Origin of the sequence: Candidatus Brevundimonas colombiensis (assembly GCA_029202665.1) — a bacterium.
GTDB lineage: Bacteria > Pseudomonadota > Alphaproteobacteria > Caulobacterales > Caulobacteraceae > Brevundimonas > Brevundimonas colombiensis.
The window spans coordinates 2,253,603-2,310,171 of record CP119326.1 but is presented as its reverse complement, the minus strand read 5'-3'; the positions used below and the strand labels follow the sequence as shown (position 1 = coordinate 2,310,171).

The 56,569-nt window shown below is 67.3% G+C and carries 56 protein-coding genes and 1 tRNA gene (2 of these 57 only partly in view); 19 read left to right on the top strand and 38 right to left on the bottom strand.

Features of this window, described 5'->3' with window-relative positions; all coding sequences use genetic code 11:
* The 5 genes from mrdA to P0Y50_11245 form a co-directional block, all read right to left on the bottom strand.
* A protein-coding gene (mrdA, locus tag P0Y50_11265) for a penicillin-binding protein 2 (GenBank protein WEK39123.1) crosses the window boundary here: on the bottom strand, positions 1–131 show its start. The gene continues 1,900 nt to the left of window position 1, outside the view; only the first 131 of its 2,031 coding nucleotides appear in the window; its start codon is at positions 129–131; its stop codon lies off the left edge, out of view.
* A complete protein-coding gene (locus P0Y50_11260; GenBank protein WEK39122.1) occupies positions 128–646 on the bottom strand; it encodes a hypothetical protein in 519 nt (172 codons plus the stop codon). Before P0Y50_11260 ends, mrdA begins: the two co-directional genes overlap by 4 nt.
* Positions 643–1,827, bottom strand: a complete 1,185-nt coding sequence (mreC, locus tag P0Y50_11255) for a rod shape-determining protein MreC (protein WEK39121.1) — start codon at positions 1,825–1,827, stop codon at positions 643–645. The genes P0Y50_11260 and mreC overlap by 4 nt, the downstream gene beginning before the upstream one ends.
* A gap of 161 nt (positions 1,828–1,988) precedes the next feature.
* Positions 1,989–3,029: a rod shape-determining protein gene (locus tag P0Y50_11250; GenBank protein ID WEK39120.1), complete on the bottom strand. Its 1,041-nt coding sequence runs from the start codon at positions 3,027–3,029 to the stop codon at positions 1,989–1,991.
* Between the two features lie 315 nt (positions 3,030–3,344).
* Positions 3,345–4,058 carry a VTT domain-containing protein gene (locus P0Y50_11245; protein WEK39119.1) on the bottom strand — a complete coding sequence of 238 codons (714 nt, stop codon included), beginning with the start codon at positions 4,056–4,058 and terminating at the stop codon, positions 3,345–3,347.
* A gap of 122 nt (positions 4,059–4,180) precedes the next feature.
* On the opposite strand from P0Y50_11245, the gene P0Y50_11240 reads away from it, so the two are divergent.
* Entirely contained in the window at positions 4,181–5,386 is a 1,206-nt protein-coding gene (locus P0Y50_11240; protein WEK41567.1) for a pyridoxal phosphate-dependent aminotransferase, read from the top strand.
* 9 nt (positions 5,387–5,395) lie between these two features.
* Here P0Y50_11240 and P0Y50_11235 read toward each other — a convergent pair whose 3' ends face one another.
* The 8 genes from P0Y50_11235 to serS form a co-directional block, all read right to left on the bottom strand.
* Complete coding sequence (locus tag P0Y50_11235; GenBank protein WEK39118.1) at positions 5,396–7,075, bottom strand: histidine kinase famiy protein; 1,680 nt, start codon at positions 7,073–7,075, stop codon at positions 5,396–5,398.
* A gap of 33 nt (positions 7,076–7,108) precedes the next feature.
* Complete coding sequence (secF, locus tag P0Y50_11230) at positions 7,109–8,101, bottom strand: protein translocase subunit SecF (protein WEK39117.1); 993 nt, start codon at positions 8,099–8,101, stop codon at positions 7,109–7,111.
* Positions 8,101–9,693 (bottom strand): protein translocase subunit SecD, encoded by a 1,593-nt coding sequence (gene secD / locus P0Y50_11225; GenBank protein ID WEK39116.1) that lies wholly within the window; start codon positions 9,691–9,693, stop codon positions 8,101–8,103. The genes secF and secD overlap by 1 nt, the downstream gene beginning before the upstream one ends.
* A 34-nt stretch (positions 9,694–9,727) precedes the next feature.
* Entirely contained in the window at positions 9,728–10,045 is a 318-nt protein-coding gene (gene yajC, locus P0Y50_11220) for a preprotein translocase subunit YajC (GenBank protein WEK39115.1), read from the bottom strand.
* Between the two features lie 105 nt (positions 10,046–10,150).
* A complete protein-coding gene (locus P0Y50_11215; GenBank protein ID WEK39114.1) occupies positions 10,151–11,248 on the bottom strand; it encodes a peptidoglycan DD-metalloendopeptidase family protein in 1,098 nt (365 codons plus the stop codon).
* Positions 11,249–11,399: 151 nt separating this feature from the next.
* Positions 11,400–12,044: a protein-L-isoaspartate(D-aspartate) O-methyltransferase gene (locus tag P0Y50_11210; GenBank protein ID WEK39113.1), complete on the bottom strand. Its 645-nt coding sequence runs from the start codon at positions 12,042–12,044 to the stop codon at positions 11,400–11,402.
* Entirely contained in the window at positions 12,041–12,844 is an 804-nt protein-coding gene (gene surE, locus P0Y50_11205) for a 5'/3'-nucleotidase SurE (GenBank protein WEK39112.1), read from the bottom strand. Before surE ends, P0Y50_11210 begins: the two co-directional genes overlap by 4 nt.
* A 1-nt stretch (position 12,845) precedes the next feature.
* Complete coding sequence (gene serS / locus P0Y50_11200) at positions 12,846–14,324, bottom strand: serine--tRNA ligase (protein WEK39111.1); 1,479 nt, start codon at positions 14,322–14,324, stop codon at positions 12,846–12,848.
* A gap of 503 nt (positions 14,325–14,827) precedes the next feature.
* Here serS and P0Y50_11195 point away from each other — a divergent pair.
* Complete coding sequence (locus P0Y50_11195) at positions 14,828–16,612, top strand: cyclic nucleotide-binding domain-containing protein (GenBank protein WEK39110.1); 1,785 nt, start codon at positions 14,828–14,830, stop codon at positions 16,610–16,612.
* Here the strand turns inward: P0Y50_11195 and P0Y50_11190 are convergent.
* From P0Y50_11190 to P0Y50_11175, 4 genes are read right to left on the bottom strand one after another with little or no spacing between them, the layout of a single operon-like run.
* On the bottom strand, positions 16,560–17,252 hold the full coding sequence (locus P0Y50_11190; protein WEK39109.1) for an LrgB family protein: 693 nt from the start codon (positions 17,250–17,252) through the stop codon (positions 16,560–16,562). The two genes, P0Y50_11195 and P0Y50_11190, sit on opposite strands and share 53 nt — an antisense overlap.
* Positions 17,249–17,638, bottom strand: coding sequence for a CidA/LrgA family protein (locus P0Y50_11185; GenBank protein WEK39108.1), 390 nt, complete (start codon positions 17,636–17,638; stop codon positions 17,249–17,251). Before P0Y50_11185 ends, P0Y50_11190 begins: the two co-directional genes overlap by 4 nt.
* Positions 17,639–17,653: 15 nt before the next feature.
* Positions 17,654–19,459, bottom strand: coding sequence for an aminopeptidase P family protein (locus P0Y50_11180; protein ID WEK39107.1), 1,806 nt, complete (start codon positions 19,457–19,459; stop codon positions 17,654–17,656).
* Positions 19,460–19,468: 9 nt separating this feature from the next.
* On the bottom strand, positions 19,469–20,335 hold the full coding sequence (locus P0Y50_11175; GenBank protein WEK39106.1) for a 50S ribosomal protein L11 methyltransferase: 867 nt from the start codon (positions 20,333–20,335) through the stop codon (positions 19,469–19,471).
* A 187-nt stretch (positions 20,336–20,522) separates the two neighbouring features.
* Between P0Y50_11175 and P0Y50_11170 the strand changes: the two genes are divergently transcribed.
* Together P0Y50_11170 and P0Y50_11165 are read left to right on the top strand one after the other, a co-directional pair.
* Positions 20,523–21,074, top strand: coding sequence for a hypothetical protein (locus P0Y50_11170; protein ID WEK39105.1), 552 nt, complete (start codon positions 20,523–20,525; stop codon positions 21,072–21,074).
* Between the two features lie 115 nt (positions 21,075–21,189).
* Positions 21,190–21,372 (top strand): DUF3606 domain-containing protein, encoded by a 183-nt coding sequence (locus P0Y50_11165; GenBank protein WEK39104.1) that lies wholly within the window; start codon positions 21,190–21,192, stop codon positions 21,370–21,372.
* Here P0Y50_11165 and P0Y50_11160 read toward each other — a convergent pair whose 3' ends face one another.
* On the bottom strand, positions 21,373–22,269 hold the full coding sequence (locus P0Y50_11160) for a LysR family transcriptional regulator (GenBank protein WEK39103.1): 897 nt from the start codon (positions 22,267–22,269) through the stop codon (positions 21,373–21,375).
* Between the two features lie 112 nt (positions 22,270–22,381).
* Here P0Y50_11160 and P0Y50_11155 point away from each other — a divergent pair, with 112 nt between their 5' ends.
* The 5 genes from P0Y50_11155 to P0Y50_11135 all read left to right on the top strand — a co-directional run bounded on the left by P0Y50_11155 (position 22,382) and on the right by P0Y50_11135 (position 28,351).
* A complete protein-coding gene (locus tag P0Y50_11155) occupies positions 22,382–23,416 on the top strand; it encodes an aldo/keto reductase (protein WEK39102.1) in 1,035 nt (344 codons plus the stop codon).
* 19 nt (positions 23,417–23,435) lie between these two features.
* Positions 23,436–24,605 carry an MFS transporter gene (locus tag P0Y50_11150; protein WEK39101.1) on the top strand — a complete coding sequence of 390 codons (1,170 nt, stop codon included), beginning with the start codon at positions 23,436–23,438 and terminating at the stop codon, positions 24,603–24,605.
* Between the two features lie 210 nt (positions 24,606–24,815).
* A complete protein-coding gene (locus P0Y50_11145; protein WEK39100.1) occupies positions 24,816–26,393 on the top strand; it encodes a DEAD/DEAH box helicase in 1,578 nt (525 codons plus the stop codon).
* A 113-nt stretch (positions 26,394–26,506) separates the two neighbouring features.
* Positions 26,507–27,568: a GGDEF domain-containing protein gene (locus P0Y50_11140; protein WEK39099.1), complete on the top strand. Its 1,062-nt coding sequence runs from the start codon at positions 26,507–26,509 to the stop codon at positions 27,566–27,568.
* A 30-nt stretch (positions 27,569–27,598) separates the two neighbouring features.
* A complete protein-coding gene (locus P0Y50_11135; protein WEK39098.1) occupies positions 27,599–28,351 on the top strand; it encodes a lysophospholipid acyltransferase family protein in 753 nt (250 codons plus the stop codon).
* Here P0Y50_11135 and P0Y50_11130 read toward each other — a convergent pair.
* Genes P0Y50_11130 through P0Y50_11085 form a run of 10 tightly spaced genes read right to left on the bottom strand, consistent with a single transcriptional unit; the run spans position 28,344 to position 36,047 of the window.
* Entirely contained in the window at positions 28,344–28,703 is a 360-nt protein-coding gene (locus tag P0Y50_11130; protein ID WEK39097.1) for a TfoX/Sxy family protein, read from the bottom strand. The two genes, P0Y50_11135 and P0Y50_11130, sit on opposite strands and share 8 nt — an antisense overlap.
* Position 28,704: 1 nt before the next feature.
* Positions 28,705–29,094 (bottom strand): iron-sulfur cluster assembly accessory protein, encoded by a 390-nt coding sequence (locus P0Y50_11125; GenBank protein ID WEK39096.1) that lies wholly within the window; start codon positions 29,092–29,094, stop codon positions 28,705–28,707.
* Positions 29,094–29,483, bottom strand: coding sequence for an SUF system Fe-S cluster assembly protein (locus P0Y50_11120; GenBank protein WEK39095.1), 390 nt, complete (start codon positions 29,481–29,483; stop codon positions 29,094–29,096). The genes P0Y50_11125 and P0Y50_11120 overlap by 1 nt, the downstream gene beginning before the upstream one ends.
* A gap of 6 nt (positions 29,484–29,489) precedes the next feature.
* The gene (locus P0Y50_11115) at positions 29,490–30,728 is read right to left on the bottom strand and encodes a cysteine desulfurase (protein ID WEK39094.1); all 1,239 of its coding nucleotides are present in this window, start codon (positions 30,726–30,728) and stop codon (positions 29,490–29,492) included.
* Entirely contained in the window at positions 30,707–31,729 is a 1,023-nt protein-coding gene (gene sufD, locus P0Y50_11110) for a Fe-S cluster assembly protein SufD (protein ID WEK39093.1), read from the bottom strand. Before sufD ends, P0Y50_11115 begins: the two co-directional genes overlap by 22 nt.
* On the bottom strand, positions 31,726–32,475 hold the full coding sequence (sufC, locus tag P0Y50_11105; protein ID WEK39092.1) for a Fe-S cluster assembly ATPase SufC: 750 nt from the start codon (positions 32,473–32,475) through the stop codon (positions 31,726–31,728). Before sufC ends, sufD begins: the two co-directional genes overlap by 4 nt.
* 2 nt (positions 32,476–32,477) lie before the next feature.
* Positions 32,478–32,969: a hypothetical protein gene (locus P0Y50_11100; protein ID WEK39091.1), complete on the bottom strand. Its 492-nt coding sequence runs from the start codon at positions 32,967–32,969 to the stop codon at positions 32,478–32,480.
* Positions 32,966–34,432 carry a Fe-S cluster assembly protein SufB gene (gene sufB / locus P0Y50_11095; GenBank protein ID WEK39090.1) on the bottom strand — a complete coding sequence of 489 codons (1,467 nt, stop codon included), beginning with the start codon at positions 34,430–34,432 and terminating at the stop codon, positions 32,966–32,968. Before sufB ends, P0Y50_11100 begins: the two co-directional genes overlap by 4 nt.
* Positions 34,432–35,571 carry a cysteine desulfurase family protein gene (locus P0Y50_11090; GenBank protein WEK39089.1) on the bottom strand — a complete coding sequence of 380 codons (1,140 nt, stop codon included), beginning with the start codon at positions 35,569–35,571 and terminating at the stop codon, positions 34,432–34,434. The genes sufB and P0Y50_11090 overlap by 1 nt, the downstream gene beginning before the upstream one ends.
* The gene (locus P0Y50_11085; GenBank protein WEK39088.1) at positions 35,568–36,047 is read right to left on the bottom strand and encodes an Rrf2 family transcriptional regulator; all 480 of its coding nucleotides are present in this window, start codon (positions 36,045–36,047) and stop codon (positions 35,568–35,570) included. Before P0Y50_11085 ends, P0Y50_11090 begins: the two co-directional genes overlap by 4 nt.
* Before the next feature lie 158 nt (positions 36,048–36,205).
* On the opposite strand from P0Y50_11085, the gene P0Y50_11080 reads away from it, so the two are divergent.
* The 3 genes from P0Y50_11080 to P0Y50_11070 all read left to right on the top strand — a co-directional run bounded on the left by P0Y50_11080 (position 36,206) and on the right by P0Y50_11070 (position 40,007).
* Positions 36,206–36,856, top strand: a complete 651-nt coding sequence (locus P0Y50_11080) for an alpha/beta hydrolase (protein ID WEK39087.1) — start codon at positions 36,206–36,208, stop codon at positions 36,854–36,856.
* A 32-nt stretch (positions 36,857–36,888) separates the two neighbouring features.
* Entirely contained in the window at positions 36,889–38,163 is a 1,275-nt protein-coding gene (locus P0Y50_11075) for an FAD-dependent oxidoreductase (protein ID WEK39086.1), read from the top strand.
* Between the two features lie 170 nt (positions 38,164–38,333).
* Positions 38,334–40,007, top strand: coding sequence for an FAD/NAD(P)-binding protein (locus P0Y50_11070; GenBank protein WEK39085.1), 1,674 nt, complete (start codon positions 38,334–38,336; stop codon positions 40,005–40,007).
* Positions 40,008–40,038: 31 nt separating this feature from the next.
* Here P0Y50_11070 and P0Y50_11065 read toward each other — a convergent pair whose 3' ends face one another.
* On the bottom strand, positions 40,039–40,827 hold the full coding sequence (locus P0Y50_11065; protein WEK39084.1) for an exonuclease domain-containing protein: 789 nt from the start codon (positions 40,825–40,827) through the stop codon (positions 40,039–40,041).
* Between the two features lie 202 nt (positions 40,828–41,029).
* On the opposite strand from P0Y50_11065, the gene P0Y50_11060 reads away from it, so the two are divergent.
* The 3 genes from P0Y50_11060 (at position 41,030) to P0Y50_11050 (ending at position 42,330) form a co-directional block, all read left to right on the top strand.
* Positions 41,030–41,105 (top strand) — tRNA-Thr (locus P0Y50_11060).
* Positions 41,106–41,128: 23 nt separating this feature from the next.
* Positions 41,129–41,755 carry a TetR/AcrR family transcriptional regulator gene (locus P0Y50_11055; protein ID WEK39083.1) on the top strand — a complete coding sequence of 209 codons (627 nt, stop codon included), beginning with the start codon at positions 41,129–41,131 and terminating at the stop codon, positions 41,753–41,755.
* Between the two features lie 50 nt (positions 41,756–41,805).
* Positions 41,806–42,330, top strand: a complete 525-nt coding sequence (locus P0Y50_11050) for a histidine phosphatase family protein (GenBank protein WEK39082.1) — start codon at positions 41,806–41,808, stop codon at positions 42,328–42,330.
* Here the strand turns inward: P0Y50_11050 and P0Y50_11045 are convergent, their stop codons facing one another.
* The 3 genes from P0Y50_11045 to P0Y50_11035 are packed head-to-tail and all read right to left on the bottom strand — an operon-like array spanning position 42,331 to position 45,278.
* Complete coding sequence (locus tag P0Y50_11045) at positions 42,331–43,095, bottom strand: A24 family peptidase (GenBank protein WEK39081.1); 765 nt, start codon at positions 43,093–43,095, stop codon at positions 42,331–42,333. It abuts the gene before it with no gap.
* Between the two features lie 33 nt (positions 43,096–43,128).
* Entirely contained in the window at positions 43,129–44,997 is a 1,869-nt protein-coding gene (locus P0Y50_11040) for a ferrous iron transporter B (protein WEK39080.1), read from the bottom strand.
* Positions 44,997–45,278: a FeoA domain-containing protein gene (locus tag P0Y50_11035; GenBank protein WEK39079.1), complete on the bottom strand. Its 282-nt coding sequence runs from the start codon at positions 45,276–45,278 to the stop codon at positions 44,997–44,999. The genes P0Y50_11040 and P0Y50_11035 overlap by 1 nt, the downstream gene beginning before the upstream one ends.
* Before the next feature lie 152 nt (positions 45,279–45,430).
* On the opposite strand from P0Y50_11035, the gene P0Y50_11030 reads away from it, so the two are divergent.
* The gene (locus tag P0Y50_11030; GenBank protein ID WEK39078.1) at positions 45,431–45,958 is read left to right on the top strand and encodes a cytochrome c family protein; all 528 of its coding nucleotides are present in this window, start codon (positions 45,431–45,433) and stop codon (positions 45,956–45,958) included.
* 4 nt (positions 45,959–45,962) lie between these two features.
* Here the strand turns inward: P0Y50_11030 and P0Y50_11025 are convergent, their stop codons facing one another.
* From P0Y50_11025 to P0Y50_11010, 4 genes are all read right to left on the bottom strand, one after another.
* Positions 45,963–49,169, bottom strand: a complete 3,207-nt coding sequence (locus P0Y50_11025) for an efflux RND transporter permease subunit (GenBank protein WEK41566.1) — start codon at positions 49,167–49,169, stop codon at positions 45,963–45,965.
* Positions 49,169–50,278: an efflux RND transporter periplasmic adaptor subunit gene (locus P0Y50_11020; GenBank protein WEK39077.1), complete on the bottom strand. Its 1,110-nt coding sequence runs from the start codon at positions 50,276–50,278 to the stop codon at positions 49,169–49,171. The genes P0Y50_11025 and P0Y50_11020 overlap by 1 nt, the downstream gene beginning before the upstream one ends.
* 112 nt (positions 50,279–50,390) lie before the next feature.
* Positions 50,391–51,125, bottom strand: a complete 735-nt coding sequence (locus tag P0Y50_11015) for a hypothetical protein (protein ID WEK39076.1) — start codon at positions 51,123–51,125, stop codon at positions 50,391–50,393.
* Between the two features lie 23 nt (positions 51,126–51,148).
* Positions 51,149–51,913: a class II aldolase/adducin family protein gene (locus P0Y50_11010; protein ID WEK39075.1), complete on the bottom strand. Its 765-nt coding sequence runs from the start codon at positions 51,911–51,913 to the stop codon at positions 51,149–51,151.
* Between the two features lie 178 nt (positions 51,914–52,091).
* Here P0Y50_11010 and P0Y50_11005 point away from each other — a divergent pair, with 178 nt between their 5' ends.
* The 3 genes from P0Y50_11005 to P0Y50_10995 are packed head-to-tail and all read left to right on the top strand — an operon-like array spanning position 52,092 to position 54,582.
* The gene (locus tag P0Y50_11005) at positions 52,092–53,219 is read left to right on the top strand and encodes a DUF2336 domain-containing protein (protein ID WEK39074.1); all 1,128 of its coding nucleotides are present in this window, start codon (positions 52,092–52,094) and stop codon (positions 53,217–53,219) included.
* A gap of 31 nt (positions 53,220–53,250) precedes the next feature.
* The gene (locus tag P0Y50_11000; GenBank protein WEK39073.1) at positions 53,251–54,045 is read left to right on the top strand and encodes an NAD kinase; all 795 of its coding nucleotides are present in this window, start codon (positions 53,251–53,253) and stop codon (positions 54,043–54,045) included.
* A 60-nt stretch (positions 54,046–54,105) separates the two neighbouring features.
* Positions 54,106–54,582: an Hpt domain-containing protein gene (locus P0Y50_10995; GenBank protein WEK39072.1), complete on the top strand. Its 477-nt coding sequence runs from the start codon at positions 54,106–54,108 to the stop codon at positions 54,580–54,582.
* 64 nt (positions 54,583–54,646) lie between these two features.
* Here P0Y50_10995 and P0Y50_10990 read toward each other — a convergent pair whose 3' ends face one another.
* Complete coding sequence (locus P0Y50_10990; GenBank protein WEK39071.1) at positions 54,647–55,786, bottom strand: DUF2336 domain-containing protein; 1,140 nt, start codon at positions 55,784–55,786, stop codon at positions 54,647–54,649.
* Between the two features lie 88 nt (positions 55,787–55,874).
* Positions 55,875–56,569: the 3' portion of a transglycosylase SLT domain-containing protein gene (locus tag P0Y50_10985; GenBank protein ID WEK39070.1), read on the bottom strand. The gene runs 103 nt beyond the window's last position; only the last 695 of its 798 coding nucleotides appear in the window; its start codon lies beyond the right edge, outside the window; its stop codon occupies positions 55,875–55,877.

Below are 56,569 nucleotides of genomic sequence, written 5' to 3'. Positions count from 1 at the left end.
AGCTGGCCCAGTCGTCCGATCAGGGCCGTGATGCCCAGCGCCGTCGCCCCGCCCACGATGAAGGTGCGCCGCAGGAAGGAACCCTGCCGCTCGTTGACATCTGCGAAAAAGATGGAGGGTTCGCCGCTCATCGGAACCGGATATCCCCGTCGTCGAACCGCTCCAACATCCAGTTGGCCACGGGATACAGCATCAGCGTCGGCGCGATCTGCGCGATCAGCGGCACGAGGGCAGGCGCGCTGGCGGCCCGCACCGCCACGATCATATAGGCCAGGGCGAAGGCGGCCAGGGTGCAGGCGGCGTAGGCGCCGAACCGGATCAGGCCGTCATGCCCAGCCATCAGATTGCGCGACATCAGCACCGTGAAATAGACCGCCATCAGACATAAGGTCCACAGACCAAGCGGCGCATTCCAAAACAGATCAAGGAACAGACCCAGCGCGAACAGAACCGCCGGCGCCGTCATGGAGGGCCGGATCAGCGGCCAGGCGAAGGCCAGGATCATGGGCGCGACCGGCTCGGGCAGATGCAGGCCGAACACCTGCAACGGCGTCGCCAGAACGACGGTGGCGGCGATGGCGGCCAGGGCCGGATAGACGATCCATTGCAGGGGGCCGACGACGCGGACCGCGACTGGCCGTCTCACAGCGCGCCGTCCGGCGCAGGCGCTGGCGCGGTTTGGCTGGGTGCGGTTTGGCTGGGCGCAGGCGTGGGCGTGGGCGTAGGCGTAGCGCGCGCCGCCGGTCGAGCTGCTGTGGGGGCTGGCCGTGGCGTGGCGGCGGCGGGGGGCGGCGCAGTTGCGGCGGTCGCAGCGGCCGCGGCAGCCGCTCTCGCCCGCTCGGCCTGTTGCTGAGCCTGGGCCTGCTGGGCCGCCTGACGACGCGCGGCGGCGTCGTGAATGGCGCCCAGTTCGGCCGCGCTCGGCTCCGGCGCCGTGGTCAGGCCCGCCAGCGCCGGCGCATTCAGCGCATCGGGGCTGACCAGTTGACCGAAGCTTTGGAACAGCAGCACCCGCACATAGTCCACCGCGCCGTGATCGCTGAACAGTTTGACCCGCCAGGCGCCGTCCACGCCCTTGGCCGCCACGCCGATCGGCAGGCCGCGCGGCAGACCGCCGCCGTCGCCGGAACTCAGGATACGGTCGCCGGCCTGCACCGCCCCTGTTCCGCGAATGAACTCCAGGCGCGGACTGTCGCCGCCGTCGCCGGTCAACATGGCGCGCGCGTCGGTGCGTTCGATCATGACCGGGGTGCGCGACGCCACATCGGTCAGCAACACCATCCGACTGACGCGCGAGGTTACGCCGGTGATCCGCCCGACCAGACCGTGTTCGCTGACGACCGGATTGCCGATCCGCACGCCCTGGGCCGATCCGACGTCCAACAGCTTGGCGCGATTGAACGGCCCGCGCGCATCGGAGATCACGCGCCCCGTCGCCATGGCCACCGCCGGTTCGACCCGCAGGCCCAACATGGCTTCGTATCGGCTGTTGACGTTCTTCAGCGCGATCGCCTGGTCGCGCCATTCGCGCAGCTCGGCGTTTTCGGCCCTTAGCCGCCGGTTCTCGCCGACGGCGAAGAAATAGCCGCCGATATAGTCGCGCACGCCGCCGGCCCAGCGCACGGGCGCGGCCAGAACCCCGCCCACCGGCGCGGCCGCCGTCTCGAACCCGCCACGCGCCGCGCCCATGCTGGACCCGCCCTCGGCCGTCGGCCGGTCGCTCAGCAGCAACACCACAGCCGCGACGATGGCCACGACAGCGACCACCGCGGCGGTCCACACCAGCGGCACCTTGATGTTCTCAAAAGGTCCGTCGCGAAACGCCACGGGCGACCTTTCACTCAAAAGGATTGGAATCGGCGGGACGCCTCCCGCCGCACATCCTGCCTATCGCAAAATCAAGGCCGGAATGGAACCGTGATCGTGCAGGCGGGACAAGGATTCGCGGCCAAGCTTTCGCCCGGCCGCGCAAGAGGTCGACGGCGCGATCAGAGCGCGGAGTCGAGCACGCCCTTCATCCAGCGCGGATGTTCCAGCACGCGGCCGCAGCCGATGGCCACGCACGACAGCGGATCGTCCGCCACCGAGACCGGCAGTCCGGTGTGATCGCGGATTTCGACGTCCAGGCCGCGCAGCAGCGCCCCGCCACCCGTCAGCATGATGCCCTTGTCGGCGATGTCGGCCGCCAGTTCCGGCGGCGTGGCTTCCAGCGCGACCTTCACGGCCTCGACGATCTGGGTCACCGGCTCGGCCAGGGCTTCGGCGGCCTGGCGTTCGGACACGCGGACCTCGCGCGGCACGCCCTGCATCAGATCGCGGCCCTTGACCTCGATCGACAGGCCTTCGCCGTCGGCGGGAATGCGGGCGGTGCCGATGTCCTTCTTGATGCGCTCGGCCGTCGTCTCGCCGATCAGCAGATTATGGTTGCGGCGCATGTAGCTGATCAGCGCGTCGTCCATCATGTCGCCGCCGACGCGGACCGAACGCGAATAGACGATGCCCGACAGCGACAGGACGGCGACTTCCGTCGTGCCGCCGCCGATGTCGACCACCATCGAACCGGTCGGTTCGTGGATCGGCAGGCCGGCGCCGATCGCGGCGGCCATAGGCTCGTCGATCAGACCCACGCGGCGGGCCGAGGCGTTCAGGCAGCTGTCGTTGATGGCGCGGCGCTCGACCGCCGTGGCGCCCGACGGCACGCAGACGATGATCTTGGGATTCACGAAACCCTTGCGGTTATGCACCTTGCGGATGAAGTGCTTGATCATCTCTTCGGCGACTTCGAAGTCGGCGATGACGCCGTCGCGCATCGGGCGGATGGCTTCCATGTGGCCCGGCGTGCGGCCCAGCATCTGCTTGGCCTCTATGCCCACGGCGTGGACCACCTTGCGGCCGCCGACATTTCTCAGCGCCACGACCGAGGGCTCGTTCAGGACAATGCCCTTGCCCTTCATGTAGATCAGGGTGTTGGCGGTGCCCAGGTCCATCGCGATGTCATTCGAAATCGCGCCGAAAAGGGAAAAACTCATGGGAATTGATACCGTTGTTAGCTGGCCAGGGCGTCTTGAGAGTTCGCAGTCGACCTGGCGACGCCCCAACTGTCCCGACATCCCCACGCCGGACAGTTCCTGATCGTCTTCGCCACGCCTACCGTCGGCGGGTTTGCCTGTATGAAACCGGGAATACAAGCCCCGATGACAGTCTCGTCATTACAGAACCCCGCCCGTGCGCCGCAGGGCCGGGGATATCGGGCCGCAGCCCCGCATGTCCGCTCCTGCGATCGTCAGACGGCGGACAGTCCGTCGGCCGCCAGCGCCCGCTGCATCGCCGACCAGGCCATCGGCTCAATCTCCTCTCGCGGCCTCGCGCCGCTTGACCACTTCCCGCACCACCAACATCAGCGCCAGCCAGGCCAGGGCCACGCCAGCCAATATGGCCGACGTCCAGATTCCGTCGCCGCTGACCGCCGTCATGAACGATCCGCCGAAGAAGGCGACCAAGGCCGTCTTGGGCAGGACCCCCAAGGCGCAGCCGGCCAGAAAGCCCGGAAACGACGCCCGCGCCGCGCCGAACGCCATATTGACGACGATGAAGGGCGCGGACGGCACATTGCGGATCATGAAGCTGGCGTAGAAGGCATTCTTGCCGACGAAGCGCGTCAGCCGCCCGACCGTCTTGCCGCCATGCCGCTCCAGCAGCCGCGCCGTCGGTCCGCGTCCCAGCCAATAGGTGACGCCCGCCGACACCACGGTCGCGATCCAGCTGTAGAGAAAGCCGAACCACGGCCCGAACGCCACCACGCAGGCCGCGATCAGAATGAACTGCGGCGCGCCGAAGAAGGCCGACACGGTGAACACCACGATGGCGGCGACCAGACCCCACGGCCCATGGCGGAATCCGGCCAGCCACGCCTCCAGCTGATCCTCGGCGTCCAGTCCCAACTGGCTCTTGCCCACCGCGAACAGGGCCGCCATCGCGCCCAACAGCAAGGCCGTCGCCAGCACAGCCCGCCAGCGACGCGCCTCCATGTTCGACAGAAAATCGACGATCCAGCGCATCAGACCGGCCGCTTATCACCCGCCGTCTGCATTAGCGAGCGTCAGCGCATTGTCCCGCGCGGCGGCGACGCGTAAACAACCCCGCCTCCCCGGCATGAATCTTTCAAATCGACGGGATTATGATGTCCAGCCTGCAATCTTCCGCCCTCGCCCGCGTCAAGCCTTCGGCCACCATCGCCGTGACCGCCCAGGCCCGGAAGCTTAAAGCGGAAGGTCGCGACGTGATCGGCCTGGGCGCGGGCGAACCCGACTTCGACACCCCCGACAATGTCAAACAGGCCGCCATCGACGCGATCAATCGCGGCGAGACGAAATACACCGACGCCGACGGCATGCCCGAACTGAAGGCCGCCATCGTCGCCAAGTTCAAGCGCGAGAACGATCTGGACTATACGGCGGCCCAGATTCACGTCGCGCCGGGCGGCAAGCCGGTCATCTTCAACGCCCTGATCGCCACCCTGAACCCGGGCGACGAGGTCATCGTGCCCGCCCCCTATTGGGTCAGCTATCCCGACATGGTGCTGCTGGCGGGCGGCGAGCCCGTGACCGTCATCGGCGAGGAAAAGGACGGCTTCAAGCTTCTGCCCGCCGTGCTTGAGGCGGCGATCACGCCCAAGACCCGCTGGCTGATCCTGAACAGCCCGTCCAACCCCACCGGCGCCGCCTACACCCGCGCCGAGCTGGAGGCCCTGGCCGAGGTGCTGCGTCGCCACCCGCACGTCTGGGTGCTGACCGACGATATGTACGAGCATCTGGTCTATGGCGACTTCGAATACACCACCATCGCCCAGGTCGCGCCGGACCTGATCGACCGCACCCTGACGGTCAACGGCGTGTCCAAGGCCTATGCCATGACCGGCTGGCGCATCGGCTACGCAGGCGGTCCCAAGGCGCTGATCGACCTGATGCGCAAGGTCGCCAGCCAGACGACCTCAAACCCCGCCAGCATCAGCCAGTGGGCGGCGGTCGAGGCGCTGAACGGTCCGCAGGACTTCATGGCCGAACGCAAGGCCGCCTTCGAGACGCGCCGCGATCTGGTCGTGTCGATGCTGAACCAGGCGACGGGGATTACATGCGCGACGCCGGAGGGCGCCTTCTACGTCTATCCGTCCATCACAGGCCTGATCGGCAAGACGACGGAAAGCGGCGTGGTCATTGACGGCGATTCCACCTTCGCCGCCGAACTGTTGAACGCCGAAGGGGTGGCCGTAGTCCAGGGCGAGGCCTTCGGCCTCAGCCCCTATTTCCGCATCAGCTACGCCACCTCGGACGCGGTGCTGGAAGAGGCCTGCACCCGCATCCAGCGCTTCACTGCCTCGCTGCGCTGATCTTGGTCGTCATGCCGTCGCGGGTCCGAAATCGGACGTGCGGCGGCCCGGCCCTTTGCGCGGTCCCTGACGCAGGGCGGTCTGGACACGGTCGATCAGTTCGCTGCGTCGATAGGGCTTGCCCAGCACGTCCATCGCTTCCGCCTGCGGACCGTCCAGCGCCATCTGGTCATTATAGCCCGTGGTCATCAGGATCGCGGCCGTGTCGCTGCGCTCCCTGATCTGTCCGGCGAACACCAGGCCGTTCACGCCGCCGGGCATGACGACGTCGGTGAAGACCAGATCGAACGGATTGTCTTCCGCCAGCGCCGTCTCGAAAAGCTCCAACCCCTCTTCCCCGCTGAGGGCCACGGCGACCTCATAGCCGGTCTCCACCAGCGTATCGCGCGCCAGTGAGGCGATCTCGGCGTTGTCGTCCACCACCAGAACACGCGGCGGCGCATCGTCGTCCACCGCATCGGGTCGGAACCGCGAGACCGGGGCGTCGCCCGGGCCGTCGGTCGCCGCCGCGACGGGAAAGATCATCCGCACCCTGGTTCCGTCGCCCGGCTGGGACTCGATCTCCAGCCGACCGCCCGACTGCTGCGCGAACCCGTGGGCCATGGCCAGGCCCAGCCCCGTGCCCTGCCCCGTCGGCTTGGTGGTGAAGAAGGGTTCGGTGGCGCGCGCCAGCACATGCTGGGGCATTCCCTCGCCATCGTCCGAAACGGTCAGCGTGACATAGTCGCCAGGCGTCAGATCGCGCGAGGCGGCGTCCCCGTTGAGCGTCAGCGTCTCGGTGCTGACCGTCACCGCCCCGCCATGGCCCGAGGCGTCGCGCGCGTTCACCAACACATTCAGCAGCGCCATCTCCAGGTGAACCGGGTCGACCATCACGCGCGGCAGACGTCGGCGCAGATGCAGCGACAGTTCGATCTTGGACCCTGCCGCACTGTCCAGCAGGTCGGAGATGGAGCTGACCAGTTCGGTCAGATCCACGCCCTTGGGCTCCAGCCGGCTGCGACGCGCAAAGGCCAGCAGCTGTTGCGTCAGCTTGGCCCCGCGGTCGGCGGCCGTGGAGGCCACGGTCACGAAGCGCTTGACCCGCTCCACATCATCCGGTGCGGCCGAAATCCGCTCCAGACTGCCGCCCACCACCTGCAACAGGTTGTTGAAATCGTGCGCCAGCCCCGCGGTCAGTTGCCCGATGGCCTCCATCTTCTGGGCCTGCCGCGACACCTGCTCGCTTTCGCGCCGGCGCGTGACATCCAACTGACTGGCGAAGAAATAAAGCAGTTCGCCCTTCTCGTCGAAGATCGGCCCCATGAAGACCGCGTTCCAGAACGGGCTGCCGTCCCGGCGATAGTTCAGGATTTCGACCGCCAGCGCCCGTTTCGCCGCGACCGCATCGCGCAGTTCGCGCACCGTCTCGCGATCAGTCTGCGGCCCCTGCAGAAAGCGGCAGTTGCGGCCCACCACCTCGTCTTCCTCATAGCCCGTCAGGTCCAGGAAGGCGTTGTTGGCGAAGGCGATGGGATTGTCGGGCTGGCGCGGGTCCGAAATGATCATCGGCATCCGCGTCATCTGGATCGCGGCGAAGAAGACATCGCTCTGATCCGCGAAACCCGGTTGGGTGATCGTGCTCTGGCGCCAATGGCTGAGATGCGGCCCCTCGTGCCCGCCTATCGTGTCCTTGCTTTTATCGGTCATGATCGGACAACGCGACGAGAGGACGACGGTTCGTCAGGGCCGGCTGGCCATGCCCAGCTTGATCGGCTTGGCGTCGTCGGACGTCCCGCCCCCGCGTCGCACGCCCCACAGCAGGATGATCGGCGCGCCGACGTAGATCGACGAATAGGTGCCGATGACGATGCCGAACATCAGGGCGATGGAGAAGCCGAACAGCGCCTCGCCCCCGAAAATGGCCAGGGCCGCCAGCACCATGACGGCGGTGACGCCGGTGATGATGGTCCGCGACAGGGTTTCGTTCAGCGACAGGTCGATCACGTCGCGCAACGGCATGGTCTTGTATTTCCGCAAATTCTCGCGAAGGCGGTCGAACACGACGACGGTGTCATTCATCGAATAGCCGATCACGGTCAGGACGGCGGCCACCATGTTCAGGCTGAACTCCAGCTTGAACAGCACGATCAGGCCGAACGTCAGGATCACGTCGTGCAGCAGGCCGACCACGGCGCCGAAGCCGAACTGCGGTTCGAACCGGAACCAGATGTAGAGGAACATCAGGCCGATCGCGACGCCTAGCGCCAAGAGGCCCGAGGTGAACAGCTCGCCCGACACCTTGGAGCCGACGACGCTGACGCCCGAATAGTTGACCTGGCCCACGGCCTTGCTGATCGCGCCTTCGACCTGCTGGACCACCTGGGTCTGGTCGCGGCCTTCCGGCACCTGGAAGCGCAGGATGGCGGTCGATCCGTCATCGACGTTGGTATCGCGCCGGGCGATGCCCTGCACCTGCACGTCGCCCAGGTTCAAACCGTTCACCGTCTCGCGCACGCGGTCCAGCTGGATTTCCTGGCCGGCGGGCTTGGACACTTCCATCGAGGCACCGCCCCGGAAGTCGATGCCCATGTTCAGGCCCGGCACGAAACAGGCCACGATCGAGGCCACGCACAGGATGATTGAGACAACGCCGGCCGCGCGCGAATATTTGACGAAATGGAAATTCGTCTTCTGCGGCAGCAGCTTGATAAGGGGCCATCCACGCATCGCCATCACTCCGCGATCGGCAGTTTTTTGGGCTTGGCCTTCTTGAGCCAGTAGCCGAGCAGGACCTGGGCGACCAGGACCGAGGAGAAGACCGAGGTGAAGACCCCGATGGTCAGGGTCCAGGCGAAGCCGCGCACCGGCCCCTCCCCGAACACGAACATGATGCCGGCGGCGACCAGGGTGGTCAGGTTGGCGTCGATGATGGTGCCCATGGCCTTGTTGAAGCCGGCGTCCATAGAGGCGATCACGCTGCGGCCCGAACGGGCCTCGTCGCGCATCCGCTCATAGATCAGCACATTGGCGTCCACGGCCACCGCGAAGGTCAGGATCAGACCCGCGATGCCCGGCAGGGTCAGCGTCGCCTGCGTCAGCGACATGGCCGCCACGATCAGCACGCCGTTCAGCACCAGGCCGACCACGGACACGCCGCCGAACAGCAGGCCATAGGCCAGGATCATGAACACGACGATGATGGCGAAACCGACCGCCGTGGACAGGGCGCCGGCGGCGACCGCGTCCGCGCCCAGTTCGGCCGTCACGGTGCGGCGTTCCTCCACGTTCAGCGGCGCCGGCAGAGCGCCCCCGTTCAGCAGATTCACCAGGGTCGAGGCTTCCTGGATCGAGAAGTTGCCGGTGATCTGGCCCGAGCCCGAGGTGATGGCGCTCTGGATCGTCGGGGCAGAGATGACCTTGCCGTCCAGGATGATGGCGAAGGGCTTCTGCAGGTTGGCCGCCGTCGCCTCGCCGAACCGGCGCGCGCCGGCGCCGTCAAAGCGGAAGTCGATGGCCGGGCGGCCGCTCTGGTCCGAACCGACGCCCGCGCGGGTCAGGTTCTCGCCCGACACCAGCACGCGTTTCTTGACCAGATAGGGGGTGCCGTCCTCGCCTTGAAGCAGTTCGGAATCCGGCGGCACGCGGCCGGCAACGGCGTCGTTCACCGAGTTTTCGACGTCCACCATCTGGAAGGTCAGCTGCGCCGTCTGGCCGATGACCTCCTCCAGCTTGGACGGATCGCTCTCTCCCGGCGCCTGGACCACGATCCGGTCGGCGCCCTGACGGGTGATGGAGGGCTCGCGCGTGCCCAGGCTGTCGATCCGGCGGCGCACCACCTCGATCGACTGGTCCACGGCCGTCGCGCCCATGCCGTTCAGCGCGGCGTCGGTATAGGCGAAGCGGATGCGGCCATCCCCCAGCCGCGTCGCCGCGCGTTCGACCTGACCGCCAGGCCCGGTCTGTCCGCCCAGTTGCTGCAACGCCTTGACGGCCGCATCGGTCTGGGCCGGATTGGCCAGGGTCGCAATCACGCCGCCGGCCTCGCGCTGGAAGCCGTTGGTGGCGATGCCCGCGCCATTCAGCGTGACCCGCACGTCCTCGATCAGGTTGGTGACGCGCTTTTCGCGCATCTTCGGCACATCGACTTCCAGCAGCAGATACGATCCGCCCTGCAGGTCCAGCCCCAGGTTCAGCGCGTTCTTCGGCAACCAGCCGGGCAGCGCCTCGCGCTGAGCCGGGCTCAACAGGTTGGGATAGGCGAGAAGGCAGCCGAGGATCGCCGAGGCGACGACAAGGATGACTTTCCAGCGCGACAGCTGAATCATGAGGCGGTCCGGGTCTCAGCGATACGAGCGCGTATCAGGCCTTGGAATCGTTGGCGGCGATGGCGGTGCGGTTGCGCACCTCGGCGATCATCGACTTGACCACGCGCACATTGACGCTGGGCGCGATCTCGACATTGACCTCGGCGTCCTCGACGCGCGTCACCTTGCCGATCATGCCGCTGCCCAGAACCACGGTGTCGCCGCGCTTGACGGCGGCGATGGCGGTCGCGTGTTCCTTGGCGCGCTTCTGCTGCGGACGGATCAGCAGGAAGTAGAACAGGATGAAGATGCCGATGATGGGCGCAAAGCCGATCAGTTGCGCCATCAAGCCGCCGTCAGCCGCTCCGCCCATGGGTAGTCTCCGAATACGAAAAAGGGCGGCCCTCTTCGGCGCCCCCATTAAAACGAGGCGCGGAACCTAGGGCTGGTCCCTCAAGAATGCAACGCGGCTAAAGCGCTACCGCGGCAATACGGTCAGGGGATCGACCGCGACGGGGTCGTCGCCGCGCATCTGGCGCGTCTCGAAGTGGATCGAGGGACGGCCGTCGCCGGCGGTCAGGCCCACGGTGCCGACCTGCTGGCCCGCCCGCACGTCGTCGCCATCCTTAACCGTCGCCGAACCCAGATGACCATAGACGGTGCGCCAGCCGTTGGCGTGGACAACCAGCACCGTCAGCCCCTGACCGACCAGATCGCTGCCGACATAGGCCACGCGCCCGGCGGCCGAGGCGCCGACCGCGGCGCCGGCCGATGCCCCGATGTTGATGCCGTTGTTGCGCTCGCCCATGCCGACGGGGCCGAAGCGACGCACGATGTCGCCCCGAACGGGCCAAAGCAGATTCGGCTGGCCCGTCGCGACCGCGCCCTGCGCGGCCGGCGCCTGGACCGCGCCCGACGAAAACGGCTGCGTCACCGGCCGCGTCTGCACCGGCAGCGCCGCGTTGCCCGAACGTGGCGGCGGCGGCGGCGGAATGACCCCGTTGTTGGGCACCAGAACGCCCACGGGCGATGCGCCGGTCGCGTAGGGATCGTTCCCCGTATCTACGGCCGCCTCGGGCAGGATGATTCGCTGACCGCTGGTGATCGCGCCGCGCGGCCCCAGACCATTCAGGTCGATCAGGGTCTGCACCGGGGTCTGGAACCGGCGTCCGACGCCCGAAATCGTGTCCCCGGGCTGGATCACATAGGCCGCGCCGGGCCGCGTCGAACCCGAAGGCGCCACAGCCGGGGGCTGATAGGCGGGCGGCGTATAGGTCGGCTGGCTGGGCGTCACCGTGACAGGCGGCGGCAGGGCCCCGCCCTCCACCTGACCGATGGGCGCGGTCGCCGGCGGCGGCGATTCATAGGGCGCGGGGCGATAGGGCTGGGTCTGCGCCCCACCCGGATAGGCCGGCTGCTGACCACCCGCAGACGGATAGGCCCCGCGATCCGGCGCCGGCGCGGGCGAGGCGTGGGTGGAATACCGCGGCTCGGACGGATAGGTCATGCAGGCCGCCGCACTCAGCGACGCCCCCGCGATCAACGCCACTCTCATCCAGCCCGAAATCACCGCCACCGGCCGCTCCTCGCATGGTTAAACTCACCCGCCCGGTGTGCCCGCTCGCGCCCCATAAGCCAACCCCGCAATCATCGCGGAATTGGGGCGCTAAGGTTAACGCAGGCGCTAGGCCGTCTCCTGCCCACATCGTGGCGAGGAGATGTTAGTTCTACCCCTCCTTGGCCGTCCCCTCGACCAGGGGCACGAACCGCACTTCGGTCAGGCTTTCGCGGCGGAAGGCGCCGTCGCCCTGGCCGACGTAGCGGTGCAGCATCTGCACCGACGTCCGCCCCACCGGCGCGACCAGCACACCGTGCGGCTTGAGCTGTTTCAGCAGTTCGGTCGGCTCCGTCGGCGAGGCGGCCGTGACCATGATCCGGTCGAACGGTGCCTGCTCGGCCCACCCCAGCCCGCCGTCGCCATGTCGGGTGATGACGTTATCGATCTCCAGCGTCCGCAGCCGCGCCTCGGCCTCGACCAGCAGGCTGCGATAGCGCTCGACGGAATAGACATAGCGCGCCAGCCGGCTGAGGACCGCGCACTGGTATCCGCTGCCGGTGCCGATCTCCAGCACCCGGTGCCGCGCCTGCACGTCCAGCGCCTGGGTCATCAGGCCGACGATATAGGGCTGGCTGATCGTCTGGGCGCAGTCGATCGGCAGGGCCTGATCCTCCCACGCCTGGTCCAGGAACTTCTCGTGCACGAAGACCGCCCGGTCGATGCTCTCCATCGCCTTCAGCACGCGCGGCTCCGTGACCCCCTGCTGACGCAGCGACAGGATCAGGCGGCCGGCGCGGTCGTCGTGCAGGTTCATGCGGCGGGTGATGTCCTGGCCAGGGCCTTCGGCGGCGCCCCGCCCAGCACCTTCTTCAGGTCGTGGACGCTGGACATATGGGTCAGGTCGATGTGCAGCGGCGTGACCGAAATCCGCCCCTCGTCAATGGCCCGCAGATCCGTGCCCTCGGCGTGTTCGCGCTTTTCGCCGCGGAAGCTCATCCAGTAATAGTCGCGCCCGCGCAGGTCGGTGCGACGCACGGCGTGCATCTCGCCCACGTCGCGGAACCCTTGCGTCGTCACCTCGACCTGATCCACCTCTTCCGGCCGGCGGTTGGGGAAGTTCAGGTTCATCACCACGCCCGGCGCCCATTTCTGGGCCAGCAGCCGGGCGATGATGGCGGGGGCGAATTCCTCCGCCGTCTCCCAGTGCGCCACCACCTCGTCGTGGAACCGTTCAAGGCTTTGGCTCAGGGCGATGGAGCGAATGCCGAACGCCATCCCCTGCAACGCCCCCGCCACCGTGCCGGAATAGCTGACGTCCTCGCCGATATTGTGCCCCCGGTTGACGCCCGACAGCACCAGATCGGGCTTCTCAGGCATCAGATCGTTGACGGCCAGCACGACGCAGTCGGTCGGCGTCCCCGTTACCGCGAACCGCTTTTCGCCCAGGTTCAGCACGCGCAGAGGCTCGGTCAGGGTGATCCCCCGCCCCTTGCCCGACTGTTCGACGGCGGGCGCGCACACCCAGACGTCGTCGCTGATCGTCCGCGCGATCCGCTCCAGACAGGCCAGACCCTCGGCCTCGATCCCGTCGTCGTTGGTCAGAAGAATCCGCACCTTAAACTCCGCCCACGAATTCCAGACCGCCCATATAGGGACGCAGCACGGCGGGCACGGCGATGCGGCCGTCCTCCTGCTGATAGGTCTCCATGATCGCCACCAGCGTCCGGCCGACCGCCAGGCCCGAGCCGTTCAGCGTATGGACAAACTCGGTCTTCTTCTCTCCGGCGCGCTTGAACCGGGCGTCCATGCGCCGCGCCTGGAAGTCGCCGCAGTTCGAGCAGCTGCTGATCTCGCGATAGGTCCCCTGGCTGGGCAACCAGACCTCCAGGTCAAAGGTCTTCTGCGCCGAAAAGCCCATGTCACCCTTGCACAGCAGCATCCGCCGGAACGGCAGCTCCAGCGCCTTCAGCACCGCCTCGGCGCAGCCCGTCATCCGCTCATGCTCGGCATCCGAGTCCTCCGGTCGCGTGATCGACACCATCTCGACCTTGCTGAACTGATGCTGACGGATCAGCCCGCGCGTATCGCGCCCCGCCGACCCCGCCTCGGCCCGGAAGCACGGCGTCAGGGCCGTCATCCGCATCGGCGTCGCCAACTCGTCCTCGGACAGGATCGTCTCGCGCACGAGATTGGTCAGCGAGACTTCGGCGGTGGGGATGAGAAAGCGGCGATCAGATCCCCCATGCTCGAAGCTGGAACGTCCAGCTTCGATCGTGGCAATCTGCCATTCCAAGAAGCGGTCCACCGCATCGGCGTGCGTTTCGCCGTCAGAAAGCTGGAGGAAACTCGTCTGCTTATTTGAGGCGATTAGAACATCGCGATCCTCAAATACCAAGTCTCGTAAAGAGCGCTGTTTAAGGCCCGTAGCGAACAAATCCTCCTCGAACTTCGGCAACTGTCCCGTGCCGAACATCGCTTCATCGCGCACCAGATAGGGCGGGTTCACTTCCAGATACCCGTGCTGATCCGTCTGCATATCCAGCATGAACTGCCCCACGGCCCGTTCCAGCCGCGCCAGCTGGCCCTTCAACACCGCGAACCGCGCGCCCGACATCTTCGCCGCCGCCTCGAAGTCCAGCAGGCCCAGCGCCTCGCCCAGGTCGGCGTGATCCTTGGCCGGGCCGCTCCGACGCGGCTCGCCCCAGGTCGAGACTTCGACGTTGCCCGCCTCGTCCTCGCCGTCCGGCACGCCCTCGGCCGCCAGGTTCTTCTGCGCCGCCACGAGTTCGCGCAATTCCTTGCCGACCCGCGCCTCGACCTCGGCCGCCGCCGCGATGTCGCCCTTCAGCGCCTCGACCTCGGCCTTGAGGCGATCCGCCTCGGACATGTCCTTGCGCCCCATGGCGGCGCCGATCAGCTTGGAGGCGGCGTTGCGCTTGGCCAGGGCGTCCTGCCCCGTCGTCTGGGCGTGACGCAGTTCGCCGTCCAGCCGCAGGATGTCGGCGACCAGTCCGTCCGCCTCGTCCACCCCGCGCGACGACCAGCCCGCCACGTAAACCTGCGGGTTCTCGCGAATGGCTCTGATGTCGTGCATGGTCTGAAACTTCGGTCAGGCGGGAGAAGCCGAACGCTCTACCCGCCCGCGCGGTCACGGGCAACGCGGGAAGCGGCGCCAACGCCTCCGATGAGGCGCGCAAAGAACTCCCTTCTCTCCTCGCGGGAGAAGGACTCGCCCCCCATCGTCTCCTCCCCACGTGTGGGGAGGGGGACCGCGAAGCCTTGGAGGGACTGTTGAGGCTGCACAGGCGCCCGCGATGCGGCGGACGGCCCCTCCGTCTCTCCGCTGCGCTCCGAGCCACTTCCCCATGAAATGGGGAGGAGACGGAAGGCCCCACCCCTACATTTCGTCATTCTCGGCCTTGTCCCGAGGCCCCATAATCCCGGCAGCCGCCGTCGTGCTCCGTTCTGGAAACACCGAGCGTATAGATCCTCGGCACAAGGCCCTCCAACTTCGCAGTCGTCTGGCGCGAAACTGCTTTCGCGCGCCTGCGTCAGACCCATTTCACCCACCCCGGAATCTCGCCTACAACCCTCATCATGGCCACGGTTCGTCCCGATACGCTGGCGGCGTCGCTCGCGCGCATTTTCGAAGGTCGCATGATCGACCGGGCCAGTTGGTTCGCCCTGACCGGCGGCGAGCCGCTGTTCGCGGAGGGCGATCCGGCCGACACGCTCTATCTGCTCCGCTCAGGCCGGCTGGGCGTCTTCCGGCTGGAGGCGGATCAGCCGCCGCATATGCTGGGCGTGGTCAAGGCGGGCGAGCCGGTGGGCGAAATGGCCATGCTGGCCGGCACGCCCCACACCGCCACCGTCGTCGCCCTGCGCGACAGCGAAATCCTGGCCCTGCCGCGCGAGGCTTTTTTCGAAGCCGCCCGCACCGAGCCGGACCTGATGGTCGAACTGTCGCGCCTGATGATCCGCCGGGCGCGCGAGCGATCTTCCGGTGCGTCGGAGCCCAGCGTCTTCGGCTTCGTCTCGGCCCGCCCCCGCCCCATCCGCGCCTTCGTGGAGCGAATCTGCGCCGCCATCCAGGCCATGGGCTTCACCTGTCAGGTCATCGACCAGTCGGCCCTGGCCTCGGCGTCCGAATGGTTCAACCGCGTCGAGGGCGATCACGACTACGTCCTCTATGTCGCCGAACAGGATCAACCCGCCTGGGCCAATCTGTGCGCCCGCCAGGTGGATCGGATGTTCGTCGTCGGCAGCGCGCTTCTGGCCCCGCCGTCTTCCGTGCCGCGCCGCCATGGCTTCGGCGACGGTCGCCGGCTGACCGATCTGATCCTGCTGCGCGATCCCCGAATGCGCCATCCGGCCAACACCCGCGTCTGGCTGGACGCGCTTCAGCCCGACCGCTGGTTCCATTGCGTGGAAGGTCTGGCTGGCGACGCCGAGCGAATCGCCCGCGTCGTCACCGGCACGGCGGTTGGTCTGGTGCTGTCGGGCGGCGGCGCGCGCGCCTATTGCCACATCGGCGCGGTCAAGGCGTTGCAGGACGCCAGGGTGCCCATCGACTTCGCCGGCGGCGCCTCCATGGGAGCCGTGGTCGCGGCCGGCCCGGCCCTGGGCTGGGATCATGAGCGGCTGGATTTCGAAATCCGCCGCGCCTTCGTCGAGTCCGATCCCCTGTCGAATCTCGCCGTGCCGATCATCGCCATGTCGCGGGCGCGCAAGGTCGCGGGCCTGTTGCAGCGCGCCTATGGCGACATCGACCTGGCGGACCTGGCCCTGCCCTTCTTCGCGGTGTCGTCCAACCTGACCTCGGGCCGGATCGAGGTTCACCGCAGCGGCCTGATGCGCCGCGCCATGCGCGCCTCCATCGCCATTCCCGGCGTCCTGCCGCCCGTCGTCATCGACGGTCAGGTGCTGGTGGACGGCGCTGTGCTGAAGAACTTCCCCACCAGCGTCATGCGCCAGCTGAACAGCGGTCCCATCGTCGGCGTGGACATGTCCCAGACGCGCGGCGTCGATCCCCAGGCGCTGGAGAACCCGCCCTCCTGGTGGAAATGGATCCTGTCGGGCGCCTGGAAGAGCGGCCCGCCCATCGTCTCCATCCTGATGCGCTCAGCGACCATCACCAGCGACACCGAGATGGAACAGGCCCGCATCGACGCCGATGTCCTGGTCCTGCCCCAGGTCGTCGGCAGCGACATCCGCGACTGGAAAACCTACGACGGCCCCGTAGCCACCGGCTACGCCGCCATGACCGCCGCGCTGGAGGCCCTGCCCTGCCCGGTTCAGCGCATCCGCAGATGTCCGCCGCCCGCCCCCGTTACAGAAGAAGCGTCAGAACCGACAGCAGCGTCGCCGTCGCCACGGCGTTGAGCGCCATCCCCAGGCTGGCGAAGGCCCCTGCGGTGGAATCGACCTGGAACGCCCGCGCCGCGCCGAACCCATGCGCCGAGACGCCGACGGCCAGACCCCGCGCGCGGTAATCCGTAACCTTCATGGCGTTGAACAACGGCGTCGCCGTCATCGCACCGATCACCCCGGCGATCAGCACGATCACCGCCGCCAGAGCGGGAATCCCGCCCAGTTGCTGAGCCACAGCCATGGCCACCGGCGTCGTCGTCGCCCGCGGCGCGATGGAGGCCAGGATTTCGTGCGGCGCGCCGAACAGCGCCAGCACCCCGACCGCGCTGACCACCGCCGTGATCGCCCCCGCCATCAAAGCCAGGCCGATCGGCAAGGCCAGCCGCCGGATCAGATCGCGCTGGGCCCAGACCGGAACCGCCAGCCCCACCACCGCCGGTCCCAGAAGGAAGCTCAGCGCCTGCGTCCCCGACCAATAGGTCGCATAGCTCGTGCGAGTCAGCAGCAGCAGACCGATCAGCACCGGCGTCGCCAGCAGGACCGGATGGCACAGCGGATGGCGCCCGCTGCGGCGCGACATCAGGTCGGCGCCCTCGAACACCACCAGCGTCATGGCCAGCCAGAACAGCGGCGTGGTCAGCAGATCCTTCACGACGCCGCCTCCTCGACCGTTTCCGGCTGCGGCTCGGGCGGCCCGAAACGCTTGACCGCCCAGCGGAACACCAGGGCCGTCACCACCATGGTCAGCAGCGTCGAGACGGCCGTAGCCGCCAGAATGCCGACGCCGTATCGCGACAGAGGCGCGCCCTCATCGATCAATCCCACCGCCGCCGGCACGAACATGATCGACAGATGCGCCGTCAGCCAGGCCGTCACCGCCTTCAGCGTCGGTCGCTCCTTCGGAACCAGCGCCAACCAGCCCAGCAGCAGCATCAGCCCGATCACCGCGCCCGGCAGCGGCAGGCCGGTCAGCCGGTGAATGACCTCACCCGCCAACTGACAGAACAACAGCAGGGCGATGGCCCCGATCATGGTCATGGGATCACCCTCGGATCACAGCGGCGCGCAGGCCGTCTCCAGCCAGTCCCGCGCCTCTCCGTCCAGCAGAGGCCCGACCTTGGCCAGGGTCTCGGCGTGATAGGCGTCGACATAGGCCCGTTCGTCAGGCGTCAGCAGATCGACGGCGATCAGCCTGCGGTCGATGGGCGCGAACGTCAGCTGTTCGAACCCGTGCATCGGCCGCTCGCCGCCCTCCGGCACCACGGCCGGCGTCACCACCTGCAGCGTCTCGATGCGGATGCCCCAATGGCCTTCGCGGTAATAGCCCGGCTCGTTGGACAGGATCATCCCTTCCAGCAGCGGCTGGCTGGTGCCCCATTTGGCGATCCGCTGCGGTCCCTCGTGGACGCCCAGATAGCTGCCGACGCCGTGTCCCGTGCCGTGATCATAATCCAGCCCCGCAGCCCACATCGGCGCGCGGGCGATGGCGTCCAGCGCCATGCCGCTGGTCCCGGCGGGGAAGCGGATGGTGGCCATGGCGATGTGCGATTTCAGGACCAGGGTGAACTTGCGTTTCTGATCCTCGGTCGGCTCGCCGATGGCCATGGTGCGGGTCACGTCGGTCGTGCCGTCCAGATACTGGCCGCCGCCGTCCACCAGCAGCAGCGAACCCTTCTCGACCTTGCGGATCGTGGCGCCGACCGGCTTGTAGTGCGGCAAGGCGCCGTTCGGCCCGGCCCCGGCGATGGTGTCGAAGCTCAGGTCCTTCAGCGCGCCGGTCTCCTCGCGGAACCGTTCCAGCGTCTCGACCACCTCGCGCTCGTCCGGCAGGGTGTCCTGCGCCACCGTATCGACCCAGTGCAGGAACCGGCTCAGCGCCGCCCCATCGCGGATATGGGCCTTGCGGCTGCCTTCGATCTCGACCGCATTCTTGACGGCGCGCGGCACGGCGCACGGGTCCATCGCCCGCACCACCGTCGCCCCCGCCTGCTCCAGGCGGTCGAAATACCAGGCCGAGGACAGGGACGGATCGATCATCACCTTGCGCCCGGCCAGCCCGTCCAGCGCCTCGCCCAGCCGCTCGGGCGCCTCCAGCTGGACCGCGTCGCCCAGCCATTGCGGCAGTTCATTCGTCACCTTGGCCGGGTTCAGGAACAGCCGCGCCCGACCGTCCGCCTCGACCACGGCCTGACCGATCGGCAGGGGCGAGCGGATCACGTCGCCGCCGCGCACATTGAACAGCCAGGCGATGGACATGGGCGCGGTCAGGACCACGGCGTCCGCGCCCGCATCGGCTGCGGCCTTGCCGATCCGCGCCCGCTTGGACGCATGGCTTTCGCCGGAATAGGCATCCTCGTGCGGCACGACCGGCGCCGTCGGCTGGGCCGGACGATCCGTCCCCCAGGCCAGGTCCAGCGGATTGGCGTCCACGGGCTTCAGCGCGGCGCCCGCCTTCTCGGCCGCCGCCTTGAAACCGACCAGGGCGTCGGGGCTGTGCAAACGCGGATCGTAACCGATGACCGCCCCCTTGGCCGCCGTCTCCAGATAGGCGGCGACATCGTTCAGGTCGCGCCGTTCGAACAGGGCCGGATCGGTCTGGGCCTTCACCTGCACGGTGTATCGGCCGTCGGTGAACATGCTGGCCCGATCCTGGAACACCACCGCCGCCCCGGCCGAGCCGGTGAAGCCGGTGGCCCAGGCCAGCCGCTCGTTGGCGTCGGGCAGATACTCGTTCTGATGCTCGTCCTCGTGCGGGATCAGGAAGCCATCCAGCCCCTGTTTCGCCATCTCGGCGCGCAGCAGCGGCAGGTGTTTGGCCCCGAAGGACGGGTCGGTGGTTTCGTCGAAAGTCTGGCGCATGATCGTTCCTCAGGCCTTGCGCAGTTGCAGGGCGCTCCAGGCGTCGTGGTGGATGGTCTGTTCGACGACGAAGCCCAGCGGCAGATAGGCCTCCAGCACCCGCTCCTCCTGCGTCCTCAGCAGGCCCGACAGGATGGCGACCCCGCCCGACTTCAGCGCCGCGCCGATCTCGGGCGCCAGATGCACCAGCGGTGCGGCCAGGATGTTGGCGAACACCAGGTCATAGGGCGCGTGCTGAGCGATGCGCGGATCGCTGAGGCCATCAGCGAAATAGAAGTCGCATTTGGCGTCGTTGATCTCGGCGTTCTCATTGGCGATGCGGGCCGACGGCTCGTCGATGTCGGTGCCGACGGCGATGGGCGTGCCCGTCTTGGCCGCAGCAATGGCCAGAACGCCGGTGCCGCAGCCGACGTCCAGCACCTTATCGAAGCGTTCGGTCTTCAGCAGAGTGTCGAAGGCTTCCAGACAGCCGACGGTCGTGCCGTGGTGGCCGGTCCCGAAGGCGGCGCCCGCGTCGATCTTCAGGTTCACACGGCCTTCCGGCACCTTGCCCTGGTCGTGCGCGCCATAGACGAAGAAACGCCCCGCCTCGACCGGCGGGAGGCCGGACAGCGACATGGCCAGCCAGTCGGCGTCGGCCAGCTTTTCGACCACGACCTCAAGCCCGCCGTGATCGCGCAGGATGGCGGCCATGCGTTCGGCCTCTTCGTCCGTGGTGGGGAAGCCGTCGATGCGCCAGATTTGCTTGTCCTCGTCTTCCTCAAGGATGGAATAGGTCGCGCCTTCCAGCAGGACGTCGGCGTCGACCGCTTCGGCGGCGCTTTCAGCCGCGTTTCGCGCGCCGCGCGCGATTATCTGAACTGCAGACTCGGACATTTCTCAAACACCGCTAATATGACGAATCGTTGCGATCTGGTGCGTCTCGCGCCCGTCGCCGCCGCGTTTTTGATCAAACCGAGGGGTCGGGGAATACATGGCCAAATCACCAACTACGTCTAAACCTGCGTCGCCCAAGGCAGCGCCTGCCGCTTCCAAGCCTAAAGCCGCGCCGAAGTCGAGCGCTGTGAAGGCCGCCGCCGAGAAAACTGCGGAACCCAAGACGGCGAAACCAGCAGCCGCCAAGCCTGCGCCCAAGGCTGCTGCGGCCAAACCCGCCGCAAAGACCACCGCCGCAAAGACTCCTGCCGCCAAGGCCGCCGCGCCTAAGGCCCCGGCAAAACCCAAGGCTGAAGCCAAGATCGCTGCACCGAAGGCCGCTGCGAAACCCGCCGCCAAGCCCGCAGCAAAGACCGCCGCGCCGAAAACCGCCGCCCCCAAGGCTGTAAAGGCCGCCACGCCGAAAGCGGATAAGCCCAAGGCCGCCGTCAAGGCCGCGCCCGCCGCACCGGCCAAGCCCAAGCCCATCGTTGAAGCGCCCAAGCCGGTCGTCGCCCCCGCCGTCGCCGCAGCCGCCCCCGTCCCGCCTGCGCCCGCCCCTGTGGTTGAGACGCCCAAGCCTGCGCCCGAACCAAAGCCCGCGCCCGCTGCGGCGGCCACGGCTGCGACACCTCACCCTCGTGCTGAGAGCAAGGGGTTCTTCGCCAAGCTGGGCGATCTGATCTTCGGCAAGCGCTGATTTCCACATCACCGACGAACCGGATCGCCGGACGGCTCGCTCCGTCCGGCGATTTGCGTTTTAGGGCCGCAATGGCGTTCCTGCGCCAGACGAAAGAAAAGACGGAGATCACCCGATGGCGGGACTGAAGGACAAGCGCGGCTTCATCGACAAGGACCGGCTGGACCTGTCCGAGCGTCAGGCCGTCGAATACTGGATGAAGCGCTGGGGCGTGACGCGCGACCAGATCACCGCCGCCCACCGCAAGGTCGGCCGCATGACCAAGGACATCGCCGCCGAACTGGGCAAGAAACGCTGATTAGCGCAGACGTTCGGCCAGGAAGTCGACAAACACCCGCACCCGCGCCGGCATGTTCGCGCCGCCGACAAATACGGCGTGGATCTGCTCGCGGTCGCCCGGATTGAACGCCTCCAAAAGGGGGACCAACCGCCCGCTCTCGACCGCATCCCCCACGCTGAAGGCGCCGACACGCGTCACCCCGACCCCGCCCATCGCCAGTTGGGTCAGGGTTTCGCCATTGTTGGCCTCGACCGATCCCCTCACCGTCAGGGCATAGTCGCGCCCGTCCCTGCGGAATGGCCAGACCGGTTCGGTGCGGCGAAAGTTGAAGTTCAGGCAGTCGTGATCCAGCAAATCCTCTGGAACCTGCGGCGTCCCTCGGCGGGCCAGATACTCGGGCGAGGCGACGATGATCCGCCCCGTCTCGCCCAGGCGCCGCGCGGTCAGCGGACTGTCGGCCAGCGGCCCGAACCGGATCGCCACATCCGCCTGACCCGCCGCCACATCGACCACCGTATCCGTCAGGTTGATATCGACCAGAATATGCGGATAGCGCCGCACGAACTCGCCCAGCAGCGGCACGACCACCAGACGTCCGTGCGCCAGCGCCGCACTGACCCGGATGCGGCCGCGCGGCGCGCCCTGATCGGCGATGCTCTGCTCCGCATCATCAAGATCGGCCAGTATCCGACGCGCTGCACCCAGATAGGCCTGACCTTCCGCCGTCAGGGTCAGCAGTCGCGTGGTCCGCAGCATCAGCCGCACGCCCAGACGCGCCTCGATCCGGTCGATCGTCCGGCTGACCGCTGACGGCGTCAGCCCCAAGGCGCGCCCGGCGGCGGAGAAGCTGCCGCTTTGCGCCACAGCCGCAAAAACCTCCAGTTCCCGCGCCCGATCCGCGCCATTCGTCTGCATCTTTGTGTCCAGATCAAAAATCCTTGGCCTGATCACGATCTACCGCCCATGCGCGCCGGCGTCCATCTGCCCCTTCGAACCAAGCCCTCCCTATCCCCTTCGAGGACCCACCATGGACTATCGTCAGCTAGGATCATCGGGCCTGCGCGTGCCTGTTCTCAGCTTCGGAACAGGCACTTTCGGCGGCTCGGGCCCGCTGTTCGGCGCCTGGGGAACCAGCGACGTCGATGAAGCCCGACGTCTCATCGACATCTGCTTGGAGGCCGGGGTCAATCTGTTCGACACCGCCGATGTCTATTCCGACGGCGCATCGGAACAGGTGCTGGGCCAGGCGATCAGAGGCCGCCGTGATCAGGTGCTGATCTCCACCAAGACCGGCCTGCCGACCGGCGACGGACCCGATGACTGGGGCGTGTCGCGCAGCCGCCTGATCCGTGCGGTCGAGGACGCCCTGCGCCGCCTCGGCACGGACCACATCGACCTGCTGCAACTGCACGCCTTTGACGCCTCGACCCCGGTCGAGGAACTGCTGGCGACGCTGGATGCGCTCATCGCGTCAGGCAAGGTCCGCTACACCGGCGTCTCCAACTATCCGGGCTGGGCGCTGATGAAGGCGCAGGCCGCCGCCGACCGCGATGGTCGCAACCGCTTCATCGCCCATCAGGTCTATTATTCCCTTGTCGGTCGCGCCTACGAAGACGACCTGATGCCCCTGGGCGCCGATCAGGGCGTTGGCGCTCTGGTCTGGAGCCCCTTGGGCTGGGGCCGCCTGACCGGCAAGATTCGTCGCGACGCCCCCCTCCCCGAGGGCAGCCGCCTGCATCAGACCGCCGTCTTTGCCCCGCCGGTCGAGGATGATCATCTATACCGCGTCGTCGACGCCTTGGACGCCGTCGCCGCGGAAACCGGCAAGACCGTGCCCCAGATCGCCATCAACTGGCTGCTGCAACGCCCCACGGTCGCCTCGGTCATCATCGGCGCACGCAACGAGGAACAGCTTCGTCAGAACCTGGGCGCTGTCGGCTGGTCACTGACGCCCCAACAGATCGCCGTGCTCGACGCCGCCAGCAGCGTCCTGCCCGCCTATCCGCACACCCCCTATCGCCAGCAGGAAGGGTTCGCGCGTCTGAACCCTCCTCTGATCTGATCCCGAAAGTCATCTTGTTATGAAGCTCAAGCCACCCCTTCTAGCCCTTGCGGCCGGGGCCTTCGGCATCGGCGTGACCGAGTTTGCACCGATGGGCCTGTTGCCCGTCATCGCCACCGATCTTGGCGTGTCCATCCCAACGGCAGGCCTGCTGATCAGCGCCTATGCTCTGGGCGTCATGCTGGGCGCGCCCCTGATGACCCTGACGACCGGCCGCGTTCCACGCCGCGCCCTGCTGATCGGGCTGGTCGCCATCTTCACCCTGGGCAATCTGCTGTCGGCCATATCGACCGACTACAACACCCTGCTGATCGCGCGGGTCATCACTTCGCTCAACCACGGCGCCTTCTTCGGCGTCGGCTCCATCGTCGCCGCCAGCCTCGTGCCGCCGAACCGTCAGGCGGGGGCCGTCGCCGCCATGTTCATGGGCCTGACCATCGCCACCGTCGTCGGGGTGCCGTTGTCGACCTGGGCAGGCGATGTGCTGGGCTGGCGCGCCTCGTTCTGGGCCATCACCGCCATCGGCCTTTTGGTCATGATCGCCCTGCGTCTGACCCTGCCGAAACTGCCCGCGCCGACGGACAGCAATGCGATAGCCGAACTGAAGGTGCTGGGGCGCACCCCCGTGGTGTCGGCCCTGGTGCTGACCGTGATCGGTTCCAGCGCCATGTTCACCGTCTTCACCTATATCGCGCCGATCCTGCGCGATGTGACCCACGCCTCCATCGGATTCATCACCGCCATGCTGGTGATCTATGGCCTTGGCCTGACGGTCGGGAATTGGCTGGGCGGCAAGTTCGCGGATCGCTCGGTGGACCGTACACTGATCATCACCCTGACGGCGCTGGCCGCCCTTCTGGTGCTGTTCGCCGTCGTCATGCCGTTCGCCGCGCCCAGTTCAGTGGTCATCTTCTTCTGGGGCGTCGCCAGCTTCGCCCTTGTTCCGCCGCTTCAGGTGCGCGTCATGGCCGCCGCGTCGGACGCACCCAATCTGGCCTCTTCGGTCAATATCGGCGCCTTCAACCTGGGCAACGCCATCGGCGCGGCCGTGGGCGGCGCGGTGATCGCGGGCGGTCTGGGCTATCCGGCGGTCGCCATCGCCGGCGCCATATCGGCGGCGCTGGGCTTGGCGCTGGTCCTGATCCTCAGTCGAAAAAGAGCGCCCGCTGCGGCCTCGACGGCCTGCTGATCCAGATTCCGCACGGTCTGCTCACGCCGATCGTGCGGTTCTCTGCGCGGCCCAACCGGCCGCAAACCGCATGAATACTTGACTTTGACGAGGGGGCTTCTATATCGCACCCAGCCTCGGGACAGGTCTGCGATACGCGCCGCCCGCTCGCCCACCGAGGGGCGGTTCCGTTGCTTGATGCACGCAGACGCTTTTCTTTCCCAAGGATTCATGACCGAATTTACCCAACTGGGCCTTTCGCCCACGACGCTCCAGGCCGTCGCCGACACCGGCTATACGACCGCCACCCCCATTCAGGAACAGGCGATCCCGGTCGCCCTGGCCGGACGCGACGTCCTGGGCATCGCCCAGACCGGCACCGGCAAGACGGCCGCCTTCACCCTGCCTCTGGTCGAGCGGCTGGCGACGGGCCGCGCCCGCGCCCGGATGCCGCGCGCCATCGTCCTGGCCCCCACGCGCGAACTGGCCGACCAGGTCGCCGAAAGCTTCGCCAAATACGCCAAGGGCACCAAGCTGAGCTGGGTTCTGCTGATCGGCGGCGTCTCCATGGGCGATCAGGTCGCGGCCCTGAACAAGGGCGTTGACGTGCTGATCGCCACGCCGGGCCGTCTTCTGGACCTGTTCGAACGCGGCAAGATGCTGCTGACCGGCGTCGAGATCATGGTCGTGGACGAAGCCGACCGGATGCTGGACATGGGCTTCATCCCCGATATCGAGCGCATCTTCAAACTGACGCCGCCGCGTCGCCAGACCCTGTTCTTCTCGGCCACCATGCCGCCCGAGATCACGCGCCTGACCACGGCCTTCCTGAAGGACCCGACCCGGATCGAGGCCTCGCGTCCGGCGATGACCGCCGACACCATCACCCAATATCTGGTCCGCATCCCGACCAGCGACCCCAAGGCCAAGCGCACCGCCCTGCGCGCCCTGGTCGAACGCGCCGATGTCAAGAACGGCATCGTCTTCTGCAATCGCAAATCCGAAGTCGATATCGTCGCCAAGTCGCTTCAGAAACACGGCTTCGACGCCGCCGCCATCCACGGCGACCTGGACCAGTCGCACCGGATGAAGACCCTGGCCGATTTCCGCGCCGGCAATCTGAAGATTCTGGTCGCCTCCGACGTGGCCGCGCGCGGTCTGGACATCCCTGACGTCAGCCACGTCTTCAACTACGACGTCTCGCACCACGCCGACGACTACGTCCACCGCATCGGCCGCACCGGCCGCGCCGGACGTCTGGGCCAGGCCTTCATGATCGTGACCCCGGCCGACGACAAGTCGCTGGATAAGGTGCTGAAGCTGATCAAGAAGGACCCTGAGGAACTGGTCCTGGACGACATCGACTTCGCCGCCATCAAGGACGGTCCGCGCCGCGACGACAAACGCTCGGGCGGACGCGAACGCTCCGGCGAACGTGGCGGCCGCAGCCGTTCGCGCGCCAGCGGCGCGCCTGTCGAACAGGCCGAAGTCGCCGTCACGACCGAGACTGCGGAAGAGGCCCCGCGCAGCCGCAGCCGCCGCAAGGCCCGCCCGGACGCCAAGACCGAGATCGACGCTCCCGCGCCGGTTCAAACCGTCGCCGCCCCCCTCCCGGCCCCCGCCGTCCAGGCCGCCGATCCGGTCGAGGCGCCGCGCGCCGCACGCGCCGACCGCGAACCCCAACTGCTTCAGTCCGACCGCCGCGGCGATCGCAAGCCAACCCGCGAAGACAGCCAGCGTCAGGGTGTGCGCGGTTTCGGCGACGACATCCCCGCCTTCCTGCGTCGCCCCGTGGTTGTTCGCGCCTGACGGAACATTGAGAGACGGCGCGCAGAAAGTCCGCGCCGTTTACCCTGCATTACGGAACAGCCCTTAGTGTCCGCCCCGAAGACGTTCCCAGAAGGGGACAGGGGGAAAGAAGAATGTCCAAGCAGGTCGAGACGGCGCTAAGGGGGCCGCAAGCCTACGCCCTCGCGCGCAATGTCATCGCCGAGATGGAAAAGGCGTGCGTCTGGCCGACACCGTTGAACTTCGAGCTTTGGCTACACTACATCAGCGATCCTGACGGCGCCTTGGCGCGCGAGATTCGTCTGCTTCTCGAACAATCGGTCGCCATCTCCGACAAGACCTCAGAGATGCTGGCCGCCGAGTTCCTGCCCCGCGGACGCCTGCCGGACCAGATTCGCGACGTCGGCGCCGTGCTGGATCGTGAACTGGCCAGTGTCGCAAACGCCATCGCCATGGCCCACAAGACTCAGGCGGACTATGGCGAGACCCTGGCCGATGCGTCCCACACCATGGAAAACGCCGAGGATCCATCGGCGCTGAAGTCCCTGGTCGGCGGCCTTTCCACGGCGACCAAGCGCGTGCGCCGAGAAACGGCCATTCTTGAGAAGCGGCTGGAGAAGTCGAACAAGGAGGTCATCCGTCTGCGCGAAAGCCTGGAACAGGTCCGTCGCGACGCCATGACCGACGCCCTGACCAACCTGGCCAATCGCAAGGCGTTCGACGAACGGCTGGAAGCCGCCTGCGCGCCCGACGACGGCGCGCCCCTGGCGCTGGCCATCCTCGACATCGACCATTTCAAGCGATTCAACGACACCTGGGGTCATCAGACGGGCGATCAGGTCCTGCGCTACGTCTCCACCGTCCTGTCCAATATCTGCGGCAATCATCGATTCGCGGCCCGGTTCGGCGGCGAGGAGTTCGCGATCATCTTCCCCGGCGAAAACGCCGGCGTGGTGATGGCCGCGCTGGAGAGCATCCGCAGCGACGTGGCGTCGCGCGCCCTGCGCCGCCGTTCGACCAATGACGACCTGGGTTCGGTCACGGTCTCGGCTGGTTTCGCCCAGCGCCGCAAGGGCGAGACGGCCGCCAGCCTGCTGGAACGCGCCGACGCCGCCCTGTATGATTCCAAGCGCAAGGGGCGCAACTGCATCACGGCCGCCCAGGCGACCGAACCGGCGACGCGACAAGTCGCCTGACAAGGTCAAGCTTTCTGCCATAGTCGCCCGATGCGCAGTTTCGTCTTCAACATCGCCTATTGGATCCTGTCGATCGGCTACGGCCTGACCGCAGCGTTCGCGGCGCTGGCTCCCGGTCGCGGCCCCGCCAGCTGGGTCATCCGCCGCTATGTGAAACGGATGGTTCAGGCCATGGCCCTGTTCGCGGGCATCCGCCTGCGGGTGCTGGGCAAGGACACCCTGCCCGCCGGGGCCTTCATCATCGCCTCAAAGCATCAGAGCTGGGGCGACGGCTTCGCCACCTATGACCAGTTCGACGACCTGGCCTTCGTCACCGGCGACCACCTGGAGAAGTTTCCGCTGCTGGGCGGGGTGCTGAAGAAGCTGGGCGCCATCGTCGTCAACTCCTGCGGCGGCCATCAGGCCCGCAAGGCCCTGGCCACCCGTGCGGCCGAGGCCAAGGCCGAGAACCGCAAGATCCTGATCTTTCCCGAGGGGCACCTAGCCCAGGTCGGCAAGAAATACAGATACCGCTCCGGCGTCTGGCACATGTATCGCGACTTCGACATGCCGGTCGTGCCCCTGGCCACCAACCTCGGTCTTTTCTGGCCTGAGGAGAAGTACGAGAAACATGCCGGAACGGCGACGCTCGACTTTCTCGCCCCCATCCCCACCGGCCTGCCCAAGGACGAATTCCTGGCCCGACTGGAAGCCGTCATCGAAGCCCGCACCGCCGAACTGGTCGCCGAAGCGACAGGCCAGCCTGTCACGCCCGCCGTGCTGATCGACGCACCCGCTAAATAGCGGATCTGGGCGTCTTGCCCGACGCCTTCTTGACCGCCACCGTCAGCGACCGGCGGGCCCAGTCGACCGCCTCGTCGGGATCGTCCAGCGCCGTTTCCGGCAGGGTCCAATAACTCATGCTCATCGTCCGCCCGTCCTTGGTCGGAAAGGTGAACTGTCGAGAACCCACGGCCTCGAACACCTCACCCAACGCTGCATCGCCCTTCAGCCAGACCACGCCGTCGTCCAGCAGGGCGAAGATCACGCCAGACGCATAGACCCCGGCCCCGCCGAACATCCGCTTGATTTCCACCCGACCCAGACCCGCGAAATGCTCGCGGACCCATTCCCCGAAGTCGGCGTCGTAAGCCACCTCAGGCGCTGGCGGCCGGAACGATGGTCACGCTCTCGCCGCAGCCGCAGGCGTCGGTCTGGTTCGGATTGTTGAACACGAATTTGGAGGCCAGCCGCGTCGTCTCGTAATCGATCTCGGTGCCGATCAGGAACAGCACCGCCTTGGGCTCGATCAGGATGGTGACGCCCTTGTCCTCGACCACCTCGTCCAGTGGACCGATCTGATCGGCATAGGCGAAGGTGTATTCCTGCCCCGCACACCCGCCGTTCTTGATCCCGATCCGCAGGCCGATGTGGGCGTTGTCGGCATTGTCCAGGATTTCGCGCACCCGTTCTGCGGCCGCGTCGGTCAGGGTGACGGCCTTGGGACGCGGACGGCGCGGGCGAGACGTGGCTTGAAGCTGGGTCATCAGAACATGTTCAAGGCCAGCTTGGCCTCGTCGCTCATCTTGGAGGCGTCCCACGGCGGGTCGAACACCAGATTGGCCTTGGCGCTGCGCACGCCCTCGACCTTCTCCACCGCCGTCTCGACCCATCCCGGCATTTCGCCCGCCACGGGACAGCCGGGCGCCGTCAGGGTCATGTCCACCACAACGTCGCGGTCGTCGTTGACGTCCACGCGGTAGATCAGGCCCAATTCATAGATGTCGACCGGGATTTCCGGATCATAGACGGTCTTCAGCGCGTCGATCAGGTCCTCGGTCAGCTTGTCCAGCTCTCCCTGCGACAGGGCGCTATTCTGCGGCTCGTCCCAGGCGGCCTGGAACGCGTCGCTGTCCTGAATGGCATCGTCGGTCATGGGGCTTTACACAAAGAAGTTCCGCGCCTTGATCAGCGCGTCCACGAAGGCGTCGGTATCCTCCACGGTGTTATATAGGGCGAAGGAGGCGCGGGTGCTCGATGTCACGCCCAATCTTTTCGCCAGCGGTTCGGCGCAGTGGGTTCCGGCCCGCACGGCGACGCCGTAACGGTCCATGATCTGGGCCACGTCATGGGCGTGCGCGCCCTCGACGGCGAAGGTCAGGATCGCGCCCTTGCCTTCGGCCTGTCCCAGAATCCGCAGCCAGTCCTGCCCCTGCAATCGCTCCACGGCGTGGCGATACAGGGCGTGTTCGTGCGCCTGCACCGCTGCGCGGTCGTATTGCGCCAGCCACTCCAGCGCCGCGCCCAGACCGATGGCCTCCAGGATCGGCGGCGTCCCCGCCTCGAACCGATGCGGCGGCCGGGCATATCTGATCTGATCCTGAGCGACCGATTCGATCATCTCCCCGCCCCCCTGATAGGGCGGCAGAGCCTCCAGCGCCTCGGCCTTGCCGTACAGTGCGCCGATGCCGGTGGGGCCGAACAGCTTGTGGCCTGTGATCACATAGAAGTCGCAGCCGATGGCCTGCACGTCCGGCGTCGCATGGACCGCGCCCTGGCATCCGTCGACCAGCACCTGCGCGCCCGCCGCGTGCGCCAGTCGCGTGATCTCTGCGACCGGGTTCACCGTCCCCAGCACGTTCGACATATGGGTGACCGCGACCATCCGCGTCCTCGGCCCCAGCAGGTCGGCATAGGCGGCCATGTCCAGCGAGCCGTCATCCTTGATCGGCGCCCACTTCAACACGGCTCCATGCCGCTCGCGCAGGAAATGCCACGGCACGATGTTGGAGTGATGCTCCATCTCGGTGACGATGATCTCGTCGCCCGGCTGGATCGACAGGCCGAGGCCATTGGCGACCAGATTGATCGCCTCGGTCCCGCCCTTGGTCCAGACGACCTGTTCCGGCGTCTCGGCGTTCAGGAACCGGGCCACGATCTCGCGCGCCTTCTCGAACGCCTCGGTCGCCTCGTTCGACAGGGTGTGCAGGCCGCGGTGGACGTTGGCGTAACCGCCCTCCATCGTCGCCACCAGGGCGTCGATCACCGCCCGCGGCTTCTGGGCCGAGGCCGCATTGTCCAAATAGATCAGCGGCTTGCCGTTCACCTGTCGCGACAGGATCGGGACCTGCGCCCGCACGGCATAGGGATCGAAGGTGTTCACAACCGCGCCGTCAGCCATTCCCGCGCCACCTCTCTTGCGCCTTCATGTTCGATCCGGTCGACGACCTCGATCAGGAAGGCCTGGGTCAACAGAGCGCGGGCCTCGTCGGCTGGAATGCCGCGCTGCTGCATGTAGAACAGGGCGCTTTCGTCCAGCGTCCCCACCGTATTGCCGTGCGCGCACTGCACGTCGTCGGCATAGATGATCAGTTCCGGCTTGGCGTCGATCTCGGCCCGTTCCGAGGCGATCAGGGCGTGGTGGCCCATCCGCGCATCCGTACCGTCGGCCCCGCGCTCGACCACGATCTTGCCCTGGAAGACGCCGCGCGCCGTGTCGCGGGCCACACCCTTGATCAGTTGGCTGGTCGTGCCGTCATGCTCCAGATGGCGCACCACGCTGGTCAGATCGGCATGGCGTGATCCATTCAGCAGATACAGGCCGTCGGCCTGCACATGCGCGCCCTGGGCGAAATGCGAGACCTGCGTCTCGATCCGTTGCAGCCTCGCGCCGGTGGCGATGACCGTCTGGCGATAGATCCCGCCCGCCTCGACCTTCACATGGGCCTCGGCGATGGAGATGGCGTCCTCAGGCTCCTCGACCAGAACCACGCGCGTTACGTCGGCGCCCGCCGCCACGTCCAGCTCCAGCCGGTTGTGGGCGACATAGGCCGAGCCCGCGCCCTCGTGCGTCTCCAGCAGCAGCAGCCGCGCCCCTGCCCGCGCCGACACCCGCGCGCTGGCGGTGTGGCCCGTGCCGATTGCGTCCGACACATACCGCAGGCGCAGCGTCTGTTCGCCCGAGGCGATGAAGTCGGTCACGCCCAGCGCCCGCCCATTGGCGAAAATGATCGCCTCACCGCCCAGGCCGTCGAACACGCCGGACGCCGCCGCATCCACCGCCGGCGACGGCTGCGGCGCCTCGCGCAACCAACGCTTCAGGTCGGTGTATTTCCATGCCTCATCCCGCCGCGACGGGAAGGTGGAGGCGTCGGTCAGGTCAATCCGCGAAGAGGCTGTCATGCGGCTTCGGGCAGATATTTGTCGTATCCTTCCGCCTCCAGCTGCAACGCCAGTTCCGGCCCGCCCGAGGCGACGATGCGGCCGCCGGCCAGCACATGCACCCGGTCCGGTTTGATATAGTCCAGCAGGCGCTGATAGTGGGTGATGACCAGCATGGCGCGGTCGGGCGAACGCAGGGCGTTCACCCCCTCCGACACGATCCGCAGGGCGTCGATGTCCAGGCCAGAATCCGTCTCGTCCAGGATCAGCAGCGACGGCTCCAGCAGGGCCATCTGCAGGATTTCCATCCGCTTCTTCTCACCACCGGAGAAGCCGACGTTCAGCGGCCGCTTCAGCATGTCGAAGTCCATCTTCAACGCCTTTGACGCCTCGCGCACCAGCTTCAGGAAGGCGGGCGCCGCCACCTCCTCCTCGCCCCGCGCGCGCTTCTGCGCGTTCAGCGCGGTGCGCACAAAGGTCAGGGCGGGCACGCCGGGAATCTCGATCGGATATTGGAAGGACAGGAAGACGCCCTTGGCCGCGCGTTCGGCCGGGTCCAGCGCCAGCAGGTCCTCGCCCGCCCATTCGACCGAGCCTTCCGTCGCCTCATAACCGGGCCGCCCCGACAGGGCGTAACCCAGCGTCGACTTGCCCGCCCCGTTCGGCCCCATGATGGCGTGGACCTCGCCCGCCGGAACATCGAGCGTCAGCCCCTTGAGGATCGGCTTTTCACCGACGGAAACGTGGAGGTTGGAAATGGAGAGCATCGTCAATCAATCATCATTGAGGGGCGGTAGTCGAACACGATCGTCTTGTTCGATGGTGTCGTAAACTTTGCTGAACTGCGATCCGGCCCGAACTCAAGTGTTGCTCCTTCTTCCATCATCGCAATGATCTGATGGTAGCGAGTGACATCTTCGGTCAGGCAATATGTCGATCGATCTTTTGCTCTGGCAGCATCGGCCATCTCGCCGTTCTTTTCCGGCGTGCTACCGCTCCAGAAGCGGCCATCCGTCTTGTCGAGGAAGCCATGATCCCGGCAACCGCCGCTGAGGAAATAATGATTAGCCACGTTCTTGTCGTCTCCGGCTGCGACAAGATTAATGGAAATATTCGATCTTAATGTGGACTGACCATTCAGCATGATCAGGTTGCCATTGAAGATGTCCACCATCCCATCTCCCTCTTGGGTCGAGGCAGAGTTCTGAGTGCATCCAGCAAAAAGTATCGCAAAAGCGACAGCTGCAAAGGCCTTGCTCACCCCACACTCCCCTCCAGACTGATCGCCACCAGCTTCTGCGCTTCGACGGCGAACTCCATCGGCAGTTCCTGAAGCACGTCGCGGACGAAGCCGTTGACCAGCAGGGCCACCGCCTCTTCCTCCGACAACCCGCGCTGCTGGGCATAGAACAGCTGGTCGTCGGACAGGCGTGTCGTCGTCGCCTCGTGCTCCAACTGGGCCGAGCCGTTGCGGGCCTCGATATAGGGGATGGTGTGCGAGCCGCAGTCCTTGCCGATCAGCAGACTGTCGCACTGGGTGAAGTTGCGCACCCCCGTCGCCTTGGGATGCACCGAGACCAGGCCGCGATAGGTCGAGTCCGACCGCCCCGCCGACACAGCCTTGGCGATGATCCGCGACTTCGAATTCCGGCCCAGATGGATCATCTTGGTGCCGGTGTCGGCCTGCTGATGTCCGTTGGTGATGGCGATGGAATAGAACTCGCCGGACGACTCCTCGCCCTTCAGGATGCAGGACGGATATTTCCAGGTGACGGCCGAACCCGTCTCCACCTGGGTCCACGACACCTTGGACCGATCGCCCCGGCAGTCGGCGCGCTTGGTCACGAAGTTGTAGATGCCGCCCTTGCCCTCGGCGTCGCCGGGATACCAGTTCTGGACCGTCGAATATTTCACCTCGGCGTCGTCCAGCGCCACGATCTCGACCACCGCCGCATGCAGCTGGTTCTCGTCGCGCATCGGCGCCGTGCAGCCTTCGAGGTAGCTGACATAGCTGCCCTTGTCGGCGATGATCAGCGTCCGTTCGAACTGGCCCGTCTGGCTGGCGTTGATACGGAAATAGGTCGACAGCTCCATCGGGCAGCGCACGCCGGGCGGGATATAGACGAACGATCCGTCCGAAAACACCGCGCTGTTCAGGGCCGCGAAATAGTTGTCGGAGACCGGAACGACCGATCCCAGATACTGCCGCACCAGATCAGGATATTCTCGCAAGGCCTCGGAAATCGGCATGAAAATCACTCCGACCTTGGCCAGTTCCTCCTTGAAGGTGGTCACCACCGACACGCTGTCGAACACAGCATCGACAGCGACGCGCGGCGCGCCCTGCACGCCCGCCAGCACCTCCTGCTCCTTCAGAGGGATGCCCAGCTTCTTATAGACCTCCAGAATCTCGGGATCGACCTCGTCCAGCGACTTCGGCCCCTCCTTCTGCTTGGGGGCCGCATAGTAGAACAGGTCCTGATAATCGACCGGCTCATACTTCACCGCCGCCCAGGTCGGCTCCTCCATCGCCAGCCAGCGCTCATAGGCGGCCAGACGCCATTCCAGCATCCATTCCGGCTCGCCCTTCTTCTCGGAGATGAAGCGCACGATGTCGGCGTTCAGACCCTTGGGCGCGAACTCCTGTTCGATGTCGGACGTGAAGCCGTGCGCGTATTTTTCCAGCGCGGCGACGGCGTCGATGGTTTCCTTGACGGCGGCCATCAGGCGACCTCTCTCACGCGCTCGGCGGCGCGTGTCTTATGCTTGTTGTAGGCGGCGACCCAGGCGTCGGCGAACCGCACCCAGTCGTTTTCATTCGTTCCCCAGCCGCCGGAAACGCGCACGCCCCCGGTGGCCAGAGCCGTCAGCCCCATGGCGCTGATGGTCTTGGACGGCTTGACCTTGCCCGACGAACAGGCCGAGCCCGCCGACACCATGACGCCGGTCAGATCGAGCGTGATCAACTGTTGAGGACTGTCCCAGCCCTCGACCGCCATGAACAGGGTGTTGGGCAGACGCGGAACCGCCTCGCCGATGATGGTCGCGCCTGCCGCCCTGACCCTGGCCTCGGCCGCATCGCGCCAGGCGACGTGCGATCCCATCGCATCCAGATCGCGCGCGGCGCAGTCGGCGGCGACACCGAAACCCGCGATGCCCGGCACATTCTCGGTCCCGGCGCGCAGGCCGCGTTCCTGTCCCGCGCCGTGCAGAATGCGGACGCCCGACACGCCTTCCTTCAGGATCAGGGCGCCCACGCCCTGAGATCCGCCCAGCTTGTGCGCCGATAGCGTCAGGCTGTCGGCGTCCAGCGCCCGGATGTCGACCGCGATCTTGCCCGCCGACTGAATCGCATCGACGTGCAGCCAGCCGCCTGCCGCCCGCACCAGCGCCGCCGCCTCCGCGATCGGCTGGATCACGCCGCTTTCGTTGTTAGCGTGATGGATGGCCACGACCGCCCGGCCCGGACGCGCCAGCGCCTGGGCCAGCCAGTCCAGGTCAACCACGCCGTTCGCATCGACCGGCAGAACCTCAACCGGCGCCCCCGCGTTCGCCGCCGCCTCGGCCACGCACGGATGTTCGGTCGCCGATACGATCAGCCGCTGACAGCCCGCCGCCAGGGCGCTGGCGATCCCTTGCGCGTTCGCCTCCGTGCCGCCCGAGTTGAAGATCACCGCCGTCGGGTCCGCCCCGACCAGTTCGCCGACCTGCGCCCGCGCCGTCTCGACCCGCGCCCGCGCCCGCCGCCCGGCGGCGTGGACCGCCGACGGGTTGCCGTTGTCGGCCAGCGCCCGCGTCATGATGTCCAGCACTTCCGGCCGCACCAGACCCGAGGCGTTGTAATCCAGATAGACGCCGCTCATGCCGCCACACTCACGGCGGAGGTGTCGATATTGCGCCGCCGCTGGCCCGTGCGGTTCAGCACCACATCCTCCAGCGAGACGCCGGCCAGATAGCGGTGGATTTCGTCGCCAAGATCTTCCCAAAGATTATGGGTGATGCAGCGTTCGCCGGCCAACATGCAGCCTTTGGGCGAGCCATGCGCCACGCAGCGCGTCGCCCGGATCGGCTCGTCCACCGCCAGCACGATTTCCGCCACCACCGTCTCGTGCGCGCCCTTGGCCAGACGGTATCCGCCGCCGGGTCCGCGCACGCTCCTGACCAGTTCGCTTTTGCGCAGACGGGCGAAAAGCTGCTCCAGATAGCTCAGCGAAATCTCCTGGCGCGCGGCGATTTCGGCCAGCGACACCGCCCGGATTTCGCCGCTCTCGCCGCGTCCGTTCTTGGCCAGATCGGCCATCGCCATCACGGCGTATCGTCCCTTGGTCGACAGACGCATTTCGCACCTTCAAAAATTGCGCGCTTTTCGGGGCTCCTGTGCTAGAACCCGCGCCTTCGCAAAGGCGGTGCGCTTGCGGAGGGACTTATAAAGTCCCACCTCCGCGGTCAAGTATTACGCACTCGCGAAATGACAGTTGAACGGATTCCAGAGCCCCTATGCCTGAAGTCATCCTGCCCGGCGCCTCCGGTCGCATCGAAGGCCGCTATTCCCCGGGCAAGCGCCCGAACGCCCCGATCGCCTTGATTCTGCACCCGCACCCCAAGGCGGGCGGCCATATGAACAACCCGGTCGCGGTCACCCTGCACCAGTTGTTCCAGCAACGCGGATTCGCCACCCTGCGCTACAATTCGCGCGGCGTGGGCAAGTCGCAGGGCGAGTTCGACAGCGGCATCGGCGAGCTGGCGGACGCCGCCACCGCGTTGGACTGGCTTCAGTCCAACAACCCCGGCGCCAGCCAGACCTGGGTCGCGGGCTATCAGTTCGGCGCCTATATCGGCATGCAGCTTCTGATGCGCCGGCCCGAGACGGATGGCTTCATCTCGGTGTCGCCGCCGTCGAACATGTATGATTTCAGCTTCCTGGCCCCCTGCCCGGCTTCGGGCCTGTTCCTTCACGGCACGGCCGACACCGTGGTTCCGCCGGTCGAGGTCGAGCGCGTGGTCAACAAGCTGCGCACCCAGAAGGGCATCATAATCGACTACGAACTGGAAGAGGGCGCCAGCCACTTCTGGCAGGACCATATGAGCGCCGTCGAACGCCGCGTGGGCGCCTATCTGGACAAGCGCCTGGAAGAAAAGCCGGCCTGACCCTAAATACGGGTCGCCTTCAGGAGACCCGTATGCGGCACGAGATCGTCATCATCGGCGGCGGCGCGGGCGGGCTTGAACTCGCCGCCCGCCTGGGCCGCCGGTTCGGCCCGCGCGAAGGGCGTCGACGGGTGCTGTTGATCGACCGTTCGATCTTCCATCTGTGGAAGCCCAGCCTGCATGAGGTCGCGGCCGGATCGCTGGATTCGCACCAGGAAGGTCTGTCCTATCCAGTCCTGGCGCGGCGCAATCATTTCAGCTTCGCCTTCGGCGACCTGACCGGGCTGGACCCGGCGGCCAAGACCCTGACGCTCGCCGAAATCCGCGATGACGACGGCGCCGTTCTGGTCGGCGCCCGCACCCTGACCTTTCAGACCCTGGTGCTGGCGATCGGCAGCGGCTCCAACCTGTTCAACACGCCCGGCGCCGCCGAACACGTCCATCTTCTGGAGAATGTGGCGGACGCCGAGACCTTCAACAAACGGCTGACCTCGGCCTTCCTGTCCCGCGCCTATGCGGATGAGCGGCGTCTGAACATCGCCATCGTCGGCGCGGGGGCGACGGGCGTCGAACTGTCCACCGAACTGATCGAGGGCCATGACGAACTGTCGGCGGGCCTGACGCCGGACCAGCAGTTCGACCTGTCCGTCACCATCGTCGAGGCCGCGCCCCGCATCCTGGGCGGCCTGCCCGAGCGGGTGTCGGCCAAGGCGGCCAAGGCGCTGGAGGCCAAGGGGGTGCGCCTGTTGACGGACGCCAGGGTCGCCGCCGTCCACGCCGACCGGCTGGACACGTCCAGGGGTCCCATCCCCGCCGACCTCATCGTCTGGGCCGCCGGGGTCAAGGCGTCGGACGCCAACCCCGGCCTGGGCCTGGCCACGGGACGGTTGAACCAGTTCATCGTGGACGATCATCTGCGCGCTTCGGCGCCCGGAATCTACGCCATGGGCGACTGCGCCGAAGCCCCCGGCCCCGATGGCCGCCCCGTGCCCGCCCGCGCCCAGGCGGCGGCCCAGCAGGCCGCCTATCTGGCCAAGGCCCTGGCCGATCCCACGCGCGATCCTGGCCCCTACGTCTATCGCGACAAGGGATCGCTGGTGTCGCTGGGCGGAGACAGGGGCGTCGGCTCGCTGATGGGCGGCCTGAGCGGTCCGAACTTCCTGATCGAGGGACTGATCGCCAAATGGGCCTATATGGCGCTGCATCTGGATCATCACCGCGCCATTCTGGGCGTGCGCCGCACGATCCTTCTTGCCCTGTCGCGCCTGCTTCACCGCCGCGTTTCCGGGCGGCTGAAACTGCATTGATACGGGCGCGCACAGCCTGCACGACATCATCGCGCCGGACCTGTCGAGCGTGCGGGCCGAAGCGGGCGCTCCCCCTCAAGGATCGTCAGGCGGCGCGGGGCCGAACCACGGCCGCGCCCCTTATCTTTCAGGGCCATGGCGCCATTTTCAGCGTCGCGCATTCAGGGGAGATGACGCCATCCATCGCCTTTGTCGGAGCCGGGCCGACGACGATCTACACCCTGGCCGCCCTGCTCGCCGAAGGGCGTTCGGATGTCGACATCACCGTCTTCGAACAACAGCCGACGGCAGGCATGGGCGCCCCCTATCGGCCGGGCTGGAACGATCCCGCGATGCTGGCCAACATCGCCAGCATCGAGATTCCTCCCGTAAAGGAGACGCTGCTAAACTGGCTTGAACGTCAGGCGCCGGATGATCTGGCGGCCCTGGGCGTCGCCCCGCACGAGATCGATGCCCGCGCCTTCCTGCCGCGCCTGGTGCTGGGCCGCTATTTCGCCGACCAGTTCGCCGCCCTGGTTCGCGACGCCCGGACGGCGGGCGTCGGCATAGATGTCCGAACGGCGTGCCGCGTCATCGACGCCGCGAACGCAGCGGACGGCGTACGGCTGACGGTCGCGCCGCATCTGGGGTTCGTCACTGACGAGATTTTCGACCATGTCGTCCTGGCCACCGGGCACCAGTGGCCGTCCGACCCGGAGGTCCGGCCCGGCTATTTCCTGTCGCCATGGCCGGCGTCCAAACTGTCGGCCTTGCCGGCCGCGCAGGTTGGGATTCGCGGATCGTCCCTGACCGCGATCGACGCGGCGGTGGCCCTGGCTGTTGCGCATGGCGACTTTGTCGATGAGCCGGACGGCGACCTGACCTACGTCCCGCGACAGGGCGCCGAGGCGTTCGGCGTGACCCTGATGTCGCGCAAGGGTCTGTTGCCCGAAGCGGATTTCTATTTCCCCCTGCCCCACGCCCCCCTCGTCATATGCACAGAGGCGGCCATCGCCGATCTGGTCCGGCGCGGGACCGACGACCTGCTGGACGACGCCTTCGCCCTGTTCCGTCAGGAACTGACCCTGGCCGATCCGGCCTACGCCTTGTCCATTGACCTTGCCGATGCGACGGTGGAATCCTTCGGCGAAGCCTATTTCGCCGCCCGCGCGGCGACCGATCCCTTCGTCTGGGCGCGTCAGAACCTGGAAGAAGCCCGCCGCAATCACGCGCGTCGGTTCACCATCCCCTGGCGCGACGCCATTCTGCGGATGCACGAGGTGATCGGCGCGATCGTCCCGCACCTGAACGGCCGCCAGTTCGAGCGGTTCGAGCGTTGGCTGAAGCCGGTGTTCGTGGACGATTACGGCGCCGTTCCCCACGCCTCCATCGCCCGCCTTCTGGCGTTACGCCGCGCAGGTCGGATTCAGGTTCTGGCCTTGGGCGACGACTACCGCCTGGACACCCAGCCGGTCGAGGGCTGCGGCGCCGCTGTCCTCTATGACGGAATGCGACTGCATTTCCCCGTCTTCGTGGAGGCTCTGGGCCAGCGTCCGCTATCGGCCGACGCCTTCCCCTTTCCGTCGCTGATCGCACAGGGCGTCATCGTGGATCAGGTCTCGCCCGATGCGCCCAAGGCCGTGCGGGGCGTCGCCCTGGACGCGGCCTTCCACCCGATCACCGACCAGTTGCCGCCCGATCGCCTGTTCTGTCTCAGCCTGCCCTTCCTGATGGGCCGCCACCCCTTCGCCCAGGGCATCACCAGTTCTCACGACATGGGCCGTATTGTCGGATCCGCCTTGGCTCATGCCATCGCTGAACCGAACGCCGTGTGGGCGGCTATCCCGCAGGCGGCGGCCGCGTAAAGACAGACCTCGCTAAGCCAAGGCGACGCCATCAAAGCAACCGGCGCTGGGCCGGCGGATCGGCCGCATGGATCAGCACGCCATGGCGTCGCTCCTGCTCCTTGAGGGCGCTGAAGCGCACATCGCCATCGCGGTCCTGGGTCAGCGCCGACAGGTCCGCTTCGCTCAGCGCACTCCACGCCTTGCCCTGGTCGGGGCCTCTCGGCACGCGCGGCAGCAACCCAGGTTCACGACTCCAGGCCAGAAGCTGTTCGACCGACGCCTGGTTGAGCATGTCGCGCAGATGATGGGCGGTCACATAGGCGTCCGGCAATGCGCGGTGCGCGGGCAGTCCGAGCGACTGCACCAGACCCGCCGGCCGCCGCAGATAACGCAGCATCTGGTTCGAAAACCTCGGCGACTCCGGCCACAGGCGGAGCGCGCATTTCCAGGTGCATATCCAAGATGCGCCTCCAGAAAGACGCGGCGTGCAGAACCGCTGCTCGAACGCGGCGCGATGCGCCGCCAGCGCGCGAACGCCCCCGACCGGCTGCAGCACCTCCGGCGCCACGGTCTTCCAATAGGGCGCGTCGTGAACATCCTCGTCCTGAATATGGTGGATCGCCATGGTGTCCGCGGAAATCGGCCTGCCGGGATTGACGAACCGCGCGCCCCGGTCGGAGGCCAGTCGCCACAGGCCGTCGGCGTCGCGCTCGACATCTTGCCAGCCGATCTCACAGACGTCCTGCGGCCCGGATCCCGCAGTTTCCAGGTCGATCACCCGAAGACGGTCTGACCTCTCGGCGAGGTCCGGCGGGGCGTTTGCGCTGTCGTCGATCATCCTTCCAACATGGGAAAGCTCAGGCGCGCAGGCGAGCGTTCGATGCAATGACCCGATGCGGGAAAGACCCCTCGTTCCATCCGCCGCAACAAGGGGTGGACGCCCGACCGGCTGGCGAAGAGACGGGATTCATCCGTTTGCGGCGCAGCATCGTCTTGCGTCTCGGCTTCGGCCTAGACATAAGGACGAACCGCAGACGCGGGCCGGCTTAGCTCAGTTGGTAGAGCGCCAGTTTTGTAAACTGGATGTCGCGGGTTCGATTCCTGCAGCCGGCACCACCCTCTTTCGACCGATGGGGGCGATGCCCAACACGACCAACAAGCTGGGCCACAAGATCGGCGCGCGGGGCGGCAGGACCCGCCAGGCGATCCTCGACGCGACTCAGCGCCTGTTGAACGCACGGCATTACGGCGAAATCCGCGTGGCCGACCTGGCGGCGGCCGCTGGTGTTTCTCCCTCGAATTTCTACACCTATTTCAAGACGGTCGAAGAACCCGTTCTGGCGTTGTGCGAAATCGCCGCAACCGATTTCCAAGGCCTGGCGACCCATTTTCAGGCGGATTGGCCCGGAGATAGGGCCTTCACCATCGCGCGCGCCTTCATCCTGGACGTGATGGCGATCTGGCGCAGCTACGGTCAGGTTCTGCGGGTCGAGCACATGCTGGCGGATAATGGCGACGCCGCCTTCGTCGAAAGCCGCGTGCGCCGTCTTCGCCGCCTGCACCTGGCCATCGAACGCCGCGTGGCCCAGGCCCACGCCAGCGGCCTTCACCCCAAGGAGTACAATCCGCGCCTGGCCTCCTACCAGATCGCCTCCATCGCCGAATCGACGGCGGCCAGCTTCGATCTTCTACGCCGCGCCGATACGCCCGAGGCCATTCTGGATACGGCGGCGATCATCGTCGTCAAACTGACGACCGGGCGTTGAGGTTGCTTAAGAGCCCACCCGTTGCGCTACGTCGCATCCCCTTCCATTATATGCGCCACGGCCAGACCGACTGGAACCGACTGCAGCTTTGCGTGGGACAAAACGACCAGCCGCTCAACGCCTATGGCGTTAAGCAGGCCTGTGCTTCGAACCGCATTGTCCAAACCCTCGGCGTCGATGTCATCTTCCATTCACCCCTGTCGCGCGCTGCGCGTACGGCTCAAATCGTCGCCGGTGCGATCCCGCTCTTGCTGGAGCCCGATCTGCGCGAGGTCTGTCTTGGCGTGAAGGAGGGACAGTTCGAAGCAGATCCGGCCGACGATTTTGTTTCTGCATGGCTGCGAGGCCAGACCATTCCGGGGGCGGAGCAGTTCGATGAATTTCGCGATCGAGCGGTGAACGCTGTCAACCGCTGCCTCGATGTCGCACAGTCCCGATCTGCCCTGATCGTCGCCCATTCGGCCGTCTTCATCGCCCTGGCGTCCAGCTGCGGCTTGAAAGCGCAAGACCTCGGTCATTGTCAGCCTCATCTGTTCGCTCCCCAGGCCGAGGGCTGGCTCGTTCGCCCGGCCTGATTAAAGACCCAGCGGACCGTAGAGCCAGGTCAGCCAGAGTCCGACCGCCAGGAAGACCCCGAACGGCAGTTTGTCCGTCGCGCGGACCGACCGCCGCACCACCAGCATGGCGAACACCAGACCGAGGCCCGCCGCGCAGGCCCACAACAGGACGCTGGGCAGGCCGACCCAGCCGACCCAGGCCCCGGCGCCCGCGAACAGGAAGGGGTCGCCCCCGCCCAGGCCCTGACGCTTGCGGACGGCCTGATAAAGCCAGCCGACCAGCCACAGCCCCCCGAACCCCGCGGCCGAACCGATCAGGCGCGACAGGGCGATATCCCAGCCGGCGACCATGGCGACGACCAGGCCCGTGGCGATCAACGGCAGGGTCAGGATGTCGGGCAGCCAGAAGTTCTCGCCGTCGACGATGGCGATCAACAGCAACTGCCAGCCCAGCACCGCCGTCGCCGCCATCGTGAACGCCGACGCCCCCTCGCCGGACGCCCACAGCGCGGCCCAGACGCCGATCGTCCCGGCGGCCAGTTCGATCAGCGGATACCGTCTTGAAATCGGGGTGGCGCACCGCGCGCACCGCCCCCGCAGCGCCAGCCAGCTGAACAGCGGAACCAGCTCCCACGGCCGCAGCGGCCGATCGCACCCCCGGCATCGAGAGCGGGCCATGACGATGTCCTCGTCACGCGGCAGGCGCACGCTGACCGCGGCGATGAAACTGCCGAAAATCAGGCCCAGTCCGCCCATGACGATGGCGGCGATCACAGGAGGCATCGAGACGTCCAGACGGCGGCGAACGCCCTTGGCTTAGCCCCCTCCGAGCGCCACCGCCACATGATAGGTCACCAGCGACGCCAGATAGGCCAAACCGAACATGTAGCCGATCATGATCCAGGTCCACTTCAGCGAGTTGGTCTCGCGTCGCACCACGCCCAGGGTCGCCACGCACTGGGGCGCAAAGATGTACCAGGCCAGGAAGGACAGCGCCGTGGCCAGCGACCAGTGATGCGCCAGGGTCGAGGCCAGCAGGCCCGTGGCATTGTCGGCATCCGCAATGGCGTAGGTGGTGCCCAGCGCCGCCACCGCCACCTCGCGCGCCGCCATGCCGGGGATCAGGGCGATGACCATCTGCCAGTTGAAGCCGATGGGCGCGAAAATCGGCTCCAGCGCGCGGCCGATCATGCCCGCGAACGAATAGTCGATGGCCGGCAGGGTCGCGTTCTCGGGCGGATAGGGGAAGGTCGCCAGCACCCACAGTATGACCACAGCGGGCAGAATGATCCGCCCCGCCCGGTTCAGGAAGATCTTGGCCCGGAGCCACAGGTTGAAGCCGACGCTTTTCAGATCGGGGATCTTGTAGGTCGGCAGCTCCATCATGAAGGGCTCGACCGCGCCGCGCCAGAACACCTTGCGGATCACCAGCGAGACCAGAAGCGCGCTGAGAATGCCGGCTGCATAGAGGCCGAACATCACCAGCCCCTGCAGATTGGCGAAACCCCACACCTTCTCGTTCGGAATGAAGGCGGCGATGATCAGCGTATAGACCGGGATGCGCGCCGAGCAGGTCATCAGCGGCGCAACCAGGATGGTGGTCAGGCGGTCGCGCTTGGAATCGATCACCCGCGCCGCCATCACGCCCGGAATGGCGCAGGCGAAGCTGGACAACAGGGGAATGAAGGCGCGCCCGTGCAGACCCGCCCCGCCCATGATCTTGTCCATCAGAAAGGCCGCGCGAGCCATATAGCCGAAGTCTTCCAGCGCGATGATGAACAGGAACAGGATCAGGATCTGCGGCAGGAAGACCAGCACGCTGCCGACGCCCGAAATCACCCCGTCCACGATCAGGCTCTGCAACAGACCGTCGGGCAGGACCGTGGCGACGAAGGCGCCCAGCCACCCAATGCCCGCCTCGATGCCGTCCATCAGCGGCTTGGCCCAGGTGAAGACGGCCTGAAACATGACGAACAGCAGGGCCAGCAGGATCAGCAGGCCGCCGACCGGATGCAGCAGAATGGAATCGATCTTGCCGGTCAGGGTGTCGGGCCGTTCGGGCGGCCGCACGCAGGCCTTCATGATCCGCTCGGCCTCGCGCGCCGTGCTGCGCAGTTCGGCGGAGTCGGGCGTATGCCAGTGGTTTTCGCCAAGCGCGGCGGCGTCGGCCTGGCTCTCGACGGCGGCGATCAGTTCGTCGATCCCGCGCTTGCGCGTCGCGACCGTGGTGATGATCGGCACGCCCAGTTCGGCGCGCAGCTTCTCCAGATCGATCCGCAGGCCCTGACGCTGGGCGATGTCGAACATATTGAGCGCCAGCACCATCGGCCGTCCGACAGCCTTAAGCTCCAGGATCAGGCGCAGCACCAGGCGCAGGTTGGTGGCGTCGGCGACGCACACCACCACGTCCGGCGGCGTCTCCCCGGCCAGCCGCCCCAGCACGGCGTCGCGCGTCACCTCCTCGTCCGGGCTGCGCGCGCGCAGCGAATAGGTGCCGGGCAGGTCCAGCACCGACATCGTGCGGCCGGATGTGGCGCGGATCAGCCCCTCTTTCCGCTCCACCGTGACGCCGGCGTAGTTGGCGACCTTCTGGTGCGCGCCGGTCAGGGCGTTGAACAGCGCGGTCTTGCCGCTGTTGGGATTGCCGACCAGGGCGACGCGGGCGGTTTTCAGCGCGACATCCATCAGGCGGCCCCCCGCGCGCCGTCGTCCAGCCGGATCGTCAGGCTGGCGGCCTCGTGCCGCCGCAGGGCCACGCGCATGTCGTCTACCTTCATGGCGATGGGATCGCGCCCGAACAGGCCTTCATGCAGCAGTTCGACATGGGCGCCCTCGACGAAGCCCAATTCCAGCAGACGGCGCTCCAGCTCCACGGCCTCGCCCTGGTGATGACAGTGCGCGCCCACCTGGACGATGACGCCGCGATCGCCGCGTCGGGCCTGGCTCAACTTTATGGTGTCGGTCAAAATCTACGCTCGCACGAGCGAGGCCGCTCCCCAGCGGCTCCGCGTTTCTTTGACAGTGATTATCAGGTGCGGCCACCCCGCGTCCAGCGGGACAGCTTGACCAATTGCCGCGCGGGCGCATTGCGCTATCAGACGCCGAACAGGAGCCCGTCATGTCCCGCCTCGTCCTCGCCGCCCCGCTTCTTCTGGCCCCGATTCTGGCCCTTTCGGCCTGCGGTCAGGACGCGCCGTCCACCGCCACGCCGGCCAAGCCCGCGCATGTGCTGACGGATGCGGAGAAGGCCAGTCTGCTGGCCGCTCTGCCCGCCCCCTACAACACCGGCGATCTGGAGAACGGGCGCCGCGCCTTCGCCCGCTGCCGGTCGTGTCACACCATCGGCGAGGGTGGCGCGGACATGGCCGGGCCGAACCTGCATGGCGTGTTCGGCCGAAAGGCGGGCGACCGGCCCCGCTACAACTATTCCAACGCCCTCAGGACCGCCGATTTCGTCTGGGACGCCGAGCGGCTGGATCACTGGCTGCAAAGCCCGCGCACCTTCCTGCCCGGCAACAAGATGACCTTCCCCGGCCTGCCGGACGCCAAGGATCGCCGCGACGTCATCGCCTTCCTGAAGGTGGAGACGGGTTATCAGCCGCCGATCCCGGCGCAGGCCAAGGATCAGACACAGCCCGCCTCCTGATCCGTCAGGCTTCTGGGATCGGCTTTTCGCCGCCCTCGCGCATTTCCTGGGCTTCCCATTCCTCGATCTTGCGGGCGGTCCATTCCGGCGACCTGGTGAAGCGCGCCAGCACGCCATAGATCACCGGCACCACGAACAGGGTCAGGACGGTGGCGAAGATGGCGCCGGTGAAGATCACCACGCCGATGGTCTGACGGCTCCCCGCGCCCGCGCCTTGCCACAGCACCAGCGGCAGGGCGCCGAACGCCGTGGCGATCGAGGTCATGATGATCGGACGCAGCCGCAGGGACGACGATTCGATGATCGCCTCGCGGATCGACCGGCCCTGGTCGCGCAGCTGGTTGGCGAACTCCACGATCAGAATGCCGTTCTTGGCCGCCACCCCGATCAGGATGATCAGGCCGATCTGGCTGTAGATATTCAGGCTGGACCCCGCCATCAGCAGGCCGAACAGACCGCCCGCCGCCGCCAGCGGAACCGTCAGCATGATGACCGCCGGCGTGATCCAGCTCTCGAACTGGGCCGCCAGCACCAGAAACACCAGCAGCAGCGCCAGACCAAAGGCCGCCACGACCGCGCCGCCCGCCTCCTGCTGGTCACGCGCCGCCCCGCCCCATTGGACCACGACCCCGCCCTGCGGCTGTTTGGCTGCCTCTGCGCTCAGGAACTGCACCGCGTCGTCGATGGTCGTGCCAGGATTCAGGTCCGCCTGAAGCGTGATGGCGCGCTGGCGATCCAGACGCCGCCGATCCGGCGTGTCGCCGCTGGTCTTGGTCGTGACCACCGCCGACAGGGGCACCAGTTGCCCGCCGCCGGTCGCGACATACAGGGCCTCCAGGTCCGAGACCTCGCGCCGGTTGTCGCGGTCGGTCTGCAGGATGACGTCATACTCCTGACCGCCCTTGATATAGGTCGTGGCGCGGCGAGAGCCGAACATGGTCTCCAGCGTGCGGCCGATGGACTGGGCCGAGACGCCCAGCGCCGCCGCCTTCTGCGGATCGACGTCGACCAGCAGGCGCGGCGAGTTCGGCTCATAGTTCAAACGCGGGCGCGAGAAGCCGGGGTTGGCCTGGGCCGCCGTCAGGATCGGCTGGAGCCAGTTGTAGATCTGCTGATAGTCGCTGCCCGTGGCCACCAGTTCGATGGAGTTGGAGTTGCCGCCGCCGCGTTGGAAGGCGCCGGGGGTCGAGGCGTTGACCTGGGCGTCCGTCTGGCTGCGCAGCTTGCCGTTCAGCTCCTGGGCGATCTGGGCGGCCGAGCGGTCGCGCTTGGACCAGTCCGCCAGGGTCAGCACCGCATTGCCGGAATTATAGCCGCTGCCGCCGAAGCCGGGCGCAGACACCAGATAGCTGTCCGCCTCGCCGCTGGTCTTGTATTCGGCCAGCAGCGGCTCCAGCCCCAGCATGATCTTGCGGGTATAGTCGAAGCCCGCCCCTTCCGGTCCGGCGACGCGCACGCTGACGCGGCCGCGATCCTCGTCCGGCACCAGTTCGTTCGGCAACAGCAGGAAGATGCCCCCCGCCCCCGCCGCGACCAGCAGGATCAGGGCCCCAACGCCGATCACCGCGATCCGGCGTCCCAGCAGCATGTCCAGCGACCGGCCATAGGACGACTTCAACCGATCCATGCCCCAGTCCACCCGCCGCGCGACCCAGCCGCCGCCGTGCGCCGGTTTCAGGATCTTGGACGCCAGCATGGGCGACAAACTCAGCGCCAGGAAGGCCGAGAAGGCCACGGCCGCCGCGATGGCCGCCGCCAGCTCCACGAACAGCCGCCCGACATAGCCCGGCAGGAACAGCAGGGGCGCGAACACCGACAACAGCACGATGGTCGTGGCCACGACCGCGAAGAAGACCTGGCGCGCGCCCCGTTCGGCGGCCACCAGCGGCGGCTCGCCGTGGTCCAGCCGTCGCTGGATGTTCTCGACCACCACGATGGCGTCGTCCACCACCAGGCCGATGGCCAGAACCAGCGCCAGCAGCGTCAAAAGGTTTAGCGAGAATCCCAGCGGCGCCAGCACGATGAAGGTCGCCAACAGGCAGATGGGCGCCACGATCGACGGGATCAGCGCCGCCCGCAGACTACCCAGGAAGATGAAGTTGACCAGGGCCACCAGCGCCATCGAAATGCCGATGGTGATCCACACCTCGTCGATGGCGTGCGAGGTGAAGACCGAGTTGTCCGAGCCGATCTCGATGGTCACGCCGGGCGGCAGGGTCGGCCGGATCTGGTCGATCATCTTGTGAACGCCGTCCGAGATGGCCAGGTCGTTCGACTGGGCCTGGCGGGTCACGGCCAGGCCGATCTGATCCATGCCGTTACCGCGGAACAGGCGACGATCCTCTTCCGGCGCCTCCTCGACCCGGGCGATGTCGCCCAGGCGGGTGACATAGGTGGGCTGTCCCTGAATGATGGCCGAGGACCCGCTGCCCGTGCCGGTCGCCACCGATGCGGAGGCCGAGGCCGAGCCCCGCGTGCCGATGGGCAGCTGGCGGAAGTCGTCGGGCCGGGCGTAGGTGCGCGCCACCCGCACGGTGTAGTTCTTGGCCGTGGATTCCAGGGATCCCGCCGGCAGCTCCACATTCTGGTTGGTCAGGGCCGTCTCGACATCGTTGACCGTCAGGCCGCGCGCCGCCATCGCCGCCGAATCCAGCCAGATCCGCATCGAATAGCGCTGCTCGCCATAGATATTCACCTGGGCCACGCCCGGCACGGTCGCCATCCGGTCGACCAGATAGCGGTCGGCGTAGTCGGTCAGCTGCAGCCGGTTCATGCTGGTCGAGCGCAGGAAGACGATGATGATCGGCTGGCTGTCGGAATCGGCCTTGGCCACCTCAGGCGGATCGGCCTGGTCCGGCAGGCGGCCGACCACGCGGCTGACCCGGTCGCGCACGTCGTTGGCGGCGTCGTCGATGTTGCGGTCCAGCGAGAACTCGATGTTGACGCTGGAGCGGCCGTCGCGGCTGGTGGAGTTGATCCGCTCGACGCCCTGGATGCCCGCGATCTGCTGCTCCACCGGCTCGGTGATCCGGCTTTCGATCACCTCGGCCGAGGCCCCGGCGTAGCTGGTGTTGACCGAGACGATGGGCGGATCGACGTCGGGCAGTTCGCGCACGGGCAGGAAGAAGAAGGCCGCCGCGCCGATCACGCACAGGACGATGGCGGCGACGGCCGCGAAGACCGGCCGCCGGACCGAGACATCGGACAGCATCATTTCGCGGCGCCCGCTTTACGCTCGGCGCCGGCGACGCTGACGGGCGCGCCGGGCTGGATGCGGTTCAGGCCGGAACCCACGATCCGTTCGCCGGGCTCCACGCCCGACAGGATTTCCACGAAGCCGTTCTCGACCGCGCCGGTCTCGACCTCGACCCGCTGGGCGGTGGACCCGTTCTGGCCGGGCGCGATGCGATAGACGAAGGCGCCCGCCCCTTCGTACTGAACCGCCGATTCCGGGGCCGCCGCCGTCTGGCGCTGGCCCTGCTGAACGACCACGCGCAACAGCATTCCGGGGCGGATACGTCCGCCGGGATTGGGGAATTCAGCGCGGGCTGTGGCGGCGCGGGTCGCCTCGTTGACGCGGGTGTCGATCAGGGCGATCCGCCCCTGGAACGGGGCGTCGCCATAGGCGTCCGCCGTCGCCGTGATCGCCGCGCCGGGTTGCAGCACGTTCAGATACCGCTCAGGCAGCGGGAAATCCACGCGGATGGTCGAGGTGTCGTCCAGGGTCGCGATCACGGCGCCCGGGTTGATCAGGGTGCCCGGCGTCACGGTCGTCAGCCCCATCCGGCCCGCGAACGGCGCGCGGATCACCCGGTCGCCGCGACGCGCCTGCGCCGCCTGCAGCGACGCGCGGGCCGTCTCCAGCCCCGTCTCGGCCTGCTCCAGCATGACCTGCGGCGCCACGCCCCGGTCGGCCAGGGCCTTGTAGCGATCATATTCGCGCTGGGCCTGATTGAGGTTGGCGCGCGCCTCGATAATGGCGGCGTCCTCTTCGCGCGCCTGCAGCTCGACCAGTGGCGCGCCGGCCGACACCAGCTGGCCGTCGGTGAACAGGACGCGCGTGATCAGCTCGGTGGTGGACGAGGTGACATTGACCGACCGCTGGCCGCGCGCCACGCCCAGCACCCGGATCTGATCCGAGAACGGCCGCTGGGCGACCACGGCCTCCGACACCTGCTGCCCGCCCCGCCGTCCGCCGCCCCCGGCGCCGGGTCCCTGCGCCGACTTGTCGTTGGAGGTGGCCACCTTGACCACGGCGGCGACGACCATCAGCGCCAGCAGGATCGCGGCGGCGACGAGGAAGAAGTGACGTTTGATCACGCAGCGAAACTCTCGATCAGGAAACGCCGCATGCATGGCCGTCTAAGGCGGCTTGCGCAACGTAATCCGATACTAACGCGCCGCGCGACCGTTTCCGTCGCGGAAATCCGCCCTAGAAGCGTCGCCAGATCGCGACGGTCGGGCCGTGGGCCGCCGGCGTCTGGCGCCCCGCCACCGTCTGTCTCCATCCAGCCTGCAGGCTCCAGCGGCCCAGGTCTCGCACCACCGACGCCTCCACCGACAGCCAGCGGGCGCCGCCGTCCGCCGCACCGCCATAGACCTGGCCCAACGCCATCCAGCCGCCGCCGAAGCGAGCGCCCGCCGTTGCGTCGATCCGCGTTTCATCTGGCAAGCCGTCGCGCAGACGCCGCGCGGCCTGGACCTCGACAAAGGTCTGGTCCATCCCCCAGCGCGGCCCCGTCGACCGCCCTGCCGACAGCCGCGCCTCCCAGTCGTGTTCGCCGACGCCGGGCGGCGCATAGTCCGCGTTGCGCCCTTCACCGGCCCGGCTGTATCCGCCGTAAAGGCTGACAGCGCTGTGAGCGTCGCGAAACACCTGCCAGGTCGCGCCGATCTCTATCGGACCGCGCCCCTCGTAATCGACAAAGGCGTCCTCGCCCTCCTGCCAGTCGGCCTTCAATTGCAGGGTCAGCCGGTCCGTCGCCCCGTATTCGGCGAACAGACCCAGCCGCGCATCGCGGCGCATCGCCAGCAGGGGCGTATCGTCGCCTGACGGATCGAAACCGCTGTCGGCCTTCAGGCGCTCGTATTTGACGATGGCCTGGCCCTGGCCCCTGGGCTGGACCCAGGCCCCGGCCTGGGCCGTCTGGGCGACGCCGAGGGCCACAGCGCCCCCCGCCGTCGCCAGAATCAGACGTCGTAACCCGGCGACTTGCGCTCCAGCTGGCGCAGCGCGCCGGGCCAGGCCAGGGCCGAGACGAAGCCGATGCCCCGCCCCTGCTCCCGGGTCTCCTCCTGCGCCGCATCCGGGGCCAGCAGCACATGTTCGCGTCCGCCCGACAGCGCCGCCACCTGCTGCGCGCAGGCTCTCTCCAGGAAGAAGATGCCGATCCATGCCTGCGCCGCCGTTTCCCCGACCGCCAGCGTGCCGTGGTTGCGCAGCAGCATCAGCGGTTTGTCCCCCAGGTCGGCGACCAGACGTTCGCGTTCATCATGGTGCAGAGCCAACCCCTCGTACCCATGATACGCAACCTGATGCTGCAGTAAACAGGCGTTCTGGCTGATCGGCAGCAAACCTTCGGCCTGCGCCGCCACGCCCACGCCGCTGACCGTGTGCAGGTGGATGACGAACCTGGCGTCCTCGCGCGCGGCATGGACCGCCGAGTGGATGGTGAAGCCCGCCGGATTGATGAAGTTGGTCGTGTCCTGGACGATATTCCCCTCCAGATCGACCTTCACCAGCGACGAGGCGGTGATCTCATCGAAATAGAAACCGTAGGGATTGATCAGGAAATGATGCTCCGGTCCCGGCACGCGCGCCGAGATGTGGGTGAAGATCATGTCGTCCCAGCCGTGCAGCGCGACCAGCCGATAGAGCGCCGCCAGATCGACGCGCGCCTGCCATTCGGCCTCGGACACGCGCGACTTGATCGAGGGATTTGCACCGTCCGCCATGGTTTCCTCCTGCCTCTGACTGGGCGTTTGGGGGAACCGTCTTCCTCGCAACGCGCGGCGTCAAGCGCCAAGGCCAAGGCTGACGTGACGTCATCCTGGCGCGCGGAGACGTGGTTAACCCGACCGTAACGGAACCTGCCTAAGCTTGACCTATCCGTCGACGGTTCGAGGAGCCGCTGTGTCTGTCGTTCAACTGGAGCCGGCCCGCGACGGCTGGGACGACCGCACCGTGACGCAGATGTTGAGCCTGGCCCGCAGCCGGTCGGCCGAGGATCGCCAGCGTCTGTTGCTCAAGGTCACCGGCCTGTGCGAGGGCGCCGCGCCGCCGCCCAGCCTCGCGCCCCTGCTCGCCGACATCTTCCTGACCCTGACCGCCCAGGCCGAGCGCGACATCCGCCTGGCCCTGGCCGAACGGATCGCCGGCGTCGACTGGGCCCCGCCCGCCCTGATCAATATGCTGGCGCTGGACGAGATCGAGATCGCCCGCCCCGTCATATACTCCAGCCCGCTGCTGAAGGACGCGGACCTGATCCGTCTGCTGATCGAGGCGACGCTGGAGCATCAGATCGCCGTGGCCCGGCGACCCGGCCTGTCCGGCGCCGTCTGCGACGCCATCATCGACCGGGGCGAAGCCGTGACCATGACCGCCCTGGCCTCGAACCGCACCGCCCAGATCGGCGAGGCGTCCATGCGCCGGCTGGTCGATCAATCGCGCCGCGTCGCCGGCCTGCGCGCGCCCCTGACCCGCCATCCCCGCCTGAACGAGGATCTGGCCCAGGAACTCTATCAATGGGTCGGCCAGGCCCTGCGCCAATCCATCGGCGAACGGTTCCGCATCGACGACGCCCAGTTGAACGCCGCCGTCCAACAGGCCGCCAGCGCCGCGGTCGGCACGCCGGAATGGCGCGGCGCGCCCGCCAGTCGCCTGGCCGAAAACCGGGAACGCATCGAGATGGAGCGACGCCTGGTGGACAAGCTGCAGGCCGCCGGTCAGTTGCGCCCGGGCATTCTGGTCCGCGCCCTGCGCGAGCAGCGCTTCGAACTGTTCGAACAGGCCCTGGCCGCTCTTGGCGGTTTCAGCGACGCCCAGGTCCACCATGCGGTGCGCGCGCCCACGGCGGAGCCCCTCTATCTGGCCTGTATCGCGGTCGGGGTGGACAAGGCGGTCTTCGCCTCCCTGCTGGTCGAGGTGCGAAAGCTTTCGGGCGGCATGCCCGGCGAGGGCGGCTGGACAACCACGCCCATGAATGCCCATTCCGCCTCGCGCGCCTTCCGTCAGATGATGCAAAACCCCGCGATCGTTTGACTTCGCCTCAAAGCTCGGCTCACGTCGCGCCGTGACCCAGACCGCGCCCTCCTCGACCGTGCCCGTCCCCGCCCTGGCGTTCGTGGCCAGCGACCGACCCGAGGCGCAGGACGCGCGGGCGGCCCTGATCGCCCGTTATGGCGCGGTGGCCGAGGAAGAGGCCGACGTGATCGTGGCCTTGGGCGGCGACGGTCAGATGCTGGAGACGCTGCACGGCAATATGCGCCGCCGCACGCCCGTCTATGGGATGAACCGGGGTTCCGTCGGCTTCCTGATGAACGATTATGAGGAAGACGACCTGCTGGAGCGGATCGTCACCGCCGAACGAACCCTCATTCATCCGTTGCAGATGGACGCCTGGACCGAGGCGGGCGAGGTCCACACCGGCCTGGCCATCAACGAGGTCTCCCTGCTGCGCCAGACCCGCCAGAGCGCCAAGCTCAGGATCACCGTCGACGACCGCGTGCGGCTGGAGGAACTGTCCTGCGACGGCTGTCTGGTGGCCACCCCCGCCGGGTCGACCGCCTACAACCTGTCGGCCCACGGCCCAATCATACCGCTCGACGCCCGTATCCTGGCCCTGACGCCGATCAGCGCCTTTCGGCCTCGGCGATGGCGCGGCGCCTTGCTGTCCCACGGCGCCAAGGTACGGTTCGACGTGCTGGAGGCGGACAAGCGCCCCGTCTCGGCCACCGCCGACAATTTCGAAGTCCGCCGCGTCGCCAGGGTGGAGGTGCGCGAACGACGCGACGTGGCCCTGACCATGTTGTTCGACGCCGGTCGCTCGTTCGACGAACGGGTGATGGCCGAACAGTTCGCCAACTGACTGGTGACGGCTTCTTAAGCCAAGCAGCCTAGTGTCCGCGAAAGACCTATGGAGCCCGCCATGAGCAACCCGGCGCAGATCACCCCCCCGACCAACGCCCTGCGCCTGAAGGTCGGCGGCGGCTTCGGCATCAACGCCGACGCCATCGCCAAGGCCGAAGAGGCGCTGAAGGCCATGTCGGCCCAGTTCGGCCAGTGGTTGAACGACGAGATCGTCAAGCTGGACAAGGCCCAGGCCGACATCCGTGAGCAGGGCTATACCCCCGCCACCGCCGAGGCCCTGTATTTCCGCGCCCATGACCTGAAGGGCCTGGGCACGACCTATGAATACCCGCTCGTGACCCGCATCGCCGGATCGCTGTGCAAGATGCTGGACGACGCCGAACGCCGGATGTCGGCCCCCGTGGCGGTGCTGGACGCCCATATCGACGCCATCCGCGCCGTGGTCCGCGATCAGATCAAGACCGACGAACACCCCACCGGCCGCGCCCTGGTTGAAACCCTGGAACAGCGTGTCGCCCAGCACCTGGCCGGCTGAACCAGGCTGAAACCCCGATAGGGAAAAAGGCCGGCCGACTGGCGGGCCTTTTGTCTTTTTGCAATCAGGCGGCGTTGGCGGCGGCTGGACCGGCGGCGGGCGACTGGTCCAGTCTTTCCATCAGATAGGCCAGGTCGTCGCGCAGCACATTCGGCCTTTGGGTCAGGAACCGCTCCAGCATCTGGTCGCGGAACAGGGCGCTTGAGGTGTCGATCCCCTCGGCCGCCAGGGCGCGCCAGGTGTCCACCCCGGCGCGGAAGGCGGGGAACAGGCGCGGCGGCAGTCCCGCCCGGTCATAGATGGCCTTAAGCCCTAGCGGTCCGGCGTCGTGAACCATCAGCCAGGCGCGGTGATGGGGCGTATTGGCCAGTTCGGCCAGACCATGTTCGAACATGGCCATCTGCCCCCGCGCCAGACCGCGCAGCAGCAGCGAGGCGTTCAACACCCGGCGCGCATTCAGTTGCGTCATGAAGGCGGCCATGTCCGCGCTGACGCCCGCCTGATCCACCAGATCGATCGTCGTGCGCTCTCGCGCATATTGGGCCAGGCGGATGGCGGTCTCGGGCGCCACCGCATGGCGGCTGATCAGATGCTCGCGCACCGTGTCGCTGGCCAGCTGGATCAGCCGTTCGGTGACCTGCAGCGGCAGAACCTGGCGATAGGCCACGGCGGTCAGCACCTCCGGCGCCTCGGCGAACCGTTCGACAACCAGGGCCAGGGACGGCTCGGACAGATCGGCGTTGTCGTTGGCGGCCAGCACCCGCACAGCCTGCTCGCACCCCTCGCCGGCCAGAACGTCGGCCACGTCGCGCGACACCCGCGCCCGGCCCGCCACCGCCACCTGCCGCACGGCCGAACCGGCGCGCACGATCTCGATCAGATCCTTGTCGCTGAAGGCGGGCGAGGCGGCGATGATCGGCAGGGCGATGCTGTCCAGGTCCCCGGCCAGCTTTCTCGCCACGTCGTTGGGGATCAGGTCCGACGCCTTCAGCGTCACCGCCATGGCCCGCCGCACCAGTTCGGCCGCGTCGTTGGCCAGCATACGCAGGATCTTCTGGGCCGCGGCGCGGTCCTCTTCACCCAGTTCGGCGCGCTCCATGTTGCGGCACAGCTTGTGCGCCGCCTCGGCGCGCTCGTCGTCGTCGGCCGCCTTGATCAGGCGACGAATGTCCACTTCGGTCAGGCGTGCGCGATAGGCGGTCATGGACGGCTCGTCAGGGAATCGGGCGTTGATCCCAAAATGAGACTGCCATGCTTAATGGGCGGTTTACCATCGGTTGAAATTCACCGACTCAGGTCGTTTCCTTGCCCGTTGGGGAAAAGGCGCCGCCGAAGCCGCTGCTGGACGACCCGTCCTGCCCCAGCAGCAGGGCCAGAAGCCCCTGATCCTGCTTCAGCCGATCCAGCCGCGCGGCCAGCATCTGGTCCTGTTCGCTCAGGCTGGGCGTCGAATATCGCGCCTCCCCCGCCCCCGCCGCCGGGGCGCCCTGGCCCGCCGTGCGTTGCAGATTGGCGTGAACCTCGGCCACCGTCGCGGCTCGCCCGTCGCGATAGAAGATGCTGCGGTTGGCGCGCGCCGCCTGCGGGAACATCGCCGCCGCGCTGCCGGCCGGATTGCGGTCCATCGCCTGCATCAGGTCCGCCGCCCCCGCCGGACCCAGGAAGTGCGCGGCGTAGAGATCGCCCGCCCCCGGCTCCTTGCCGGTGCGTCCGCGCAGATAGGCGGCGTTCGACGCCGTCAGTTCCGCCGCCATGGCCGAGGCCGCGTGCGGATCGAACCGCAGGTCCAGCACCACGTTGCGCGCCGAACCCTCCACCCGCCAGCGCCCGTCCGATCCGCGATGGATCAGGTCGGCGTACTGGCCATAGCCGTGCTGGGCGCCGTGCTGCTTGACCGTGCCCAGCCAGGTCTGTTCGATGAACTGGAACAGGCCCGCCGCCGAGGAGGTCGGGGCCTTGGCCGAGGGGTTCATCGCGCTTTCGCGGC

Excerpts from the sequence above, each read along its gene's own strand:
- P0Y50_11175 (WEK39106.1), bottom strand. The coding sequence starts at position 20,335 with ATGTCCGAGTCTGCAGTTCAGATAATCGCGCGCGGCGCGCGAAACGCG.
- P0Y50_11055 (WEK39083.1), top strand. The coding sequence starts at position 41,129 with ATGCCCAACACGACCAACAAGCTGGGCCACAAGATCGGCGCGCGGGGC.
- P0Y50_11150 (WEK39101.1), top strand. The coding sequence starts at position 23,436 with ATGAAGCTCAAGCCACCCCTTCTAGCCCTTGCGGCCGGGGCCTTCGGC.
- P0Y50_11125 (WEK39096.1), bottom strand. The coding sequence starts at position 29,094 with ATGACCCAGCTTCAAGCCACGTCTCGCCCGCGCCGTCCGCGTCCCAAG.
- P0Y50_11195 (WEK39110.1), top strand. The coding sequence starts at position 14,828 with ATGGCCACGGTTCGTCCCGATACGCTGGCGGCGTCGCTCGCGCGCATT.
- P0Y50_11065 (WEK39084.1), bottom strand. The coding sequence starts at position 40,827 with ATGATCGACGACAGCGCAAACGCCCCGCCGGACCTCGCCGAGAGGTCA.
- sufC (WEK39092.1), bottom strand. The coding sequence starts at position 32,475 with ATGCTCTCCATTTCCAACCTCCACGTTTCCGTCGGTGAAAAGCCGATC.
- P0Y50_11080 (WEK39087.1), top strand. The coding sequence starts at position 36,206 with ATGCCTGAAGTCATCCTGCCCGGCGCCTCCGGTCGCATCGAAGGCCGC.
- P0Y50_11050 (WEK39082.1), top strand. The coding sequence starts at position 41,806 with ATGCGCCACGGCCAGACCGACTGGAACCGACTGCAGCTTTGCGTGGGA.
- P0Y50_11045 (WEK39081.1), bottom strand. The coding sequence starts at position 43,095 with ATGCCTCCTGTGATCGCCGCCATCGTCATGGGCGGACTGGGCCTGATT.
- P0Y50_11040 (WEK39080.1), bottom strand. The coding sequence starts at position 44,997 with ATGGATGTCGCGCTGAAAACCGCCCGCGTCGCCCTGGTCGGCAATCCC.
- P0Y50_11165 (WEK39104.1), top strand. The coding sequence starts at position 21,190 with ATGGCGGGACTGAAGGACAAGCGCGGCTTCATCGACAAGGACCGGCTG.
- P0Y50_11135 (WEK39098.1), top strand. The coding sequence starts at position 27,599 with ATGCGCAGTTTCGTCTTCAACATCGCCTATTGGATCCTGTCGATCGGC.
- sufD (WEK39093.1), bottom strand. The coding sequence starts at position 31,729 with ATGACAGCCTCTTCGCGGATTGACCTGACCGACGCCTCCACCTTCCCG.
- P0Y50_11115 (WEK39094.1), bottom strand. The coding sequence starts at position 30,728 with ATGGCTGACGGCGCGGTTGTGAACACCTTCGATCCCTATGCCGTGCGG.
- serS (WEK39111.1), bottom strand. The coding sequence starts at position 14,324 with ATGCACGACATCAGAGCCATTCGCGAGAACCCGCAGGTTTACGTGGCG.
- P0Y50_11120 (WEK39095.1), bottom strand. The coding sequence starts at position 29,483 with ATGACCGACGATGCCATTCAGGACAGCGACGCGTTCCAGGCCGCCTGG.
- P0Y50_11245 (WEK39119.1), bottom strand. The coding sequence starts at position 4,058 with ATGCGCTGGATCGTCGATTTTCTGTCGAACATGGAGGCGCGTCGCTGG.
- secF (WEK39117.1), bottom strand. The coding sequence starts at position 8,101 with ATGGCGATGCGTGGATGGCCCCTTATCAAGCTGCTGCCGCAGAAGACG.
- P0Y50_11025 (WEK41566.1), bottom strand. The coding sequence starts at position 49,169 with ATGCTGTCCGATGTCTCGGTCCGGCGGCCGGTCTTCGCGGCCGTCGCC.
- P0Y50_11030 (WEK39078.1), top strand. The coding sequence starts at position 45,431 with ATGTCCCGCCTCGTCCTCGCCGCCCCGCTTCTTCTGGCCCCGATTCTG.
- P0Y50_11155 (WEK39102.1), top strand. The coding sequence starts at position 22,382 with ATGGACTATCGTCAGCTAGGATCATCGGGCCTGCGCGTGCCTGTTCTC.
- P0Y50_11160 (WEK39103.1), bottom strand. The coding sequence starts at position 22,269 with ATGCAGACGAATGGCGCGGATCGGGCGCGGGAACTGGAGGTTTTTGCG.
- P0Y50_11010 (WEK39075.1), bottom strand. The coding sequence starts at position 51,913 with ATGGCGGACGGTGCAAATCCCTCGATCAAGTCGCGCGTGTCCGAGGCC.
- P0Y50_11085 (WEK39088.1), bottom strand. The coding sequence starts at position 36,047 with ATGCGTCTGTCGACCAAGGGACGATACGCCGTGATGGCGATGGCCGAT.
- P0Y50_11090 (WEK39089.1), bottom strand. The coding sequence starts at position 35,571 with ATGAGCGGCGTCTATCTGGATTACAACGCCTCGGGTCTGGTGCGGCCG.
- P0Y50_10990 (WEK39071.1), bottom strand. The coding sequence starts at position 55,786 with ATGACCGCCTATCGCGCACGCCTGACCGAAGTGGACATTCGTCGCCTG.
- P0Y50_11145 (WEK39100.1), top strand. The coding sequence starts at position 24,816 with ATGACCGAATTTACCCAACTGGGCCTTTCGCCCACGACGCTCCAGGCC.
- P0Y50_11075 (WEK39086.1), top strand. The coding sequence starts at position 36,889 with ATGCGGCACGAGATCGTCATCATCGGCGGCGGCGCGGGCGGGCTTGAA.
- P0Y50_11250 (WEK39120.1), bottom strand. The coding sequence starts at position 3,029 with ATGAGTTTTTCCCTTTTCGGCGCGATTTCGAATGACATCGCGATGGAC.
- P0Y50_11140 (WEK39099.1), top strand. The coding sequence starts at position 26,507 with ATGTCCAAGCAGGTCGAGACGGCGCTAAGGGGGCCGCAAGCCTACGCC.
- yajC (WEK39115.1), bottom strand. The coding sequence starts at position 10,045 with ATGGGCGGAGCGGCTGACGGCGGCTTGATGGCGCAACTGATCGGCTTT.
- P0Y50_10995 (WEK39072.1), top strand. The coding sequence starts at position 54,106 with ATGAGCAACCCGGCGCAGATCACCCCCCCGACCAACGCCCTGCGCCTG.
- sufB (WEK39090.1), bottom strand. The coding sequence starts at position 34,432 with ATGGCCGCCGTCAAGGAAACCATCGACGCCGTCGCCGCGCTGGAAAAA.
- P0Y50_11180 (WEK39107.1), bottom strand. The coding sequence starts at position 19,459 with ATGCGCCAGACTTTCGACGAAACCACCGACCCGTCCTTCGGGGCCAAA.
- P0Y50_11070 (WEK39085.1), top strand. The coding sequence starts at position 38,334 with ATGACGCCATCCATCGCCTTTGTCGGAGCCGGGCCGACGACGATCTAC.
- secD (WEK39116.1), bottom strand. The coding sequence starts at position 9,693 with ATGATTCAGCTGTCGCGCTGGAAAGTCATCCTTGTCGTCGCCTCGGCG.
- P0Y50_11185 (WEK39108.1), bottom strand. The coding sequence starts at position 17,638 with ATGACCATGATCGGGGCCATCGCCCTGCTGTTGTTCTGTCAGTTGGCG.
- P0Y50_11240 (WEK41567.1), top strand. The coding sequence starts at position 4,181 with ATGTCCAGCCTGCAATCTTCCGCCCTCGCCCGCGTCAAGCCTTCGGCC.
- P0Y50_11235 (WEK39118.1), bottom strand. The coding sequence starts at position 7,075 with ATGACCGATAAAAGCAAGGACACGATAGGCGGGCACGAGGGGCCGCAT.
- P0Y50_11210 (WEK39113.1), bottom strand. The coding sequence starts at position 12,044 with ATGAACCTGCACGACGACCGCGCCGGCCGCCTGATCCTGTCGCTGCGT.